The organism is Aquimarina celericrescens (genome assembly GCF_042682765.1).
Lineage (GTDB): Bacteria > Bacteroidota > Bacteroidia > Flavobacteriales > Flavobacteriaceae > Aquimarina > Aquimarina celericrescens.
This window is the reverse complement of record NZ_JBHUHY010000015.1, coordinates 230,686-288,356: the sequence shown is the minus strand read 5'-3', so window position 1 is coordinate 288,356 and position 57,671 is coordinate 230,686. Positions and strand designations below refer to the sequence as shown.

The following is a 57,671-nucleotide window of genomic DNA, read 5'->3' as shown; positions in this document are numbered from 1 at the left end:
ACTGATCCAGGTGATGAAATTATAGTTCCTGAACCTTTTTATGCAAACTATTATAGTTTTTCGACACAATCTAACATAAAAGTTGTTCCTGTAATTTCTAAAATAGCAAATAATTTTGCCCTACCAGCCATAGAAGAGTTTGAAAAACTCATAACCTCTAAAACCAAAGCAATCTTAATTTGCAATCCGGGAAACCCAACAGGATATCTTTATAGTAAAGACGAAGTAAAGCAATTAGCTGCATTGGCAATTAAGTATGATTTATTCCTAATTTCTGATGAAGTATATCGAGAGTTTGTGTATGAGGAGTCGGAACATTACTCAATTTTACAAGAAAAAGAGCTTAACGAGCATGCCATTGTTGTGGATTCTGTATCCAAACGGTATAGTATGTGTGGTGCCCGTATAGGATGTATGGTAAGCAAAAATAAAAGCGTGATACAAACTGCCATGAAATTTGCACAAGCCAGGTTAAGCCCTCCTACCTTGGCACAAATTGCAAGTGAAGCTGCATTAGAGGCCCCAGAGTCATATTATAGGGATACTGTTGCCAAATATAAATTAAGAAGAGATACTTTGGTATCGGGACTTAAAGAAATTCCGGGTGTAAAAGTTGCCATTCCAAAGGGTGCCTTTTATTGTATTGCCGAATTACCTATAAAAAATGCAGATCATTTTGCAGAATGGTTATTAGATAAATTTGATTTGGATAATGAAACTGTTATGTTAGCACCGGCTTCTGGTTTTTATTCAAGTGCAAATGAAGGATTAAACCAAGTCAGGATTGCGTATGTGTTAAACCGAAGAGATCTTAGAAAAGCAGTCAATATCCTAAAGTTTGCATTAGAAAAATACAAAGATCAATGAAAATCGAATATAACAAATCCTTAAAAAAATATAATACTTTCGGGATAGACGTATTAGCTACTGAATTTATTGAAATTACAAGCGAATCAGAACTTGAAAAAATTCTTTTAAAAAAAGAAGAAAAAGAATTATTTGTTATAAGTGGCGGTAGTAATATGCTATTAACTCAAAATATCGATGCATTGGTACTGCACATAGCTATAAGCGGAATCACAATCCAGGAAGAATCAGATGACTTTGTTATCATTTCTGCAAGTGCTGGTGAAAACTGGCATGATTTTGTTCAGTATTGTATACAAAATGATTATGGTGGACTAGAAAATTTGTCTCTCATACCCGGATATGTAGGTAGTGCACCTATTCAAAATATAGGCGCTTATGGAGTAGAACTTAAAGATACCTTTGTGAGTTGTGAAGCTATTAACATTGCTTCAGGAAAAAAACAAATCTTTTCAAATACCGATTGTAAATTTGGATATCGAAACTCCATTTTTAAAAATGAAGTAAAGGGTAAATTTATCATTACTAAGGTAACTTTCAAACTTAGTAAAAAGAATCATGCTCTCAACACCAGTTATGGTGCTATCGAAAATGCTTTAGTTGACAAAGGAATTATATCTCCAACGATTAAAGATATCTCTGAAGCAGTGATTCAAATTCGGAAAAGTAAACTACCTGATCCCTCTGAGATTGGTAATAGTGGTAGTTTCTTTAAAAATCCGATAATATCCCTCGATCATTTCTCCAAAATTCAAAACTTGCATGCTAATATCCCCTTTTACAAAATCGACAATCAAAACATTAAGGTACCCGCTGGTTGGCTTATCGAACAAAGTGGTTTTAAGGGAAAACGCTGGGGAGATGCCGGGGTTCACGAAAAACAAGCCTTAGTTTTGGTAAATTATAATAATGCCACAGGTAAAGAAATACTTGATCTGTCTAAAAGAATTCAAAAGAAGATCAAAGATGAATTTGATATATATTTAGAAACTGAAGTCAATATCATATAGCTGTATTGATAAAAAAATTATGGTATTCTTTTTTAGAAACTATGTTATGATATAAGATCTTATAAAAAAAAGCTAATATTATACTTAATTTTCTGTTTAGCATCTAGATAGCCATACATTCTTTGTATCTTTGCAACTAATTTTGATTGTACTCTAGTATTATGAAACTTTTATTACTTACAGTAGGTTTATTACTCCTGGCTTTTGGCGGAATAGCTATTAAATTATGGGCCAAAAAAGACGGGAAATTTGCAGGTACTTGTGCTAGCCAAAGCCCTTTTCTTAATAAAGAAGGTGAATCTTGCTCTTTATGTGGTAAAACCCCAGATCAGTATTCTAATTGTAATGAAAAAGAACATTCAAAATAAATTACTGAAGACATTCTATTCAAAAAGAATTCATTGAAAAAAGGACATCCTACTCGATTAGAAGATCACATTAGTAAAGCAAAAGATGGGAATCAAGCATCTTTTAACTATCTTCTTGATACATTTTGGAATGAAGTCTATAACTTTCAATTGAAGAGGACACGGGATGAATATGAAGCTGAAGATATTACGATACAAAGTTTTTCAAGAGCTTTTGATAAAATAGATACTTTTAAAGAGGAGTATAATTTCAAAACATGGCTAATCCAGATCTCTAAGAATATTCATATAGATCTATTAAGAAAGAAAAAAGCTTCGATACATTCACAAACAACTACTCAAGTAGATGATTCTGTTTACAGAATTATTGATGATAATCCAACACCTGAAGACAAATTGATTACCGAGCAAAACCTGGCTCAACTACTTCTTTACATCAAGCAATTAAAGCCACCTTACCAGAAGGTAATTAATCTTCGTTATTTCCAGGAGCTTAGTTATAAGGAAATTGCCGATAATCTAGACGAATCAATAAATAATGTGAAAGTAAAGCTGCTAAGAGCTAAAAAATTGTTATCAGAAATAATTAATGCGGCCAAAGGAAAAGAATAATGATACGCGCTTAATAAAAGAAAAAATCTAAGACCTTAAATTAAACGTTGTGAATCTCTTGATTACAACATACAAAGGCTCTATCCACTTATCGTTTATTTTTTTATCATATTTCACAAATTTCTGAACCAGACCTTTGGGAGCAGATATCTCCTTTTCTATTGCAGTAATATTAATATACTGCTGATTTTTAAGTAGCCATTTCTCTACACGCTTTCGATTGTTTTGCCTTATTTTAGGACTCATCAATTCTTCATGCATGATTTTTCCTCTTTTTTATAGAGAGATAACTTTCAAAATCTAAAAAAATTTTATCTTAACTTAATTTTAACCTGATGTTAAACAGTTTGTAAGAATTTCATTTTTCAATTCAAAAACATGAATAATCTACTATCAAACAGATATTTATTTGATATTTTTTCGTCCCGGACATTTTAAAGAAGATAAGTTAAAAGTACTATAGAATAAACAAATTCTTACATAAGTAACAAGTTATAAGATAACTCTCCCTAATCAAAGCTTTCTTTGTACTTTTGTTAAAAATAGTGCTTGTATGAACAATGATGTTACAACAATAGCTCCTCCGAAAGGAAAACCAAAATGGTTGAGAGTTAAACTACCTACAGGTAAGAAATATACAGAACTACGTGGTTTAGTAGATAAATACAATTTACATACTATTTGTACTTCTGGAAGTTGTCCTAACATGGGAGAATGCTGGAGTGAAGGCACAGCCACTTTCATGATTCTGGGTAACATATGTACTCGTTCTTGCGGATTTTGCGGAGTAAAAACTGGAAGACCAGAGACTGTGGACTGGGAAGAACCAGAAAAAGTTGCACGTTCTATTAAAATAATGAATATAAAACATGCCGTGATTACGTCGGTAGACAGAGATGATCTTGCAGATGGTGGGTCGATTATATGGGCAGAAACGATTCAAGCTATCAGAAGAATGAATCCAAACACTACATTAGAAACTCTTATCCCTGATTTTCAGGGAAAAACTAAAAACATTGATAGAATCATTGCAGTAAAACCCGAGGTTGTTTCACATAACATGGAAACGGTTAAGAGGTTAACTCGAGAGGTTCGCATCCAGGCAAAATATGAGCAAAGCTTACAGGTACTTAAATATCTAAAAGATAGCGGTATTAATCGTACCAAAAGTGGGATCATGCTTGGCCTTGGAGAAAAAGAAGAAGAAGTTATTCAAACACTCAGAGATCTTAGAGATGTAAATTTGGATATTGTAACCATAGGTCAATATCTGCAACCCAGCAAAAAACATCTTCCTGTAAAAGAGTTTATTACTCCTGATCAATTCAAAAAATACGAAGAAATAGGATTGGATATGGGATTCAGACATGTTGAAAGTGGAGCTTTGGTAAGATCATCATACAAAGCACAAAAGCATTTAAAATAATCCCTAAATTATTAATAGGATTTAATGAATACACCAGTAAGAATTGCTATTAATGGTTTTGGAAGAATAGGCCGAAACCTTTTTAGATTATTGATAGATCATCCGAGCATTCAGGTTATAGCAATCAATGATCTCGCTGATACCAAAACTTTAAGTCATCTTTTAAAATACGATAGTATCCATGGTGTATTACCTTTTGAAGTGTCTCATGATGCAAATCATATTATCGTCAAAGGCCATTCAGTTACTTTGATCAATCAAAAAGATCCTGAAAATTGTAATTGGGAGGATTATAATATCGATATCGTTATTGAAGCTACTGGAAAATTTAAAACCAAAGCGCTCGCCGAAAAACACTTAAGAGCTGGTGCTAAAAAAGTCATCCTATCAGCACCTCCTGAAGAAGACAGCATAAAAACCATTGTTTTAGGAGTAAATGATAGCCTCATAGATGGATCGGAGTCAATACTATCTAATGCTTCATGCACAACCAACAATGCTGCACCAATGATCAAGGTGATTGATGAATTATGTGGAATTGAGCAAGCTTACATTACTACAATACATAGTTATACAACAGATCAAAGCTTACACGATCAACCTCACAGAGATCTAAGGCGTGCAAGAGCGGCAAGCCAGTCTATTGTACCTACTACAACGGGTGCCGCAAAGGCTTTAACGAAGGTCTTTCCAGAATTAAGCGATGTTATTGGAGGATGTGGTATACGAGTTCCTGTTCCAGACGGATCACTTACAGATATTACCCTTAACGTAAAAAGAGAAACTTCTATCCAAGAGATCAATCAGGCTTTTCAAAATGCATCCAACACTTATTTAAAGGGTATTTTGGATTATACTGAAGATCCTATAGTGTCTGTAGATATTATCGGTAACCCCCACTCTTGCGTATTTGATTCTTTAATGACATCGGTAATAGGAAAAATGGTCAAAATAATTGGATGGTACGATAATGAAATTGGGTATAGTAACAGAATAATTGATTTAATTATTAACATTTGTAAGAAATAACTATATTAGTTGAGATTTTAAAGGAAAAATGCCAACCCCAATTAGACAGTTTATAACTATACTTTTACTTATTTGTTGTTTTTTTGCTTATTCCCAATCGGAAGGAGTGCCTATAAAAGACAGTCAAATCAAGGATTCTATTGAACATTATTTAATAACAGCTTCTCGATCTATAGACAAAGCCAAATTAGAACAAGCTCTTTATAATGCAACAATTGCCAAAGAAATAGCCTTACAAAACCAAAACCTATCCTATCGCGCTCAAACCAATATGGTATTGGCAAAACTTTATCGCGAACTAGGCGATCTTAAAAAAGCTGAAGAACAGATTCTTGACGCTATTGAAATCCAACAAAAAGAGAATGACGAATCTATGCTTGCTCATTCTTATATAATTTACGGTTCAATCGCAACCAAATTAGGCAAATTTGATACAGCTAATGAAGTTTTAGAATCAGCCTTGGTCCTTACAAAAAAGAAGGATATGAAAGGTTTTGAAGGTTCTGTAAAATTAAATTATGGACTTTTAGCACTTGCAAAGAATCAACCAGAACTTGCAATAAAACATTTTAATAGTGGCCTTCCAATAATTGACTCTTACGGTCAATCATATAATAAAGCAAAACTCTACACAAATAAGGCCAGAGCTCAATTAGCCTTAAACCAACCAGAAGAAGCAAAAAAAACCAATGATCTGGCAATGCAGATAGGTAAAGAAAAAGGATATTCCGAAATACGATCTGAATGCTATAAACTTTACAGCCAGATTTTTGAGCAAAAAAGGGAATACCTCACTTCTCTGGAGAATCTTAAAATTCACCAAAGAATTAAGGACTCCTTATTTAGTGTTAATAAAGAAATTATTGCACAAGAAGCTGGAGCCAAATTAAATCTCAATGAGAATAATGTTCTCATAGAAGAACTTACTGAAGAAAATATTCAACAACTTAAATCACTAAAACTGGGTAGACTTACAACAATTCTAAGTATTGCGCTAATTACTATCCTATCATTACTCACACTTTCGCTATATAAGAATAATAATTTAAGGGCGCGAGCTAATGAGTTATTACAAAACAAAAATACCGAGCTTATTCTTGCAAAAGAGAATGCAGAAAGAGCTAGTGAAGCCAAAGTTCAATTTCTTTCTACAATTACCCATGAGTTAAGAACTCCTTTATATGCAGTAACTGGTTTAACTCATCTTTTGTTAGAAGAAAGCCCTACTCCTAATCAAAAAGAACACTTAAATTCACTTAAATTCTCTGGAGAATATTTGCTTTCATTAATCAACAACATATTAGACCTCAATAAACTAGAAGCCAACAAAGTAGAGTTAGAAAATACTTCTTTTAACCTAAAGAAAAGAATTAATGATGTATTAATTGCTCTAGGGAAATCTGCAAAGGACAGAAAGAATAAACTACATTACGAATTTGATGATTCTATTCCCGATAAGTTAAAGGGAGATCCTTTAAAAGTGTCTCAAATTTTGATTAATCTTATTGGTAATTCGATAAAATTTACTCAAAATGGAGATATTTGGATACGCGTAAAACAAATTAATAGGATCGAGAATAAAATATTCCTCAATTTTGAAATTGAAGATAACGGTGTTGGTATTTCAGAAAAGAAACAACAAACTATATTCGAAAACTTTACCCAAGGATCTGTACAAATTAATAGAAAATTTGGTGGTACCGGATTAGGGCTATCCATTGTTAAAAATCTACTATCGATAATGGATAGTGAGATAAAACTGGAAAGTACCTTAGGAAAAGGGTCAAAGTTTTTCTTCAATCTGAAATTCGAAATATTTGAAGACAAAAGCACTAATTATCTTACAGAATCCAAAAATATAGACTATAACATATTAGTCGACAAACACATATTGGTAGTTGAAGATAATAAGATTAATCAGCTAATTACCAGAAAAATATTAGAAAAAAGCAAGATAATTTGTGACGTTGCTGATAATGGGGACATTGCTGTTAATAAAGTTAAAGAAAACTCTTTTGACTTAATTCTTATGGATATTCACATGCCAGGAATAAGTGGAATTGAGGCCACAAAACAAATACGAGAATTTGATAAAGATATTCCGATTATAGCACTTACTGCTGTTACTCTAGACGATAATTTGGATGAGTTTTACGATAATGGTTTTAACGATATCATTCCTAAACCCTATAAAACTGAAGAGTTCTTTACAAAATTGCATAAAGCCTTGGCAAAAAAACAGACTACCTCATAGTATTTTGGCATAACTATTGGAGCCAATCAATACTGTTTACCTGTTTTCAGGACATTTGAGTTAGCCAAAATGATTATAGAATGAGGTTTATCTTTCTAAACCTCATTTTTTATGTATTCAAGTATCTTCTTATCAAAAGAGCTCTTACCCTCTAGAAACTTCATTTCAATAGGCTGATACCATAACTTTTCTTTAGAAATATAGCCAGATAAACGCACATAATCCTTCTCTGTAGTTATGATACACTCTTGATCTTTTAGTATTTCTAATTCTTTATTCGAGAAGTTATGATGATCAGGAAAACCCATATGGTCAAATTCTAACCCCAAAGAACGATAATATTCTATTAATGCTTTTGGATTTGCAATACCAGTAACTAAAACAAAACGTGTCTTTCTAAATAATTCTATGGATTTTTTATCAGATGCCCTTCTAAGTTCTTTCGCGTAATCGATAGTTGCAAAAAATAAATATTGATTGGGTTTTACCTTCAGTTTTACACCTATTTTCTCTCTTTCCTGATAAGAGATATTTTTTGGACATTTGGTAACCACAATAATGTCTGCACGATCTGCTCCTTTTCTAGACTCTCTTAAATTACCCGTAGGTAATAAAATATCATTACAGTATAAATCATAATATGCGGTAAGTAATATATAAAATCCTGCTTTTACTTTTCTGTGTTGATATGCATCATCTAATAATATCAATTCTGGTGGCGGATTCAATGCTCGAAGATTAGCAATACCATTACGTCGATTCCCATCAACCGCCACAAAAATATCGGGAAATTTTGTTTTAAATTGAAGAGGCTCATCACCCACTTCTTTTGCCGTTGAAAAAGACTCAACCAATCGAAAGCCTTCGGTTTCTCTTTTATATCCTCTGCTAAGAGTAGCTATGATTATTGAATCTTGAAGGAGTTTTATCAGGTACTCTACCATTGGGGATTTACCCGTTCCTCCTACACTTAAGTTTCCGACAGCAATCACAGGGAAATCATAACTCATTGATTTTTTTATTCCCAGATCATACATTTTATTTCGCAACCAGGTTACCAAATAATAGAACGGAACAATCGGTAGAAGTATCTTTCGCAATAAGTTCATGATGACAAAAGTATAAAACGTAACTTTGATTATCTCAAAAAGTTTTTTACATTCATTTTTTACTCAAAAATACAAGATAATGCAAATAAAAGAGGTTATACAACACCTTGAGTCTTTAGCTCCAATGACCTATGCTGAAGATTTTGATAATGTTGGTCTGCTAGTTGGAGACCCTACCACAACAGTAACTGGGGTTTTGGTTACTCTTGATACTTTAGAAATCATCGTAGATGAAGCTATCGAAAACAATTGTAATCTTATTGTGAGCTTTCATCCTATTGTATTTAAAGGTATAAAAAAGTTTAATGGCAGTACTTATGTAGAACGTGTCGTTATGAAAGCTATAAAACATGATATTGCGATCTTTGCCATTCATACCGCTCTCGATAATGCATGGCAAGGCGTAAATGATATGATGTGTGAGCAATTAGGTGTAATCAATCGTAAAATCTTGATACCGCAAAGCGGAAATATAAAAAAACTAACCACGTTTGTTCCCTTTGCTGAAGCAGAAAAACTGAGATCAAAACTTTTTGAAGCAGGAGCAGGAACTATTGGCAATTATGATCATTGTAGTTTCTCATCAGAAGGAATAGGAACGTTTAGAGCCTTAGAAGAGGCAAATCCATCGATTGGCAAAATTGGAAAAACACATCATGAAAAAGAAACTCAAATTCAAGTAACCTATCCAAAGCATAAAGAGAAAGATATTTTAAAGGCACTTTTTAAAAATCATTCTTATGAAGAAATAGCTTATGAAACCATTACTTTAGAAAATAAAAACCAGCACATAGGGATGGGAATGATAGGTGAGTTAGCCGATCCTGTTGGCGAATTGGATTTTTTAAAAAATTTAAAGAAGGTTTTTAAAACCGGTTGTGTGCGACATTCTGAATTGTTAGGAAAACCCATCAAAAGAGTAGCTGTACTGGGGGGCAGCGGTAGTTTTGCGATAAAACATGCACAACAAGCTGGTGCTGATATTTTAATCACCGCTGATTTGAAATATCATCAGTTTTATGAAGCAGAAAAAGAGCTAATTCTAGCCGATATTGGCCATTATGAAAGCGAACAATACACAAAAAATCTAATTGTTAGCTATCTTCGAAAAAAAATCAGTAATTTTGCAATCATTTTATCGGATAAAAACACCAATCCTATTCAATATCTTTAAAATATGGCAAAGAAAGAAGTTACTGTTGAGCAAAAATTAAGAGCATTATATGATTTGCAATTAATTGACTCTAGAGTTGATGAGATTAGAAATGTACGTGGAGAATTACCTCTGGAAGTTGAAGATCTCGAAGACGAAGTAGCCGGATTAAATAAAAGATTAGATAAGCTGAATAACGACCTTGAAGCTATTGACGAAGGTATCAAGAGTAAGAAAAATCTTATTGAAGAGGCTAAAGCACTAATCAAAAAATACGGAGAACAACAAAAAAATGTTCGTAATAATCGAGAATACAACTCTTTAAGTAAAGAAATTGAATTTCAGGAGTTAGAAATTCAATTAGCAGAAAAGCATATCAAGGAGCACAAAGCTCAGATAGTTCAGAAAAATGAAATTATTGCTCAAACTAAGGAAAAGTTGGCCGAGCGTAACGCACACCTTACTCACAAAAAAGGAGAGCTTGATGCAATTTTAGCCGAAACCGAAAAAGAAGAGCAAGCATTAATTGCTAAATCTGAGGATTATCAAAAGCAAATTGAAGAACGTTTGATCAGTGCTTATAAAAGAATTAGGAGTAATGTAAAAAACGGTCTTGCCGTTGTTCCCATCGAGCGCGGAGCATCTGGAGGGTCCTTTTTTACAATTCCACCACAGGTACAGATGGAAATAGCTTCTCGTAAAAAGATTATTACCGATGAGCATAGCGGTAGGATTTTGGTAGACCAGGAGTTAGCCAAAGAACAAAAAGAAAAAATGGAAGCTCTTTTTGCTAAACTTTAGCAAGAGATATCATTAAAATATACAGCCTCAGTCTTACTGGGGCTTTTTTGATTCTAAAGTAAATAACATGAATCACATTCTAATTATTGGTTTTGTATGGCCCGAACCCAATTCAACTGCTGCTGGAACCAGAATGCTACAGCTTATAAAATTATTTCTTTCCCAGAATTGGAAAGTGACTTTTGCTAGTCCCGCTGCAAATAGCGAATATATGATCGATTTTGATGATCTGGGGATTTCAAAGATTAAAATTGAAATCAATGATCCTAGTTTTGATCATTTCATTAAGCAATTACAACCCAATATAATACTGTTTGATCGATTCATGATCGAAGAGCAATTTGGATGGAGAGTATCAAAATATTGTCCAAAAGCCCTAAAAATATTAAATACTGAAGATCTACATAGTCTTCGAAAAACAAGACAAGCATCTTTCAAAAATAATAAAAAATTCAAAATAAAAGATCTTTTGGAAAGCGATTTCACCAAAAGAGAAATTGCCAGTATTTATCGTTGTGATCTTACATTGATCATTTCAGATTTTGAAATGACATTGCTGAAAGATACTTTTAAAATTTCTGAGGATTTGTTGTGTTATTTACCATTCTTATTTGATACTATTACTCCCGAAATAAGAAACGAATGGCTGGATTATGAAGAAAGAAATCATTTCATGACTATTGGCAACTTTCGCCATGAACCCAATTGGAACAGCGTTTTATATCTTAAGCAAACTATCTGGCCATTAATTAGACAAGAACTTCCAGAAACAGAACTTCATATTTATGGCGCTTATCCCACACCAAAGGCAATTCAGTTACACAACGAAAAAGAGGGGTTTCTTATTAAAGGCCATGCCAAGAATACTAAAGAAGTAATATCGCAAGCCCGAATTTGCCTAGCTCCTATAAGATTTGGTGCAGGAATCAAAGGAAAACTTGTAGACGCTATGCTTTATGGCACTCCAAGCGTAACAACTTCTATCGGTATCGAAGGTATGTTCGATGAAGATACAGATTGGAACGGTTTTGTTGCAGACGACCCTTCAATATTTGCCAAAGCAGCTATAAAACTATATAACGACAACAATCTTTGGCGACAATCTCAACAAAATGGAATAGAAATCATTAATACACGCTTTCAAAAAGAAAGATTTGCTCCTTTGCTTATTGACATGATCAATATAAGATTATCGAATCTTGAAAAGTACCGCACTCAAAATTTTATAGGAAATATGCTTCAATATCATACCTTGAGAAGTACCGAATTTATGTCGAGATGGATTGAAGAGAAAACGAAGACTAATGCCCCAAAAGATTAACAAAGATTTGTTCAACACCAAAAATTATACCTATAATTAAAGCAACAATAAGTGCTGTTTTCCATTTTTCCATGATCACAAAAGTAGTTGGTTCTTTTTTTACATAGGTAAGGCTCTGAATTGCTTTTTTTAATTTGTCTTTATTGAAATATAAAATAAGAAGCAACAAAAGAAAATATAGGATCGCACTGGCTAGGGCTCCATATTTATCAAAAAAAATCATATCAAAAACAATGATGTTAGTCAAAATAGGTATTAAAATAAGGACTCCCAAAAGTTTAGTTTTTTCAAAAAGCAACAGAAATGCCCCTAGAAGCTGTGAAATTCCTATAAATAAAATGTATCCGTAAGAATAGCCCATGAAACTCCAGGCCAGATCAAAACCACTCAATTCAATTAAAGGAGTATTAGCAATTTCGTCTGGCAAATGTCCTCTACGATAAAATTGACCTCCCAGCAGTTTACCAGATCCATAGATAAACAATAGGAAGAAAACGTGCCATCTTGCTGCTAGTTCTAAGTAATGAGAAATTTTCTTGTTCATTTCACCTATAATTTTACTTTAGGACGAAAGAACTAAGGTTTTGGTTACACCAATGCTGTGATAAATTTCATTTTTATAAAACAAAAAAAGCTCTTCCATAAATGGAAAAGCTTATATATATCGTAAAGAACTGCTACTTATTTATAAAGCGGCTACGTGCTTAGCTAACTGAGATTTAAGGTTAGCAGCTTTATTCTTATGAATAACGTTATTCTTTGCTAACTTATCAAGCATAGAAACAACAGTTGGAAACAGAGTTTCTGCTTCTTTCTTATCAGCTTCACGCAACTTTTTAATAGCATTACGTGTAGTTTTATGCTGGTATCTGTTTCTAAGACGCTTTGTCTCGTTACTTCTAATTCTTTTTAATGCTGACTTATGATTTGCCATCTCTCTACTATTAAATTTCTTACTATAACATTTGTAGCCCGTAGGGGAATCGAACCCCTCTTACCAGGATGAAAACCTGGCGTCCTAGCCGATAGACGAACGGGCCATTTTTTCCTTTTCAAGGATTGCAAATTTATAGCTTTCACTTTAAATGTGCAACCAATTATCAATATTCGTAGCCCGTAGGGGAATCGAACCCCTCTTACCAGGATGAAAACCTGGCGTCCTAGCCGATAGACGAACGGGCCATAGTTATTTGTCTAATTGCGGATGCAAAAATACAACTATTTTTTAATGGCGCAAGTGTTATTTTATTTTTTTCTAAACTTAATATGCCTTAGCAAATAATACGCGAATTTTTGAAGGCTTTCCACTATAAACACAGCTCCCTTCCTCCTCTTTTGCATCAAAAGGAATACATCGTATCGTTGCTTTGGTAAGTTCTTTTATTTTCTGTTCTGTTTCCTCGGTTCCATCCCAATGCGCAGAGATAAATCCTCCTTTGCCTTCTAACACTTCTTTAAACTCATCGAAGGTATTTACTTCTGTTATATGTTCATCTCTAAATTGCTTAGCTTTTTGATATAAACTCTCTTGAATTTCTTTTAACAAAGATTCAATGGTTTCGACTACATCATTCTTTGCTACAAATTGTTTTGTTAAGGTGTCCCTACGAGCTAATTCTACAGTTCCTTTTTCTAAATCTTTAGGACCAATTGCAATTCGCAAAGGAACTCCCTGCAATTCATATTGGGCAAACTTAGCTCCCGGTCTATGCGTATCGCGATTGTCATACTTTACAGAAATACCTTTCTTTCTTAAATCTGCAACCAGTTCTTGAGCTACTTCAGATATTTGATTTAATTGATCTTCTCCTTTGTATATAGGTACAATGACTACTTGTATAGGTGCCAAATTTGGAGGCAAAACTAATCCGTTATCATCACTATGGGTCATAATTAAAGCCCCCATAAGTCTTGTCGAAACCCCCCACGAAGTTGCCCATACATAGTCTAATTTCCCTTCTTTAGAAGTGAACTTTACATCGAAAGCTTTAGCAAAGTTTTGACCTAAGAAATGTGATGTCCCTGCTTGCAAGGCTTTTCCATCTTGCATCAGAGCTTCAATACAATAGGTATCTTCTGCACCTGCAAATCGTTCGCTCTCTGTTTTTCTACCCTTTATAACAGGTATAGCCATAAAATTCTCAACAAAATCTGCGTAAATATTATTCATCTGTTCAGTTTCGGCTATTGCTTCTGCTCTGGTCTCATGCGCTGTATGACCTTCTTGCCATAGAAATTCAGCCGTTCTAAGAAATAATCGAGTTCTCATTTCCCATCGCACCACATTTGCCCATTGATTCACCAAAATTGGTAAATCCCGGTATGACTGGATCCAACCTTTATAGGTATTCCAAATAATTGCTTCAGAAGTTGGACGAACAATAAGTTCTTCTTCTAATCTAGCGTTTGGATCAACAATCAACTTTGAAGCATCTTCAGGATCTGTTTTTAATCTATAGTGAGTGACTACAGCACACTCTTTCGCAAATCCTTCAGCATTTTTCTCCTCTGCCTCAAAAAGACTTTTGGGAACAAACAAAGGAAAATATGCGTTCTGATGACCGGTTTCCTTAAACTTTCTGTCTAATTCTGCTTGAATTTTTTCCCAAATAGCATATCCGTAAGGTTTAATGACCATACAACCTCTAACTGCCGAATTCTCAGCAAGATCGGCTTTAACGACTAATTCATTATACCATTTTGAATAATCTTCACTACGTTTTGTTAAATTCTTACTCATAAATTGCTATTTGGCACAAATGTTGTGACTTTGTTAAATATAATTTTGTTAGCGCAAAACTAACTAAATTTGTAATGTTCAACAATAAAATAAGAAGATATGCGTCCTAAAAATTATTTTCAAAGAAACGGTGTCGCCATAGTTTTACTTATGGTTAGTGCACTACTGTTGACGTCTTGTAGTTCATATGAATATGTACCTTATAATGATGGTATTTATGGCCAACAAACAACTGGTCAAAGAAATATTGAAAGACAACCTGATAACAATAATACCCAGAAAAAAACTAATTATTATTCAAGTTACTTTTCTGAAAAATCATCACAAATAGACAATGTAATCGAGCAAAATGAAGTTTTTACTGATGTAGATTCTTATGCCAGTGAAGATTATGATAGTGCAGATACCACAGCAGTAGCCTTAAACTATGAAGTTGGGCAACCAACATGGGGAAGCAATCCTACTGAGGTTAATGTAAATATATTTGACAACGGCTGGAATAACTGGGGTCCAGGATGGGGACTCGGCTGGGGTTGGAATGCCGGATGGGGATGGAATGGATGGTATGGTCCAGGATGGGGACTTGGCTGGGGCTGGAATGGATGGTATGGCCCTGGATGGGGACTTGGCTGGGGTTGGAATGCAGGCTGGGGTTGGAACGCAGGCTGGGGATGGGGTAATCCATGGTTTGGTAGAGGTTTTTATGGTCATCACTATGGATTTAACCGAGGTTATCGAGGTTATTATGGCAGAAATAGATATGTTGCCTATAATGGTGGAAGAAACTCTTATGCTGCAAGAAGTCGAAACGGAGCTTACAACAATTCAAGATATAATACAAGATCTCGTAGTTCTACATATTCTGGGAATAGACAAGGATATACAAATCGCCGAAGAATATCAGCAGACGGAAGCAGAAGCAGAAGTTCTGGCTACTCAGACGGTTCCTACAATTCAAGGTCCAGATCCTCTTCTGCAAGCAGAAGTGGCTCTAACAGGTATTCTGGCCCTGCTACAAGAGCAAGAAGTGGCTCTTCAAGTCGAAGCCGAGGATATTCTCCTAGCTCCTCTTCCAGAAGCAGAGGGTCTTCAGGTTATTCGAGGGGAAGTTCATCTCGTAGTAGCGGGTATTCACGTTCTGGCGGAAGATCATCATCAAGAAGCAGTGGCAGTAGAGGCGGTAGCAGAGGAAGAGGCAGAGGATAAACCAAAACCTGATAATTATCAGCTAACTTTCTCGAATATCTTTCTAACTTTAATGATATTCTGTAATTCTAAAGTTTAAATACTTAATGGAATTAACATGATTAAAATAATCATTATTTCTCAAGGACAATGATTATTTTAATCATGTTAGGTTCTATAGATTAAAAAACAAATCAAACACATGAAAAAGCTATTCTTAGTCATAGGTGTATTATCTATGCCTTTTTTGAACGCTCAAGATATTACAGATGCCTTGCGCTATTCACAACAAGACATTATGGGAACTGCAAGATTTCGAGGAATGAGCGGTGCTTTTGGAGCACTTGGAGGTGATTTATCAGCGTTACAAATTAACCCCGCAGGATCAGCTGTTTTTTTAAATTCTTATGGTTCTATGACGCTTTCCTCAACCTCTATTGATAATGACTCAAATTACAATGATGACATTTTTTTCAATGGATTTAATAATAACAGTTCGTCAAATTTAAATTTTAATCAATTTGGTGCTATTTTTATATATGATTACTTCAACGAAGAATCTTCAGGAATTAATAGAATATCACTTGGTCTGACTTATGATCAGACCGCAGACAATGCAGATGAACTATTATCTTTTGGACAAAGCAGAAACTCAATCGATAGTTTTTTTCTTGAGGAAGCCCAAGGAGTTCCGTTAAATTTGATAACTAGAAGAGCTGGCGAAAGTGTAAATGAGCTATATACATTTTTGGGCGAAACAGAAGGATATGATGCGCAACAAGTTTTTTTGGGTCATGAAACATTTATAATAGAAGCCGATGATTTGGACAACCCTAATAATACTTCTTATTTTTCGAATATCGCACCCGGTAGATTTGATCAAGAATATTACTACGAAAGTACAGGTATTAATGGAAAGTTTACCCTTAATTTAGGTGCCCAAATAAATCAGGATTTTTACTTCGGATTTAATCTCAACTCTCACTTCATAAGTTATGACAGAGTTACTGAATTCTTTGAAGAAAACAATAATACCGGAAGCAACATAAACCAAGTTCTATTTACCAATAGACTATCTACAAGTGGAGCAGGATTTTCTGCACAAGTTGGTGGTATTGCCAAAGTATCTCAAATGCTTCGTCTGGGAGCTTCTTATGAATCTCCAACCTGGCACTATATCGAAGAAGAAACCACACAGCGACTGGAAACATTCAGCAATGCAGATGGGAGAGCAATTGTAAACCCTAACGTTATAAACATTTTCCCTGAATACGAATTACGAACCCCTGCTAGCTATACAGGGAGTATAGCTATTCTATTTAGCCAACGTGGATTGATAAGCCTAGACTATTCATATAAAGACTACTCATCTATCAAACTTAGTTCTGATTTTGGAAACGATTTCTCTGATCTAAACGCAGATATTGACACTAATTTACATGGAGCGTCAGTTGTGCGAATTGGTAGTGAATGGAGAAATGGAAACTGGAGTGTTCGGGGAGGATATAGTTTTGAAGAAAGTCCTTATAAAAATGATTTTATTCTTGGTGATAAAAATGGCTTCTCTGTAGGAGCTGGTTATAGTTTTGAAAAATTCAGATTTGATGTTGCCTATGATTATGTTGAGCAACGACGTGTAGAGCGCTTTTTTCCTAACTCGAGTTTTAACAATTTCGCTGTGGTTGATTCGTACAGAGATACCCTAACATTTACACTAGGAATGAACTTTTAACACGAATTGTATAAAAGAGACTGTTTAAGAAAGAGGACTCAAAAAACCTCATTACTTAAATTTGATATATTACTTCGCTATGATGGGAATTACAACTTTTTCAGAAAGCTTCTTTTTTATTTTATTTTTCTTTTGATTATCTAATAAGTGAAAAACTACCGGCAAAAACCCTTCTTCTCATATTAGGATCTCTAGGTTCATTAAATTCAACTCTAAACCAGTAATCAGAAGAAGGCATATTTCTTCCGTTGTAAGTACCATCCCAACCAGCACCTCCCGGTCTTAATTGCTTTAATAATTTACCATATCGATCAAAGATATAAATCAAAGCAGTAGGTTGATCTTCAATATTAATCAAACTCCAGGTATCATGAAACCCATCTCCATTTGGAGTAAAATACTTTGGATAACCCAATATCATAAAAATTTCTGAGGTTCTCTCACTTGCGGGACAATCTCTATATCGAGATACAATGCGATAATCTCCAGGAGGGACATTATCAAATACCGGTGAAGACTGATAAGGTCTGTACTCAATAAATCCATTACCCAAATCTCTTTCTAATCTGTGTTCGAAATCAGTAAATCCTAATGCCTGAATATCTATAGGAGTTGTGGCAATTTCGGCAGCGACTGTATAGCTTCCCGCAAAGGATTCTTCTGCAATATTAGGGGTGATTGCGATTTCAATAGCAGACACATCTACCACGTTTAAATCATCCCTTCCAACTTCTACTGTTCCTGCGGTATCCGAATAACCAATTAATTCATAAACGCCTTGTACACCTACTTCCAGAACCGGTGTATCAGTTTGACCTCCTATATTGGTAAAACTGTTAGGGTCAGATCCTAAAGATCTTGTCCTCCATTGATATGTGATCGCACCAGGAAAACGCCCCTCTATCGAAACAGGAAATTCGCCACAAGTAGCAATATCCTGCCCTACTCCAGGCTCTAAAATGCTACAATCGGTAGTACCTGCATTATCCTCCTCCAAATTGGTTTGTTGTAATTGTATTACACCAGCTTCATCAGAAAAGTTAGTGATTAAAATGAAATAATATTCTCCTGATTGAGCATTAGGTATAGTAAAGGTTTCTATAAAAATATTCTCTTCAGGAGTTCTTGCAAAACTACAATCTACAATAGCTGTATTGTCAAGGCCTAGTGGGCCTGTAGTATAAAAATCTGGATCGTCTACATTATTTACACATTCTTCAGGCCGAAGATTTTCTCCGTCGCCATTAAGATCACAACCTCGGGGCAAGTCGTCTTCACAATTAATAAAAGAAGTCGTAAAGGGTCCCCAAGCAATAAAATCAACATCCAATTGCCGCTCCCCTCTATCTAAATTGCTATTGCCATTTCCATCAACCCACTGCTGAATATCAAAGATTAATTCTCCTGCTTCATCAATCCTTAGAAAATACCATGAAGAATTACGTGTACTATCTAAACAACCCAAACCTTGAAAACTTATGTCTTCACCAGTAATATTCGGAAATGTTAATTCTTGTGCTGCATCAGAACAGAAGGGTTGTGAAGTCCTACAAGCTACATCAAAGTCTAACTGAGCAAACATCGAAGTTGAGCTGATGCACATGAGAAACAAGAATAATGAAATCTGAGGAAGTATTTTTGCCATTTTCATATAACGTTAAAATTTATATTTTTCTTGTGTAGGTCTAGATTAGGGCTCTAAATATACAGAACTTCTTTAAGAAAACAGATATATCCAATTGTTTAACATTGCTTTTACCAAGTAAAACAACAAAATCGTATCTTTGCAACCCATATAACGAGAGTATTATATAATTATTTCTCGTTATAATCCAAAAAGGAAGTAGAGTGAGATAAATTTAAAACCATTTTTTTAGATTCATCTCACTTTATTATTCTTCTTGGGATTTTGATTAATTATAAAAAATTGAAGTGTGAAAATTGACAAGGCCCTTGAAGCTATTGAAGCGCTAGGTGATAATCATGTAGCAACTAGCGCTACCACTCCTCTTAGAGAAGATGCCTTTAAACTTAGTGATAAAGAAAAAATTGCTTTGATTAAAGAAGACGTAAAGCATATTATGGAAACCCTAGGGTTGGATCTTACAGATGACAGCTTAAAGGGAACCCCACAACGCGTTGCAAAAATGTTTGTGAACGAAATCTTTTCTGGTCTTCATCCGCAACGAAAACCAGATGCATCAACTTTCAAGAATCACTATAAATACGGTGAAATGCTGGTAGAGAAAAACATTACGGTTTATTCTACTTGTGAGCATCATTTACTTCCAATTGTTGGGAGAGCACACGTTGCATATATCTCTAATGGTACTGTGGTAGGATTATCGAAAATGAATCGTATTGTTGATTATTATGCAAAAAGACCACAAGTACAGGAACGTATGACGATGCAAATTGTTCAAGATCTTCAAGTAGTCCTGGGGACAAAGGATGTTGCTTGTGTAATAGATGCAAAACATTTGTGCGTAAATTCAAGAGGGATTAGAGATATAGAAAGCAGCACAGTTACCAGTGAATTTGGAGGAAAATTTAAAGAAAAGTCTGTAAGAAGAGAATTCCTGGATTATATTAAATTAGACACTACATTTTAATCCGATTTTTATACATTACTTAGCATTAATTAAAATTATGACCACAGCTCCTTTGTACAAAACTCAAGAACTAAAAATTTATAATTCGCTTTCAGGAGAAAAAGAGACGTTCAAACCTATTACCGAAGGAAACATAGGAATGTATGTCTGTGGCCCTACTGTATACAGTAATGTACACTTAGGAAACTGCCGAACATTTATTTCTTTCGATATGGTATTTAGGTATTTAAAACATCTGGGATACAAAGTGAGGTATGTAAGGAATATTACAGATGCCGGGCACCTGGAGAATGATGCAGATGAAGGAGAAGACAAGGTGGCAAAGAAAGCTCGTCTGGAACAACTCGAACCGATGGAAATTGTACAACGCTATACCTTAGATTTCCATAGTGTAATGTCTAAGTTTAATGCAATTTCGCCGAGTATAGAACCCACAGCTACGGGCCACATTGTAGAGCAGATCGAAATCATAAAAACCATCATTGACAATGGTTTTGCCTATATATCCAATGGGTCAGTTTATTTTGATGTTCAAAAATTTAATGAAACCAATCATTATGGCAAGCTAAGTGGTCGTAACCTGGAGGATATGATTGCCAATACCAGAGAACTTACGGCGCAGAGTGATAAGAAAAATCCACAAGATTTTGCACTGTGGAAAAAAGCAGAACCCCAGCACATTATGCGATGGCCATCACCTTGGAGCGATGGTTTCCCGGGCTGGCATTTAGAATGTACTGTAATGAGTACAAAATACCTTGGTGAACAATTTGATATTCATGGAGGCGGTATGGATTTAAAATTCCCTCATCACGAGTGTGAAATTGCTCAAGGAGAAGCTGCCTGTGGTCAAACTCCTGTTAACTATTGGATGCATGCAAATATGCTTACTTTGAATGGAAAGAAAATGTCTAAATCTACAGGAAATACTATATCGCCAATGGAGCTATTTACTGGAGATAATGAATTTCTAGGAAAACCTTTTGATGCCACGATCGTCCGTTTTTTCATGATGCAAGCTCACTACAGAAGCATCTTAGACTTTTCTAATGATGCGCTAGAAGCTTCAGAAAAAGGATTCTATAGATTAATGGATGCGATGCAAACCGTAGAACTCTTAAAAACAGATCAAAAAACCGAAGGTTTTGATGTTCAAAAATGGAAATCAGAATGTTATCATGCTATGAATGATGATTTTAATACACCAATTTTGATTGCCAAGCTTTTTGAAGCTGTTAAATTCATTAATACGGTAAAAGAACAAAAAGCATCTATTTCTAACAAAGATTTAGAGGAACTTCGTCATACTATGTATGGTTTTGTTTTTGATGTTTTAGGACTAGTAAATATTAATGAAGCTGCTTCTGATACAAGTGATAAACTTTCAGGAACGGTGGAACTATTAATTAAACTTAGAACAGAAGCCAGAGCCAACAAGGATTTTGCAACAAGCGATAAAATTAGAGACGAACTTCTTGCCATGGGCATACAATTAAAAGACAGCCGTGAAGGCACTACTTTTTCTTTGAATTAATATATTTTGACTTTTAGATCAAGCATAAGGCGAGTATTGATATTTCCATTTATCGTTTTGGTAAAACTATATCAGAACTTGATTTCGCCGTTAACACCAGCAACGTGCAGATATCAACCCACCTGCTCACATTATACGATTGAGGCATTGCAAAAACATGGATTGTTCAAAGGGGGTATGCTTTCTGTAAAAAGAATTTTTAGTTGCCACCCATGGGGTGGTAGTGGTTATGACCCTGTTCCTGGAAAAGAAAATGAAAAAATGAATTAAGTAAGACAACTAAATAAATATTTGAGTTAAATCGTGATTCAGCTTTCCATGAGCTCGTTTCTGATATAAATACCTATATTTACCTTCGAAAAATAAAACTCATTCATGATATTCTCAAAAATAATCTGGAACCCTATTGAAGGGATTGATCTTGGCTTTTTTGTTATTCGTTTCTACAGTTTAATGTTTGTGGTTGCCTTCTCCTTAGGTTGGTATCTAATGAAAAAAATCTACATCCGTGAGAATATATCCATGGAAAAACTGGATTCAATTTTTATTTATGCTGTGGTTGCAACACTTATTGGAGCTCGTTTGGGCCATGTTTTCTTTTATGATTGGGATTATTATAAAAACAATCTTTTGGAAATTATCTTGCCCATTAGATTTAGTCCAAAATTTGAGTTCATTGGTTTTCAGGGACTCGCAAGTCACGGTGCCGCTATCGGAGTCATTGTAGCCATGTATTACTACTCTAAAAATGTAATCAATAAACACATTCTTTGGGTATTGGATAGGATTGTGATTCCTGTTGCCTTTGGAGCAATTTTTGTAAGGTTAGGGAACTTTTTTAATTCTGAAATTATTGGAAATGAATCGGGAGATTCTCCTTTTGGGGTCAAATTTGTTAGAGATGGATTGCGAAAATCTGAAGTTGTAAAAGAAACCGGAATAAGTAATGTAAATGATGCTTATGCCGCAATAGTAGAAAACCCCCAGTTTTCTAATCTGTTAGACTCTGTACCTTATAGACACCCTGCACAACTATATGAAGCATTTGGATATATTTTTGTTGCTGTCATTTTATGGCTGATCTATTGGAAAACAGATAAAAGAAAAAATCGAGGTTTTTTATTTGGAGCCTTTTTAATTCTACTTTGGACAGTGAGATTTATCGTAGAATATGTAAAGAAAAGCCAAGGTGGTTTTGAGGATTCTCTGGGCGATATTCTTTCTACCGGTCAATGGCTTAGTATCCCTTTCATTCTTGCCGGAATTTACTTTGTTGTTAGGTCTTATAAGCGTAAAGAGATTTCTTAAACCAACCAATTACATAAATTTCATTAAAGTGTTAAAACCAATCATTTTCTTAGAAAATGAAGGAATTTGCTATTTTCTAAAAAAAATTCCGAAAAATTAAAACAACACTTAACAAATGCCGTCTCTTAAATTGCAAAGTAAATTTCTCTTTGTGCTCTATTGATTTCATTATTGACTGTAAAGAAAAAATTATGCTTACATTTTTTTAAATTTTAAGAAAAATTGATAACAATTATAAGTATGATAAGTATTCTATAACTACATGTTAACGATTTTTCCTGTTCATATTTAATACTTTCGATGTTATAATCATTTTTAAAAACAGAACAACTATGAGATTACAACAATCTATACTTGCAGTTTTGCTTTTATGTTTCACTTTAGGGACATATGCACAAAAAGACGTAAAAGAAGAAAAAGATCTTCATGAAAGAGCAATGAAGGTAAAACAAAAAATGATCGAAAAAGATCCAACTCTAGTAACATTATTTGATACTGCTAAGGGTTATGCAATTTTTCCATCTATCGGTGAGGGAGGGTTCATCATAGGAGGTGCATCTGGTAACGGTGTGGTTTATGATAATAATACTTATATTGGAACAGCTAACTTAAAACAGATAGATGTTGGATTGCAAGCGGGAGGAAAAACATACGGGGAAGTAATCTTCTTCGAAAGTGAAGATGCTTTAGAAAAATTTAAAAATAATAAATTTAAATTGTCAGCAGAAATATCTGCTACCTTAATCAAAAAAGGCACTGCTAAAAAGACAAAATTTAAAAACGATATTTTGGTTTTTGTCTTACCGAAAAAAGGACTTATGGCAGACGCTTCGATTGGCGCACAACGGTTTACTTTTGAAAAAAAATCAGACACTAGAGTAAGTGATTTTTAAAAAAAAACGTAAAAAAACCGAATCAAGATTTGATTCGGTTTTTTTGTTGAAAATTTATGAGGCATCAAAACACCTCGTTAGATTCTTTTAGTTTTTCGGTATTTTCTACTAACTGAAGTTCATCAATGATCTTTTGAATATCGCCATCGATGATATTACTCAAATCATATAACGTAAGGCCAATTCTATGATCTGTAACACGTCCTTGCGGGTAGTTATAGGTTCTAATTTTAGCAGAACGGTCTCCAGATGACACCATACTTTTCCGTTTCTCGGAATCGGCAGCTTGTTTTTTAGCCAGTTCTAGTTCGTATAATCTAGAACGCAACACTTTTAATGCTTTTTCAAGGTTTTTATGTGATGATTTCTGATCTTGACAACTTACAATCATTCCGGTAGGCTCGTGGTGTAGCTTTATCGCAGAATACGTCGTATTTACCGATTGTCCTCCAGGACCGGTAGAAGTGGTTCTTTCTATCCTTACCTCTGCCATATCGAGTTCTACGTCAAACTCTTCGGCTTCGGGTAAAACCATTACTGTCGCTGCACTGGTATGTACTCGACCCTGTGTTTCAGTTTGTGGTACGCGTTGTACGCGATGTACACCCGCTTCAAACTTCATCGTTCCATAAGCATCTTCACCATTAACCTCAAAGATAATTTCCTTGTATCCTCCACTAGTACCCTCATTAAGATCCACCACACTTGTACTCCATCCTTTACTTTCGCAATATTTTGTGTACATTCTAAACAGATCTCCTGCAAAAATACTTGCTTCATCCCCACCGGTACCAGCACGTATTTCTACCACGCAATTCTTAGCATCTTCAGGATCTTTAGGCACCAGCATAAAGCGAATCTTTTCTTCGAGATCTGGCAGCTCTTCTTTTGCTTCTTCAAGTTGCATCTTGGCCATTTCTACCATTTCGGCATCACTCCCATCGGCTATAATCTCTTCTGCTTCTTTTAAATTATTTGTAATCTCTATGTAACGATCCCGCTCATCCATAATGGCTCTGAGATCCTTGTACTCCTTATTAAGCTTAATGTATTTTTTTTGATCAGCAATGATGTCAGGCTGGATGATCAAATCGCTCACCTCGTCAAATCGTTGCTTCACAATATTTAATTTATCAATCATAGTAGTATCCTTCCTAATCTGTAGAATTTACAAAAGTACGCTTTTTTGTCCAAAGCTCATACCGCTTATCCGCATTCTACGTTTCATTTTTTAGAATAAAAAGCATAAGCATTATTTTTCCGAAGCCATAACTATGTGTTAGGAAAGCATAGTCATGGATATCCAAAACTCGACTTGATTAGACAGAAATGGGCCAGAATTATGACATAATTCTAATGATAGGTATAAGTCCCAAATTCACTTTTGATCGTAAGCTTTTTTTCTTTAGAGGCCTCTACTCTACCCACGATCTGTGCATCTACATCAAAACTTTTTGAAATTGTAATAATCTCATCGGCAATTTTCGGAGAAACATATAATTCCATTCGATGACCCATATTAAAAACCTGATACATTTCTTTCCAATTTGTGCCAGAGTTTTCCTGAATTAGTTTAAATAAGGGTGGTACATCAAATAAATTATCTTTTATAATATGTAAACTATCTATAAAATGCAAAATTTTGGTTTGTGCGCCTCCACTGCAATGCACCATGCCATGAATAGTTTTACTATCATATTTGGATAAAATCTTTTTAATAATAGGGGCATAAGTTCTTGTAGGTGACAGCACCAATTTACCGGCATCTATTGGAGCACCTTTTACAGCATCGGTAAGTTTTGTCTTACCAGAATACACAAGATCTGAAGGAACTGATGGGTCAAAACTTTCTGGATATTTCTCTGCCAAAATTTTACTGAATACATCGTGACGCGCAGACGTTAAACCATTACTTCCCATCCCACCATTGTATTCTTTTTCGTAGCTGGCTTGACCAAAAGATGCTAATCCTACAATTACATCACCCGGTTGTATGTTTGCATTATCGATGACATCCTTTCTTTTCATGCGGGCGATCACTGTAGAATCTACAATGATTGTGCGTACCAAATCGCCAACATCTGCAGTTTCACCCCCCGTTGAATGAATTTGAACTCCAAAAGATTTCAATTCTTCAAGTAATTCTTCGGTACCATTTATGATCGCCGAAATTACTTCGCCAGGGAGAAGATTTTTATTTCTCCCGATGGTTGAAGACAACATTATGTTATCTGTAGCCCCGACGCACAATAAATCATCAATATTCATGATCAAGGCATCTTGTGCGATTCCTTTCCATACAGAAATATCTCCTGTTTCTTTCCAGTACATATATGCCAAAGAAGATTTTGTTCCCGCACCATCGGCGTGCATAATGAGACAATACTCTTCATCATTAGTAAGGTAGTCAGGAACAATTTTGCAAAACGCTTTCGGAAAAAGCCCTTTATCTATATTCTTTATTGCGCTATGCACATCCTCTTTGGATGCAGAAACCCCACGTTGCGCATAACGTTTACTTACTTCTTGACTCATTGTAAATGGAAATTAAAGTGCAAAGATAGTCGAAATTCAGAATTTCGAATTCAGAATTTCAAATTATTCTTACTCCCAGTCGGGCATCATAGCATTCTCTAGCAATCCTACTCTCTCTTGTAAATCGGAAAGTAAAACTGTTTGAATGTTTCTGGGTGAAATTTCATCATTAGAAGTATTTACATAAATAATACTTGCCTCGTTAGGAGCAAAACGTGCGTCTAAATCATTGGTTCCTGATGGTTTATTCACCGAGATATCTACAGTAGGATCTCCACTAAAATTATGAATAAACATGTGAGAATCTAACCTGCGGTAGGTAGTATTCTCGGATCCCGAAACATCTCGAGTATATAATAATTGAGAGCCATCTACAGATAAGTTAATACCCCCTGCAGCACCAGCTACTCCAGATAAGATAATATTTTGAACAACGCCCGAGGTATTGATTGTGAATATTTCTACAGAGTATCCATCTAGATCATTTGTTTTTATGGCAATGATTCCGGTATTCTCGTTCTTATCTACTTCGGTGATCAGATTGCCATTGGTAGTTTGATATACCAGACTTAAACCGCTTCCGGTTGTATTTATTGAATATAATTTATCCTGATTAGGAAATAACAATTTAGATCCGTTAGCATCCCAAGAAAAATCAACTTCTTCTAAATTAAATCCAGACACTCCAACTTGAGAAGTAACTTGCCTAACATCTGACCCATCTTCGTTCATTGTAAATAAATGCGTTTGCGAACCGACCGATTGTAAAAATGCAATCTTTCCTGTGGTTGGATTTCTCCTTGGTCTAAAACTATTTTTTGAAATAGAAGTTAGGGCTATCTCTGTCCCTCCACTCTCGTCTGCAGAATAAATGACACTATTCCCCTCTACTAATCGGGTAAAAACAATTCTATTATTAGGAGGGTTGGTTGTTGTAAATGCAAAAGTTGTACTATTAACTGGATCATTAATCTCATCGTTTGAACTTACTTGCCAAAAATATTTTGTTCTATATGAAAGACCAGTAATGGTAAAGGTTGTATCGGCTATGTTCTCAAATACTTCTACAGTAGCATTATCCTCATTTCTTAAACTAACCGTAAATAAAAGTGTATCGTCATCGGGATCATCTGCGCTCCAAACCAATTGCAAATCTACCGGAAGATCTTCTGTATTATCTGCTGGTGAAAGAAGCGTGGCCGCATCTGGAGGTCGATTACCAGCACTTTCTATATCCATTTCAAAAACTACTTCTAATTCGATATCTGCAATAATGGTTATACCTTCAAAAACCGCCAGTAGTCCTTCTTTTTGTGCAGATAATGAATAATCACCAGCGGGTACATTTTCTAAGAGATAAAACCCTTCGGCATTCGTAAAAACTGTACTAGATCCTGGATTGGTCGATATTTTTACGTTTTCTAAAGGCTCATTAGTCCCTACCTGTACCACTCTTCCTTTTACAGATCCCAAACCTTCTAAATCAATAGTATCCTCACTACAAGAAATTGTAACTAACACTGTTAAAACACTTACTACTTTAATGATAAATCCTTTCATTTATTTATGCATATTTTTTTTAAAGTCATACTTCGACATAGCGCTATACAAGAATTGAATTTGCCTAAAACAATTTTGATCAGATCCACTTCATTACGGCTTATTTGCCACGTTTTAATTTTAGTTCCCGCTTTATAAACGGAATAAATTCGATTATACCCAAATATCTTAGGCCATCCTAATTCTATATTACCCTCTTGGTTTTAAATTTTCTTTTCTAATTTTTCGATTTCTCTCCCTAAGTTCTTTAAGCTTTACACCGTCCTCCTTCTTTTTCTTTCTTTCTTTTTTGTTCATTTTAATTGGATTGTCGAAATACCAATTAAGTCCAAAAGAAAAATTAAAATACTGATCATCTCTCTTTCCTTGCGATATGTTATCTAATTTATCGCCCAAAATGACACTGTGAGTAGCATTAATTGATAGTCCGATATTATTAGAAACCAAATACTCCAGCCCTCCGCCATACTGAAATTTAAAAAATGTTCTATCAAAATCATCGGTATTTACATTTCCCATTCCACCAAAAAAGAATGGTGACAATTTTTCAAAAGGTAAAAGTGTTACTTCTGCATTGAGATCAATAGCATTAAACCCTTCTGAAAATGCATTTTGATTAGTAAGCTCAAATTTATTAATGCTGGCATTAACATTTAGAAAAGGATTAAAATAATATCTAGCTCCTGCTCTTACAGAATATGATAATTCAGGACTATTGTAATCTCCGTTAATTAATGCTGTTCCTCCTTTAATAAAAATAGATTTTTTACCTCTTCTTTCCTTAAAATAGCGTTCGTATAATGCCGTATTATGAGCTTCGTCTTGTTCTGCCTTATAATTTGTAATTATGTCATTTACAGTTTGCGTATCTGAATTTGCTGCCCATAATTTATCTTCGATCCCTTCTATAATTAAAGATTCTACTGCTTTCTCTATAGCTTCTGATACTGCCATTTGAGTGGGTTCATTCTTTGTAAATCCGGTTTCAGCCTCGAGTAACCTCCTGAAAGTAACATATCTAAAGAAATTGGCATCAAGTGCTTGTGATAGTATAGTTTTAGACACATAAACAGTCTTTAGAATCTTACCACTTGATGTTGATACGGCTCTTAAATAAACCGTAATTCTGTCTTGCCTATATTGAGTTGATGCTCCTACTCCAAAGTATCTTGCGCCTAAACCTCCTGTAATTATATTCGTGTCATAAGATACAATCCCTCCTTCAAGAATAATTCCTGCATATAGCAAAGGTGGTAATTGTGGTTCATCAGGGTTTTTATTTTTTCTATATTCTTTTCTGGTGGAACGGATAATGTTACGTTCATTAAGCAGGTTACTCAAATTTTCTCTTTCGATTGGCACAAACCATTTTGAGTCTTCTAAGGCTTTAATCAGGATTGTTGTAGCCCCTTGGGTAACTGCCGTGCTAAATGTGCTACCGGTTTCTGTGGGTTTATATTGACCTGTTTGATCTCGAAATTTATACACTCCTACTACCACTGGCTCTATCGGGTTTGGAAAATCTCTCAAGGTTTTGGTAACTTTTGTACTCTCGCCCATTCTTGCATTTTCTATAACAATTGGCTGATTGAAGTATGCTCCACATCCTGATAATAAAAGTGCGCAAGAAATTATTGCAATTACTTTATAAAATTTATAGTGCATTAAAAATTAATTAGGAATTATTACTTGGGATTGATCTCCTGTACTTGTATCCAAAATATTGATGACTAAGCCTTCTCCCGAGGGAAAGATTTCTATAAATAAAGTACCAAAACTAAAAGTTCCTTCGGTAAGACCATCTTGTCCAAATTGTTCATTAAATAAGGATCTTGATATCTGATTAAGTAATTGATTATTGAGGTTTTCAGTGAACCTCTCCAAATCCGATTGCTGGTTTCTGCCAGCATCTTCATCATCTGTAAAGGTATTCTGAGCTTCTGCAGAACTCAAAAGCCACTGATAGTTAAAAGTATCACCTCCAAACGCTGGATTTACCGGTCGGTATACTAAATCTTGCCCGAAAGAAAAGGTACAGATCGAGAAGGTGAAAAATAGTGGTATAAGTATAGATTTCATTCTTATGATTCTTAATATTGGAAAATATCGTTTTTCTGCTTTTTAAGATCCTTAAAATATTTAAACACTTTCCTTACTGCAATTTTCGACATTTGTTCTAAATATTCCAAATCGGGTTTGCTAATAAATTGATGAATAACAATGTCTTCTATCTTGACTTGAAGTATAGTGGTGCGTCCAAAACTTAATGTCTCATATACACCAACTATTTTGTTGCCGTTTATTTGATTAAGAGAATAAGAATTATAAAAAAACTCATAAAAATCTCTGCCAGGTTTTGTTTTCGTTTCTTCTATAACAATACCTTTCAACTCTACACCATCATCAGATGTATCTTCTGCCTCAACTTTTTCTGCTTCTCTTTGTACTTCTTCGTTAAATGCAAAACGGTCTTTTGCTATTATTTTATCGTCCTCGTAAATAAGTAAGAGCACCACAATTTTGTTGGGGTCGTTGCTACTCATGGTTCCACTGGAAAGCTCTTTCGTTTCATTTGCCTCTAGAGTAAATCTTTCTTCTTGACTATTTTTTGAAATATTATTTTGAGCATCTGTTCTGAAAACGGTTAGTATATACCTTAAACTCTTATAGACTTCTGTAGTATTGGTAGCAGTGGCAACCGCGGTAATGGTTTCATCTACCATTTCTGTTTTAATCTTCGCTATTACCTCAGTATTTGTGTGCTGGGCAATTGAAACCTGAAAAACCAGTAAAAGAAGTATTAAAAGTTTTGGTTTCATTAGTTCATTTTATAGTTTTCAATTGTAAGATAGTTTTAATAGTATCGAAACACTATTGAATATTTTTCTTTAAAATATTAAAAACTCCTAACAATTATAGTTCGAGCTTCACCTGTCATTTTGAATTTTAAATTTTTTGAAAGCTCATTAGTTCCAAAACGTTCAAAAATCAAATTATCTCCTTCTTGAATTAGCTCTAAACTAGTAGATGCATTTGGATTGAAAGAAAAATCGTATACGATATTATTATTACCTGTTTGAGTGATTAATTTTTCAATCTCTCTTGCTGATTCTTCTATTTCCACTTTATTTTCATTTCCATTCTGAAAAATATTAATATCTGATGACTCTGCTACGATGTTAGATATTGCAGAATTGTTAGCTCCTATTTGTTGGATAAAAACTGTATTTGTTCCTGTGGCAATAGATGAAAAATCTTGTCTTCCCTGAAACTCAATATTGTTTATTTGCAACAGTGTGATAAATTTATCCTGATCTGTAATCAAGATCTCATTTTCCTTATTCACATCCTGGGCAAATGATATTGTGGTACAGAATATTAAAAATGCGAAAGCCCTCATGTACATATTGGTATCCTTTTTTCAATTCTAAAAAAATGAAGAATAGAGTCATGCCCTTATTTTTAATATAAGCATAACTCTATTCAATATATAAAATTTTAATCAATCTTTACGATTAAAATCCATTTTGATTTACTACTGCAGAGTTATTAGTTCCTGCTTGAATTATAGTACTAGTATTAAGATCTCCTAACTGAGTAACAAAAGTACTATTATTAACGCCAGTTTGAATATCCTGTGCGAAGTTACCATTTCCAAATTGGAAGATATCACTTGTATTTGTTGTTCCTAGTTGATCAGAAACTGCGATATTCTCATCTCCAAATTGAAATTGAAGTACTAGATTACTCTCTCCATCTTGTACAGATTCAGTAATATTACCATTTCCAAACTGAAATTGATCTGCAACATTTTCTCCTCCAAAAGTAAGAAGGTTTTGCGTCGCAACTGCGGCATTTCCAATTCCTGTTTGTTCTTGAATGATCGTATTATTATCCTCTTCATGTCTTGCAAAAGCGTCATTGCCTTCACCAGTTTGAGTTTGCTCTATAAGACCTCCTCTGGAAGTAAAGAAAAATCCTCCTTGTACCGCTTCTGCATTATTACCCATACCGGATTGTGTTTGAACCGCAATATTATCTGTTCCCGACTGTGTTACATCAGCGAAGTTTTCATCACCATTCTGAAACTGGTCTGAAATATTATTGCTTCCATTTTGAGATGCAATAGCAGTATTCCCGTTACCTAATTGAATTTGGATTGCGAAGTTATCACCTCCAAAAGATCCTAGGTTTTGTACAGCACTTGCACGGTTTGCATCTCCTAATTGCCCTTGAAGAATCGTGTTATTATCTTCTTCATGATTTGCAAACGCATCATTTTCGTTTCCAATTTGTACTTGCTGCACTTCTCCACCTCTAGAGTCAAAAAAACTGCTTCCTTGTAAAGAAGTTGCCGTGTTTCCTCCTCCTTGTTGATCCTGGATCAAAACGTTATTAGTTCCCCACTGCTCTGCTGTTGCAAGATTGGCATCACCCACTTGTATTTGCTGAGCTTCATTAAAATCTCCAATTTGAGCAATAGAAGAAGTATTGAAAGCCCCTTCCTGACTACTGTCACTGAAATTAAAAATCCCTTCCTGTAAAGCAGTAGCAGAGTTTTCATCCCCAACCTGCGCCTGGAATGCTGTGTTTAAAATACCTTCCTGAGAAATTGTTGCTGTATTCCCATTTCCCTCTTGAAGTTGATCAGCCAAATTTCCTCCTCCAAAAAGAGCTAAATTCTGAGTTGCTGTAGCTGAGTTTCCATCGCCAATCTGCATCTGATAAATTTGATTTAAGTCCTCCTCATGTTGAGCAGTAGCAGTATTTTTGTTTCCGATTTGGGTTTGTTCTACAACACCATTTCTAGAAGCAAATAAAGTACTCCCCTGATTTGCCGTTGCCGTGTTGGCCATCCCTTCTTGTACTGTTGTAGAAGAATTTGTATCACCTACTTGGATGACATCAGCAACGTTATCCTCCCCCGTTTGAGTAACATTACTTGTGTTCGATTGTGCAAACATCACTGTAGCACTTAATAAAGTTGCTAGACTAAGAATTACTGTTTTCATACGTAATATAAATTAAAATGATTAATGAGTTTACTAATTTAAAATCTACATAAGCCCTTATAAAGAAATAGAAGAATCTAATCTTTATAATCTGAATAAGTAAAAATTTTGTTTGGGGGACTCTAAGGGGTATTGTCAAAAAAGTTCCTTTTTGACATTGACAAATTTATGAAAATATTAAGGCTGTTTTTACGAATTTTTTAACTATTCGATGAAATACATAAAAAAAAAGTCATAAAAAGAGATTTCTATGACTTTTAAAAGGTTTGCGAAAAACGGGTTTTAGATAAAAAACCCTTAACAAAAACACAACGTAAGTTAATTCTTACCTATCTGGTAAACAGAAGCTCACGATATTTAGTCAATGGCCATAGTTCATCATCTACTAATAGTTCTAATTTATCACAACTGTATCTAATTTCATCAAACAGCGGTTTTACCTTATTACAATAATCTGCTGCCTTTTTCTCTAAATCTGTTAATTTGTTTGCTTTTCTGCGTTGATCTGTCATCTCATTAACTTTGGTATTAATTTTACCGATATGTCCTGATATTTCTTCAATAATTTCCATTTGTTCCTTTGCATACTTTTTAAAATCGCTATCGTAAAGCTCTTTAAGACCAGAAACATTATTGATGAGCATGTTTTGGTATCGTATTGCCGTTGGGATGACATGATTACGTGCGATATCCCCTAACACTCGTCCTTCTATTTGGATACGCATTACATATTCTTCTATTTCTATTTCATAACGAGCCTTGGCTTCAATTTCATTCATGACTCCCATCTCTTCAAAAAGGTTAATATTTTTGGCAGAGACTTTTGCCTTTAATGCTTCAGGAGTAGTTTTATTATTACTTAACCCCCTTTTTTTTGCTTCTTTTTCCCAATCTGCACTATAGCCGTTTCCTTCGAAAAGAATATTTTTAGATTGCTTAATATACTCTCGCAATACGTTAAAAATAGCTTCATCTTTTTTTAATCCTTTTTCATCAATCAAAATATCAACTTCTTTTTTAAAGTCAACCAATTGCTTAGCCACTATCGTGTTAAGGATTGTCATTGGGTTTGCACAGTTAGCTTTTGAGCCTACAGCTCTAAATTCAAATTTATTTCCTGTAAACGCAAATGGAGAAGTTCTGTTTCTGTCTGTATTATCTAATAAAATTTCGGGTATTTTACCTACTACATTAAGTTTGAGATCGGTCTTTTCTTTTGGTGACAATTTACCGTCGGTTACCCCTTCCAACTCTTTTAATACAGCAGTTAACTGCTCCCCTATAAACACCGACATAATTGCAGGAGGAGCTTCGTTGGCTCCTAATCGGTGATCATTACTGGCAGAAGCAATACCTGCCCTCATTAATTCTTCATTTTCATTAATAGCCTTTATAGTATTAATAAAAAATGTCAAAAACTGCAGATTACTCATTGGTGTTTTTCCGGGACCTAGTAAATTAACCCCTGTATTTGTGCTAAGGGACCAATTATTATGTTTACCCGACCCATTAACTCCTGCAAAAGGCTTTTCGTGTAATAAAACTCTAAGCTTATGCCTATCAGCAACTTTATCCATAATATCCATCAAAAGAGAATTATGATCCACTGCTAGATTAGTCTCTTCATAGATAGGTGCTAACTCAAATTGATTAGGGGCAACCTCATTATGCCTTGTTTTTACAGGAATTCCTAGCTTCATACATTCAACTTCCAAATCCATCATAAAATTCAAGGCTCGGGTTGGAATGCTACCAAAATAGTGATCATCCAACTGTTGACCTTTTGCTGAAGAGTGACCAAGCAGTGTTCTACCAGTCATCACGATATCAGGCCTGGATTGTACCAATGCATGATCTATTAAAAAATACTCTTGTTCCCATCCTAAAGAAGCATTAACCTTTTTTACATTTTTATCGAAATACTTAGATACCGCTGTTGCTGCATGATCAATGGCCTGTAGCGCTCTTAACAAAGGCGTTTTATAGTCCAGTGCTTCTCCTGTATATGCGACAAACACGGTTGGTATACATAGTGTAGTACCATAAATAAAAGCGGGTGAGGTAGGATCCCATGCAGTATAACCCCTGGCTTCAAATGTATTTCTGATACCACCATGAGGAAACGAAGACGCATCTGGCTCTTGTTGTACCAATTGGCCCCCGCCAAATTTTTCTATAGCTTGTCCATTACCAATCGTTTCGAAAAAGGCGTCATGCTTTTCTGCTGTTGCTCCTGTTAATGGCTGAAACCAATGTGTATAATGCGTTACCCCTTTGGACAATGCCCAATCTTTCATCGCTGATGCTATTTGATCAGCAATTCTACGGTCAATTTTAGAACCATTTTCTATAGCATCCATCACGCTACTATATGCATCTTTGGTTAGAGATTGCAGCATTGTGGTATGGTTGAATACATTTTCACCAAATAAAGTAGAACGGCGTTCTGTTTCAGTAACTACTACAGAGCTACGATTTAATGTTTCTTTTAGGGCTTGAAATCTAAGTGTTGACATAATTGAGTGAGTTTTACCGCAAAGATAAAATAAGTTTCTATTGTTAATATGAAAAATATACACTTTTAAAATTGAATATTTTCAAAAATACCCCCTAAAAAAGTAGGGTGTTAATAAAAATGATTATAACTTCAACTTAAATACCCCTATTTTTTTTGCATATATAGAAAGATGAATTAATTTTGACTCCTTTAAGAGTTCAATTTATAAAGTGTTAATTATGAGTAAAGCTAAATTAGAGTACATTTGGCTAGATGGTTACAAACCAACTGCTAATCTAAGAAGTAAAACAAAAATTGAAGAAGATTTTAGCGGAAAGCTAGAAGATTGTCCGATTTGGTCTTTCGATGGTAGTTCTACAAAACAAGCTGAAGGTGGATCTTCAGACTGTTTATTAAAACCTGTAGCTATATATCCTGATCCTACAAGAAGAAATGGATATTTAGTAATGACTGAAGTTTTAAATGCAGACGGAACACCGCACGAATCTAATGCAAGAGCCACTATTGATGACAATGATAATGACTTTTGGTTTGGCTTTGAACAAGAGTACTTTATTATGGACAAGAACACTCAGCTGCCATTAGGATTTCCTGTAGGCGGTTATCCTGGTCCACAAGGTATGTATTATTGTTCTGTTGGAGGAAGAAATACACATGGTAGAAGTTTTGTAGAAGAACATGCTGATCTTTGTATTGATGCAGGGCTTAATTTTGAAGGCATTAATCAGGAGGTTGCTAGTGGACAATGGGAATTCCAGTTGTTTGCAAAAGGAGCCAAGAAAGCAGGAGATGAAATTTGGATTGCTCGTTATTTATTAGACCGCCTTACTGAAAAATATGGATATTACATAGAGTATCACCCAAAACCTATAAAAGGAGATTGGAATGGTTCTGGTATGCATGCAAACTTCTCTAACTCGGTATTGAGAACTTGTGGTTCTAAGGAAATATATGAGACAATTTGTGAGGCATTCAGACCAGTTACCAAAGAACACATCTCTGTTTATGGAGAATTTAATGATCAAAGATTAACAGGTGAGCATGAAACGCAATCTATTAATGAATTCTCATATGGAGTTTCGGATAGAGGTGCTTCGATTAGAATTCCTATTATTACCGTAGAAAACGGATGGAAAGGATGGTTAGAAGATCGTCGCCCTGCATCTAATGGTGACCCCTACAAAATTGCCGCAAGAATTGTTAAGACTGTTAAAACAGCAGATGTTGAAGCCATGTTAGCATAAGATAAAAAGCAACTATCTATCATAAAGGTTAAACGCAAAAAACCTCTGAAAAATTTTTCAGAGGTTTTTTTATATTCTTTGGTGTTTGAATTTTATTTCACAAAAACCAAAGCTATGAAAATGCAATACGCTACAAAAATTAATAACCCTTTTGGGCGTCCCAAAACCATTCTTTTGGGAACAAATGCTAATGGAAGCAAAATTATGGCAAAACCAAGCATCCAATAGATATTAACACTCATTAAAGCCTCATCTTTAACTGCAATAGGCTGAATTAATGATGTAATCCCCAAGACTGATGCGATATTAAAGATATTTGATCCTATAAGATTTCCTAAAGAGATTGCCTTTTCTTGTTTGAGTGCTGCAATCACAGAGGCCGCCAATTCAGGTACACTTGTACCTACTGCAATTAAAGTGACGGCTATCACTCCCTCGCTTACCCCTAATTTTAGGGCTATATTTTCTGCTCCATTTACCAATAATTCTGATCCAAAATAAAGTGCAACTCCTCCAATCAATAACCAAATCAATATTTTGAAGTTGGAGGTCTTTTGCAGAGAATCATCAACCTCTTCGAGCATAGCATCAGAAAATTTTCTGGCACGTCTGATTAATAAAAAAAGATATACCAATAATGACGAAACCAAAATAAGCCCTTCAATCTGACTTAAAACTCCATCATTTCCCAGAAGCAGATATAATGCAAATGATAGTATTACCATTACTGGCCAGTTAAACTTATAAAAATCCTTATCGATTGCTAATGGTCCTATGATCGCGGTAATTCCCAATACTAATCCGATATTCGCTATGTTAGATCCAACAACATTTCCTAAGGATATATCAGATAATCCGCCTAAAGCAGCCTGAATACTTACTAACAGCTCTGGTGCAGAGGTCGCAAAAGAAACAACAGTTAAACCAATAACCATTTTTGAAAGCTTGAGTCTAAAAGATAATGCGACCGAAGATCTAACCAAAAACTCCCCACCTACTACAAGAAGAACAAGCCCAATTAATACGTAAAGTATACTTACTACCATAGCATAATATTTGATTGCGAAGATAAAATAAGTATCTGTTAGTTCTATAAATACAAAGCGTATTTTTATAAGGTTTTAGATAAAATTTAGCTTAAAAAACTATAAAAATAGTTAAATAACTATAAAAATAGTTGTGAAACTATAAATTTAGTTATAGATTTGATCATAATTAATTAAATTTCTAATGGAAAAACTAACAAATAAAGAAGAAGAAATCATGCATGCCATATGGGAGTTAGAAAGAGCTTTTGCAAAAGAGGTACAAGCAAGATTAGGGAACACCTTACATTATAATACGGTGTCTACAATTATCAGAAACCTCGAAGACAAGGGATATGTCGGACATCAAGCTTTTGGTAAAACACATCAATACTTTCCTATTGTTACCAAAGAAGAATATAGAAATCATTTTGTAAGTAAAGCAATGACACAATACTTTAATAACTCGTATAAGAATATGGTATCTTTTTTTGCAAAAGAAGAAAAAATTACCGCTGAAGAGTTACGCGAAATTTTGAAAGTAATAGAGCAAAACGAGTAAATCATGGAAACCATATTAATTTATCTATTTAAATCAAGTGTAGTCCTTACAATATTTTATGTTACGTACTACTTTTTACTTAGAAAAGATACTTTTTTTAATATTAACAGACATTTTTTATTAATAGGGGTTATTGTTTCATTATTACTTCCTTTTTTAGAATTTACCACTGTTAAGTTCATTGAATCTCCTAACTTTTATATTGCAGAATCAAATCCATCTAAAATCATAAATACTACTCCAGAATCATGGGATTGGTGGCTTATTGGTGGTATAGTATACTGTATTGGAATATTATTATTTGCCATACGTTTTGTTATTCAACTGCTATCCCTAAAAAAATTAGTTACGGGTAACTTAACCAAAAAACGGGGGAATTATAATTTAATAGAAGTTACCGAAGATATTGCCCCTTTTTCATTCTTTGGTTACATAGTATATAATCCAACTCTACATTCAAAAAAAGAACTAAACATGATTCTTGAACATGAAAAGATTCATGTGACTCAATATCATACCATCGATATCCTGATTATTAACCTTCTTATGATTTTTCAATGGATCAATCCCTTTGTTTGGCTTTATAAAAAAAGCTTAGAGCAAAACCTTGAATTTATTGCAGATCGTGAAGCGATTAACCAACTAAAATCTAAAAAAGAGTACCAATTAACTTTAGTAAGTGTATCATCAAAAAATTACGCTGCTATTGCCAATAATTTTTATCATTCATTAATCAAAAAACGAATCGTTATGTTAAACAAGCAAACTTCTCAAAACAAAAAATTATGGAGAATCATCTTAATTCTGCCATTATTAAGTCTATTTCTATGGGGCTTTAATACCAAAGAAATAGTCAAGATCCAGCAAGATCATATCATTAATTCTACCGCTTTAGAAAAAGCTACTTCTAAAAAAGATAAAGAAAAGGTAGTTAAATTTATGATAAATAAGAACTCTTCAAAACAGGATTTTGACAACATCAAAAAAACTTTAAAGAATGATTTTAATGTAGAAATTAAGTTCTCAGATATTGAAAGAAACAATAATAAAGAAATCACTGGAATTAAAGTTGCGATCACTTCCTCAGGGAGTAGCACGAATTATGCAATAAAGGATAAGAATCCCATTAGTGCGTTTATTATTTCATATAATAGTAAAACAGACAGTATTCATATCGGTGCGTCAGAAAGTAATCATAATTTTGTTATGATGAATTCAAAAAAGCATGGTAAAAACAAAATTCTTGAAATTCACACTGATGACGAAGACGAGGAACACGATTTTATCTTTTCCGGAACCGGAAAAAGTAAAGTAGTTATAATAAAGGACAAAGATGGAAAAGTAATAACAGAAGATATTCATGGTGATTCTGAAGAAATTTTCGAAATCCGTAAAAAAGATGGTAATACTTTTGCTGTGATCACTGGAAATGATGGTAAGAACCCTTTATTATTTATAGATGGAAAAGAATCTACCAAAGAGAACATGGAGAAACTAGATTCTGATGATATAGAAAGTGTTAATGTCTTAAAAGGTAAAAGTGCTATCAAAAAATATGGTAAAAAAGCTGAAAATGGAGTGATAGAAATTACCACCAAAGAGAATTAACTTTACTCAGACATAAATCATAATAAACTCGCTTTATGTAAGCGAGTTTTTGTTATTTTCGTGTTATGGAAAAACGATTATTTTCAGTTCTAGCAAAAATCAACAAGGCAATCCTTCCCAGCTTTACAAAAAGACGTTTAGATCTAAGTAAAGCTTCCAAACTACAATTGCTAATCTTTGGCTGGAGACTATATGTGACCAAAAAGGCCTTAGGCTAACTCCAAATTTTTCACAAACATTTTGCAACACATACTAGCTTTTTTCGTACTTAAGACGAAGTGTTATATCATAAAATAAATAACCTTAAAATATTTAGTATGAAAAAATGGATTATTCTGGGAATAGGCATACTAGGTACGCTTTCCCTCATGGCTTTTACCGATACCCAACATGAACAGATAGTAATGAGTAATTCACAATCTGATGAGATTACTGCAATAATCAACAAAGACACAACCGAAAAAGAACTGGAAGATCTACAAACTTTCTTTGCTGAAAACGGGATCGAATTAATCATTAAAAAAATCGAATATAACGATAAGAATGAGCTAACCAGTTTAAGTATCATTCTTAAGAAAGGAAATTCTAAGAGCCAATATTCTTCTTCATCAAACACTCCTATCTCTGAAATTGAGTTAGGCTATAAAAACGATAATTTATATATCAACAATTCTGGAATTTTTGATATTGCAGCATGGAGAAATCAATCAGGTTTTAGTTATCCTCAAATCGATATGGATAGCCTGATGAAAAAACACAACTTTGCATTTAATTTTGATTTTGACAAGGACAATGATTCTTTATTCTTTAAAGGTAATTTTGATGTTCAAAAACTAAAAGACCAAATCATGAAGTCTTTTACTTTTGAAGAAGATGAAGATGGTAATTTCATTTTTAATGGACAACAGTTCAGTCCTTTTCAGAATAATAAAAGCAAAAAGTTCAGCTTTATTGATAACCCTGATATTGAGAAGCTAATTATTATTGACGGAAAAGAAGCTGATTTTGAAACCTTAGATAATCTAGCAAAAACAGATAAGCTTGACGAGGTTGATTTTCTTAAGCCCGAAACTGCTGTTAGTGTTTATGGAGATAAAGCAAAAGATGGTGCCATTATCGCTACTACCAAAAAATAGTAGTTTTTATAGAGTTTGATTTGGGCCTTCATTTCTTGAAGGCTTTTTTTATTCATATGTTACCAATGCAGAAACTGGTGCATTTAATCTATTTCTGCCATTCAAAAAATCAAGTTCCATAATAAAATTACACTGCACGACAATTCCACCCAGGTCTTCTACCAACTTGCATACAGCATCTGCAGTACCTCCTGTCGCGAGTACATCATCATGAATAAGAACGTGCTCTCCCTTTTTGATAGCATCGATATGAATCTCGAGTGTATCATGGCCATACTCAAGTCCATAATCCTTTGATTTTACCTGGTATGGAAGCTTTCCCTTTTTACGAACCGGTACAAATCCTGCTCCCAAACGTTCTGCAATCATAGCTCCGATTATAAAGCCTCTGGATTCGATACCAATTACTTTATCAATCTTCATATTTTTAGGAGAAAGCTCGGCTAACATATTAGCGCACCCTACCAAAGCATCATGATTCGATAGTAATGGAGTGATATCTTTAAATAGAATTCCGGGTTTTGGAAAATCTGCTATATCTCGTATGTAATCTTCTAAGTTCATGATATGCTTTGATTATGGTTCAAATATACCATAGAATATCGAACTGGTGTTGATTCTTAAATCAAAAAATATTTAGCTAAAATATGCTTGGGCAGTTGAATAAAAACAATTATATTTGCACCCGCAATAGCAAAAAAGGCCTCGTAGCATAACTGAATAGTGCACTTGATTACGGCTCAAGAGGTTGCAGGTTTGAATCCTGCCGAGGTCACTAAAAGAGATAAATTTAACATTTATCTCTTTTTTATTTTATTGATATTAAGATAATTACAAGTGTTTGGTTCGAACTTTGTCTTATTAGGTTTCTATTTCCAAAAATATATAAAACACTGTTTGCCAATAACATAAGGTTCGAACCTCTCCGTTTAGGGTAAAAAAACTACCTTACATTTGTTTTTAGGGATGTAACCTAATTTTTTCATTTATTATTGATTCCAAAAGATCTTTTCCCTTACGGAAATTTAAAGTTTTAAATTTCTGGGGCAGATCAATATATTTTTTAAGTTTCTACATTCTACTTTGGAATTCAAATACCGGATTAAAATTCTTTAACCTTAAAATCTCATTTTCAAAAACTTTGATCTTTTTTGCATACCGGATCTTTGAATTCTTAAATGTTTCCGAGTCTATTAGTCCTTCAAAGAACCTATCTTCCACCTTAGCTATTATGTCTTTTAATTTTGTTATTCGTTTACTTATTCTTTGTTTCTTTTTCTGAAGTGATTTTTCTTGTATTTGTATTTCTTTTTTCACCTTCTTTTTCGCTGTATTGAATTGCTCTCTGTTGATACTAATTTTTTCTAAGTGTTGATCAAAAAGCTTATGGGCTTTTTAATTGACAACCTTTCCCTACAACCATCTCTACAATGGTAGTAATGATACTTCTTATTAGGATTGCTTCCCGTTGAAGCGCTAGCAGTCAAAACCTTGTCGCATTGGGAACATTTGATATATCCACGAAGAGGGTACAAATGATTTTTCACCCCTTTTTTAGTTGTATTGTTTTTTGATCCAGAATTTAACCTTTCTTGAACCTTTTTAAACAAAGCTGTGGGTATAATTGGTGGATGAAGTCCTTCAATGAATTCAATTGTTTGGTTTTCATCTGATTTTAATATTACTTTACCTATATAAACTGGGTTTCTTATTAATTTGTAAAACTGCGAAGAAGATATTAGCATTCCTTTTGTCCTCATTTGTACCCAGGCTTTTCTTATGCTGATATTTTGGGTTGATATTAACAAGAAAGTGTCTAAAACTTGACGTGCGTTTTCATCTGGTATTAGAGTAGATTTATTATTTGGCAAACGATAATTGATATATCCATACGGTGATTTGCCTGTCCAACACCCTTCTTTAGTTGCTTTTTCTAACCCTTCTTTTACTCGTCTTGATAACCTGTCATTTTCGATTTCAGATAAAGTTAGGTACAGTGCTAACTTGATCTTACTTTCTGGCAAACTTAGGTCCAGTGGGTTATCATCTGAATTTAACCCAATCTCACGTTTCTCAAACCATTCAATTTCTTCATAAGCTTGTTTAGCATTACCTGAAAATCGATCCCATTTTGTGAAAACTATTTTGTCAATCACAGTATGGTATTTATCACAATAGTTTTTTAGCTTCTTCCATTGAGAACGATCAAAGGTTTTTGCGGAATAATCTTCTTCATAGTGCTTCAAAATGTTGTATTCTGCTTTTTCAGCAAAGCTGGATAAATGTTCTTTCTGGAAGGCAAGGCTATAGCCTTGTTTTTTCTGTTCCTCTGTAGATACTCTACAATATGTGATTATATTATTCATGGCTAAGTTATTGTATTAAAAATAAAGCTCTGAGAATATATGAAGACCTGTTTAGGATTATATTATTTCGTAAAAACGTTTCAATCGTATATTACCAAATTACCCTTTAGAAATTTTTAAATATGTAATTCTTCGAATTAGATTTTCTGCTGTTATGTACTGAATAATTTTAAAGATTGAGAATCATAGAAATTGTGAAATTGCTAACTACATTAAAGTGAAACTTTTTTTTCCATTATCATATCTAATAGGCTTTTATAGATTTTTGTGGCATTGATGGTATTCTTAATATATAATTTATGACTAACATATTGAAGCACTTCTAACTCAATTAATTGCAAGTGTTTTATAGTTCTTCCGGTTTCGATTATATCTATAATAGCATCTGCAAAATTGAGCAAAAGGGCATTTTCATGGCAGCCATTCATGGGAATGAGTTTGACCTCTATACCTTTGTTATCAAAATATGTATTAGCGATATCTATGAAACGTGTAGCAACCCTTAATCCATCTTTTATAGGTAAAGGAGTCTTTGAGATCAGTGATAGTCTACAAGGTTTCACTTCCTTATTAAAAAAATCAAAACTTTTAAATTTTGATTTTTCATTGAACCATACTGAACTTCCTAAAGCAATATCAATGTAGTTATTATTGAGCATCCAACTTAAGTCCGAATGTCTTGCTTTTACAAATAACATATTGCGAACATCATCTAAAAAAAATGTAGCACTAGATAACAAAAATTTCTTAAAATCTTTGTTATCACTATAACCAAACAGCCAGCTATATTGCTCAACACCTCGCCCCTTTCCTAATCCTATGACATGTTTATATGTATTTTGATGTATGTTTTTAATCCTCATAAGTAGGTATTTAAAATCTCATTGATCTTTTGTAATGCACCAGTTATAGAAATATGATCTGTTTCAATCACTGTACTTCCGCAAACCTTGGCAATCTTAAGGTACGTGTTCAAATAATGACTATGATAAGCATCTTCAAACTGTTTTTCACTTGTACGCTTACTTAAACGTGATTTAATGGTGGTTAGTTCTGCAGAGCATAAAAAGGAATATATGGGATGCGGCCAACATATTCTATTATGTTCTGGTAACAAGGATAGTACGGTTATCCAATGCCTATCAAAAATTAAAGGTCTAGTATGATCTATATAGGCAAGCATTGCTTCATTAATTGCTTGCTTTCCAATAGCACTTACCTTATCAAAATATTGATTATCAGCAGCTTCAATAAGATCAATACCTGATTTACCACCAAATGGACGTACATAAATACCATTATGTTGCTCTACTAGTTGCTTTGCTAATGTTGTTTTTCCTACACCATCGTGACCATCTAGTGCTATAATAATGCTCATAAAAGTCTTGTGTTTAATATGGCATAAGCTTTACTTGTTTATTTTTATCATCTAGATTAAGCCAATAATGACGAGTCTTTCCACCTTGTAATAAAGTTTTAGCCTCTGCGCGTAAAGTCATCATACCCTTTTTAGAAATTCTCCAGGTTTTGTCCTTTTTTGAATACTTACGTGATAAGATAACACACTTGTCATCTACTCTTATACTGACTTCTGAGGCCTTATTAACCTCCATACCCAATGATTTTCTTGCAGCAACAGGTAAGGTAATTACTCCGCTTGGTGAAATTTTTAGTCGTTTGTTTTTTACTTCTAGTTCCATAATTACTATTTATTGATTAAAAATTAAGTCATATAATAATTCGTATTGTGTTGCAATGTCTTTTTTACTGCCCCCTTTGCGCCAAATATCCTTATCATAGCTCTGAGCATCTTCATCTATACTTTGCCGTACTCTCATACAGTCTGGGCTAATTTCTCCAAAAAAACAATTACCATCCTTATTAATGAAATAACAAATATCTACTAAGACTAAATTGGCTTTTGCAAAAAGAGATTCTAACCAAATAAACGTATCACTGGCGAGCTGTTTTGCCTGTGGAATATTTTTCATCCATATCGAAGCATAATCATCAGATATAGGCTCGTCAGCTAAGCGTGCCCCATGTTCATCCGTTAAAGGGTGCCGCCAATCAAAACAGACAATTGGTTTATCGAAACGGGTCCAATTGAATAGCGGTTTTTTGTCTTTTTGTAAGGTATCGTAACTCTCTGTAAAACGATAACGATGAACTGGAGATCCAACATGGTATCGTTTAACACGTATTTCCAAATTAGAGGTTACCATTCTTTCCTGAACCAAATAAATTCCCGTTTCATCTTCTATACAACCTAGAAACGCATTCTTAAGGTTCTTGCCAGAGATTTTTGCATAACGATTCATTTGCCTAAATACTTCAGAGGTAAATTTAACTCTTAAATTATCGGTAGTATCAACAACTCCATAGCGATTATGAGTGTATGAATAAATGGTAGGTTTAAATTTCTCGATAACAATTTTATCATTTAAAAGCTTGATAATTTTACTTTCACCCTCTACTAAAAGTCTTAGAGCATCAAAATCAAAGGGTATTTGAATTATAATATGCTCAATATAGTCCTCAATAGTTACATTTTTAATTGACGATAATTGTGCACATGATATACAAAGATTATCTGAGACTTCATTCGCATCAGCTATTAACCAATTGAGCTCAATATCTAGAGCAGCCATTTTATCTTGAATTGCCTCTGTATAATTACCAGGAACGGTATCCTTTTTAATATTTAGGCGTATTGAAGATTGATCTATTAGTGTTTGCATTGATTAAATTTTAATGGTTTGGCTTTTATTGTTTTTGTTACATTTAGCTGATAATCATATATATGTAATATTTCCTGTGCTGCCCAGGTAGAATAGGAAATAGCCAAGGTGTGGTCACCATCTCTTGATAATTGTTTTAGATATTCAAGGTTGAAGTTTAACCTTGTCCTAGCCCAAGCTTTTATGCTTTCATTGGAACGCACATTTCCGATACATCCATCTATGCCTTTAGCTATATTTAGTGGAATCTTTATGAAATAATCTAATAAATTCCTTTTGTCGTCATTTTGTGTAGTAATAGATTGAACATGTGCACCCATACCCATTAACTGTCTAAAACGAATAAAACCAAAACTGAAATTACGTAATAGTAAGTTTTCCTTTTTTTTATGAGGCACGATAATATCCCCATATAAGCAAATGGCATGATCGTATAAGTTATCACCAGAAGCTAATTGATAAATCCAAAAATCATGGTTATCATATAGTCCAATATTTAGTTCTTTGTTATTATAGGTAGGTGATTTTCCATCCAGTTCGATTAGAGCTTTATCCAGATTTCCAACAACTATAATAAGATCATAGTCCGAAAAATTCTCACTATTAGTAGCAGAACCATATAGGAGTATAGATTTTAAATTGGTACCTAAAATCTTCTTCAAATTAGAAATAAAACCAAAACGTTCTTCTTCCTTGGAGTTAAGTTTTCGTTCTTTTATGAGCTTTCGCTCAGCTTTTACATCTCTCATTAACACTGAAAGCAATTTTGAATAAAAATATTTTATTTGCTTTAAGGCTATTTTAGGTTGTGTTTTGATATATTGTGATGTTTGAAGTACAAATGATTTGATATCTTCTGAATCTATCCCATCTAACCCCATGCTTTTTATCATTTGACCAGCTTGCCAAAGTCTATTAAGCTTACTTTCTATGGTGCCTAAAGACCATCTATTTTGTATAATAGCTGCACTAAGTGTAACACCTGATAGAAAAATTAATGATTGTAAGTAATATCTACTTGTACCTATCCCTAGTGATTTAGATATAGTAATATTGATCTCCTTATGCCTTACATTAGAAATATAGTCAGATAAAAGCTTTGTACTTGCCGTTCCTCTAGTTAATGAATAAAAAAAATTAGGATGAAATAGTGATGCATAACCAATTATTCTAGTAGTGAAGATCCTAGGATTTTTAATTTGCAATGTTGCTGCCTTTTTAAAAAAGAAATTATAGTCCTTAGAACAAAGTTCTTTATCAACAAAAATAAGGGTATATATATTCTCTTTAGAATTTTTCCAGTCTGGAGGCATTTCCACAATTTCATGACCAACATAGGATAACCTTTCAAATACTGAGTTTAGACTTTGCCCATAAGTTTTATTTACAATCATATTTAACATAAGAAAAGTGTTTATCTATTGTTAAAAGGTTCAAAATAAATTACATTTAGTGTCCTAGTTATTAGATCAATAACCTTTTTCTCTTGTTTAATGTAGTTATCCAGATTTTCCATTTTTAGAAGTATGGTTTTAATAATTAGCTAAATAAAGCTACATATTCTGACCTATACAATAATAAAATATGCTTAATGAGGTATTTATATTTAATATGTAATATTAAATTAAAGGTGGGGTTAATCACTAATAACCTAGTGATAATATAAATATAATGAAAATATTTTAAACCGTTACATACACATTTTGCTTCTACTCCTTTTTCATTTTTACCTTAAAAGCTTAAAGCAATTATTCTCAAACCCAACTATTATTTTAGTTCTCTAATATTGATTATTATGGTTTAGTTTCAAGAAAGGAATCAATTAACTTTTTTTAACACTGTTCATTAATAAAACTTCCTTTAACATTTAAAATGTTATTTATAATAGGCTTGCCACTATATTTTAACTTAATAAAATATTAAAATACGGAAAAGGCATAATAATTTTGATGGATAAAGATATTTAGGTGAAATATGTTTTTTTTTAAATTTATGATAAAGAAAATGCATAAATATTGTTATAATCATAAAAAATGAATACAAACGATTTACTCCCCTTTTTTAAAGAATTGACTGATAAAACATCAAATATTTGTAAAGAATACTACAGAAAACCGATCAAAGTGAAGGTAAAAAAAGATAAGTCACCTGTAACAATTTTAGATAAAAAAGTTGAGGAAAAAATCATAGATTGTATCTCAAGAGAATTTAGTGGGCATAATATTTATACTGAAGAAACAGGAATAATAAATCGTACTGGATCTGAATTTGAATGGGTAATTGATCCAATAGATGGAACAAAAACATTTATTCATGGTGTTCCACTCTTTGCCACATTAATAGCACTTCTAAAAAATGGTATCCCAATAGTGGGTATGTATCACAACCCTATATTGGAAGATTTAGTTGTTGGAGATAATCAAATTTGTATACATAATGACAATCCAACTAAAATGAGATCTTGTAATCATTTTAGTGATGCAGTAATTCTTACAACTGATCATTTTGCTATCGGACAATTTCAAGACCAAGATAGGTTTGATAACTTAATAAAAAAGTGTAAGATGTATAGAACTTGGGCGGATGCATACGGATATTTTTTATTAGCTACCGGATATGCTGATATAATGATTGATCCTATAATGTCTAGATGGGATGCACTAGCTTTGATTCCTATTATCAAGGGTGCTGGCGGGGGTATTACTGACTATCAAGGTAATAGTCCTATTGAAGCAGAAAGTATTATTGCTGCACCCAAGAATTTACTTCCTGATATTGTTAACCTCTTAAATCCTAATATATGAAAAAGTTTAATTTAGCCTTAATAGGTTGTGGAAACCAAGGGGCTTCACATTTATCATCTATAATTGATTTACACAAACAAGGCAGAATATGCTTCAGCGGTATTTGTGATAAAAATGAAGATCATATTTTTAAATTTAAAAAAACTATCGACTTTGAAATTACAACATCCACCTCTTATATCGATTTTTTAAATGATAATGATATAGATATTGCTGTATTATCATTACCCAATGATTTATACAAAGAAGTATTAGAAATTTGTTTTAGAAGAGGAATACATGTACTAAAAGAGAAACCATTCGGACTAAATTTAAATGAATCTATCAGCTATATAGAACTTTCAAGAAAACATAATTGTTTACTCAGGATAGCGCAACAACGAAAACATCATATTTTTTACAAGAAAGCTTCAAACTGGATTAAGAGTATTGGAACTATAAGATTTATAGATTATAAATTTACCTTAAACGATACAAAAAATTCATGGTATTGGGTTAAAGAAAAAGGTGGAGGTAGCTGGTATGGCCTAGGTTGGCATGCCTGCTTTGTGATTCATTATTTTTTAGGACTCCCAGAAATGATACAAGCAAAATTTTTGACATCTCAAAAAAGAAATTTTGATTACTCGACTGATGATACTGTATTCTTAGAATGTAAATACAATACTGGAACAATAGTAAAAGCCTTATTGAGTGTTGTATCAACCGATAAAAAGGAAGAAATCTATATGAGTGGTTCTCTTGGAAATATCAGATTAAATCGTAAGGAAGTGACACTCTTCAGTAACACTGGAGAAATATTAGATCACGATAATAATTATTATCCTTGGGAACTAGCATACAGTGAACAACTAAGTGTTTTTATTAGCGATTGTGAAAGACTAGATAAAGAAAAAAATAATATAGAATTATTAAACGGATGTGAAACAATGCAAATGGTCGAAGCAGGTTTTATGTCGGCAAAAAATGAAGGAATAAATGTTTTTTTGCCAAATATAATGTCCCAAGTAAATAGTCGAAAAAATCATCTAGAACAAAATTTAATCTAATCATGAAAAATAGCACGTTAAACAGTAGTAATAGGACTATCACAAAAATGTTACCTCACGAAATTTGGCCTCCTGATGCACTTGATATCGAATTACAAGAACTTTCAAAACAAAGAAATGAAGATATCGGAATCAAGGGTAAAACTGGTCCTATAAAAGAGTTCGAAGAAAATTTTTTAGCATTTTTAGAAAACCAGTCAAAATATTCTATTTCATTTAACTCTGGAACATCTGGTTTACTAGCAGCATATTTTGCAATTGGAATCAAAGAAGGGGATGTAGTTTTAGGTCCTGGACTAACCTATCATGCCGCCTTAAGCCCTGTTTTTTCATTACAGGGAAGCGTGAGACTTATAGATATCGACATTAATAGTAGATGTATTGATTTTAAAGAAATTGAAAAAAACATTTGCGAGAGTACCAAAGCAATTACAGTTGTTCATCAATGGGGCTATCCTTGCAATATGGATGAGATAATTAAAATTGCACAGAAGTATAATTTAAAAATTATAGAAGATTGTTCTCATGCTCATGGCTCAAAATATAAAGGCAAACTTTGCGGAACGTTTGGAAATGTTGCTGTTTTTTCACTACAAACTAACAAAGCCATCTTTGCCGGAGAAGGTGGGATTTTAGTGACAAATGATAAGGATATATATTATAGGGCAACCTTGTTAGGTCATTATAGAGATCGTTGTAAATCCGAGATACTCGAAAAGGAGCTAAACGATTATTGGGCAACAGGTTTCGGACTCAAATTAAGAATGTCACCTTTTAATGCGATCGTTGCTAAATACTCTCTCCAAAACTTTCCTAAAATTAAAGAAGGACGTCATAAATGTTTAAACTATTTTAATGAAAGATTAAAAGAGGTCAATTACCTTCAAAATATTGATATTTCTAATAATGTAGATATGGGAGCTTGGTATGGTTTCAAACCACTTTACAAAGAAGGTATTTTACAAGGTATTTCTCGAGATGAACTCGTCCAAATTCTACAGAAAGAGGGCATGGAGGTTTCAGCACCTTCTGGAAAATGCTTGGCAAACCAGCCATTGTATTCTGAATTTCCTGATAGGATGTTCCCTTTACAAAAAACAAAAGTGGTAAATAATATAGAATCTTTACCTGTTTGTAAATATGTCGAAGATAATGCATTATCACTCCCAACATTTTATGACTGGGAAAATGATAAAATCATAATTGATCAGTACATTGAAGTGTTTAAAGAAATAGAATATCAACATGGAAAGAAACAGCATACAGGAACTCGTTAAAGATTTTGTTTTAAAAAACAAATACGAAACTACCATTGAAATCAGAATGTTAGATTTATTATCTGAATTAGGTGAATTATCGAAAGAACTTATAATTTCTTCTAATTATGGAAAATTAGAAATATCTACCGAGGAAAAAATTAAGGATGAATTTGGCGATGTTTTATTTTCATTAATTTGTATTGCCAATTTATTAGAAATAAATATGGAACAACAGATAATAAAAACTTTGGATAAATATAAAAAGAGATTAATTACTAAAGGCAGGATATCATCAAATTAAAATAAAATTTAGAGTCAATATTTTTTATTTCAAAAAAGGGATAAATGAACTCATCTTGAGTCAAGGTTTAAGCCGAAAAATTTGGTTTTGTGACATAATGAAGTAAAATTTTTAAGTCATAGCCTTAACCACGATGCAAAAATTTCACAAAATCAGGGTGCATAATGGAAGTTTTGCAGGCAAAAATGACATTCAAGATGAGTTCAATAAAATAAGTTCGATTTTATAATTTTAAATAGGAAAAAATGAGAATAGAAGATGATTTAAAGTTAGGTTTCAAAGATGTAATGATTCGCCCTAAAAGATCGACAATCAAGAGCAGATCTGAAGTAATACTTGAAAGAAAATTTATTTTTTTGCACAGTAACTATTCTTGGGATGGGATTCCAATAATGGCTTCGAACATGGATACGACAGGAACTTTTGAAATGGCAAAATCCTTATCCCAGATAAAATTATTTACTGTAATTCATAAACACTATTCTTTAGAAGATTGGTCAACGTTTTTTACTAATATTTCTGATGAAATTACTAAGTACATTGCCATTAGTACAGGAATTAAGGAAAAAGATTTCACTAAACTAAATAAGATTTTAGGTTTTTATAACCAATTAAAATTCATATGTGTGGATGTAGCTAATGGGTACTCAGAAAGTTTTATTTATTTCATAAAAAAGTTGAGATCAAAGTACCCTGATAAAGTTATTATTGCGGGTAATGTGGTAACTGGAGAAATGGTAGAAGAGCTAATATTATCCGGAGTAGATATAGTAAAGGTTGGTATTGGTCCTGGTTCAGTATGTACAACTCGTAATAAAACAGGTGTTGGATACCCACAATTGTCAGCAATTATCGAGTGTGCAGATGCAGCACATGGATTAGGAGGACATATTATAAGTGATGGGGGTTGTACAACGCCAGGAGATATAGCAAAAGCCTTTGGTGGTGGAGCAGATTTCGTGATGTTGGGAGGAATGCTCGCAGGACACGTAGAAAGTGGAGGAGATATCCACTATGAAAATGGAAATTCTTACAAGCAGTTTTATGGAATGAGTTCATTCACTGCCATGGAAAAATATTCTGATAAAATTGCTGAGTATAGGGCTAGTGAAGGTAAAACAATCCAAGTGCCTTTTAGAGGAGAGGTTCGAAAAACCTTAAGAGATATTTTAGGAGGATTAAGAAGTTCATGTTCATATGTAGGAGCCAAGAGATTAAAAGAACTTACTAAGAGAACAACTTTTATTAAAGTCTTAGAGCAATAAAAGTCTTATAAGGTTTTTAAATGAATAAATATTTCGAGTTTTTATAATGAGTTTAAAGGCAATTTGTAACCAGAAATAAGATACGATAAATTTAGTTGAGTCATTCATTATATAGCCAAAACATTACATAAGAAAATTAAGACAAAATGAATGGATAAAAAAGGAAAACCAGTTAATATTGTTTATGACAATGAAAAAAAAGTTTACGATGCAGCATTAAGACCTTATGCAACTAACTTGTCCGCACCTAAAATTACAATTATAGATAATTCTGGTTGGAAAAATGAAAATCTTCATAAGATAAACAAGTATATTGAAACGAGATATAATGAGCTAAAGGAACAATATAATAGACTGATAAAACAATATGAATGTAATAAGTTATTATATCAGGCCAAATTTAGTTTTGAACCTACTATTGGAGAAACATACCACTTGTATAAAGATAAAGATGAAGAATCTTTTCTTTCAATTATAGCTCCTAAAGAATGTAACTTTGAGCACTTAGGTAGTTTTAGGCTTAATGCGGATAAAATGTGGGAAAGTATCCAAATATAGATATAGAGGAAGATAATTATTAAGTAAAAACCTCGTGAACTTATAATTTTAATATTTAGGACGTACTGATGTTTTAGAGAACATTGAATTATGTTAAGCTGTCTTAAGCTCTTTTAATAACTAACTGATTTTCAAAATTTTTTAGTTAAAATAGTCCGGTATTTGTCTGTCCAAGGTCACTTAAAGATATAAATTTAATACATTGTAGATGTAGAGTAAAACGTCTTTTCTTCAGAGTCATATTTTATAATCCCTACTGCTTAGGTAAATTACTAGTTTTGAAATTGTCCCTAAAATTCCTATATAAGTGTTACCTCCAAAATTATGTCAAATAGAGATTTTTCAAAGCACTTGATTCACTGATGATTAACCCTAAATCGCTAACTAAAAAGTTCGAACTCTCTCCTGCGGAGTTCACTTTTAAGACAAAATTTACAGGTGCGAGACAATATTGTCTCGCTTTTTTTGTTCATTTATAATGAAGAAATAATAGCAATCGTTATTATTCAATTAGATATACCAGCTTAGACAAAACCTCGATTGTCTTTAAATGTTCGAGTTATAGATAACTAAATTATCATTATTATGTTACACAGAGTTTTAGAGAATGCAAAAGTACTAACTAAAAACCAACAGAAATTTGTAAATGCTGGAGGAGTTTGTCACAAACCCATCGTAGATCCTTGTACTCCTGAAGTTGAAGAGTGGAGTAATGTTTATTGTCAATGTGTTCGCTATTAAGATGGATTTTTAGTGAAGAAGGGTGTTTTTAATGAATGCCCTTTTTTATTAGAATTAAAAATTAATAAATCTTCCTATCTCTCCAAAAGTTATAAAGACTAACAAGCTTTTTTCAGCATATATTCTTCCTCAAAGTATTTGTTAACATTATCTAAAAATTCAGTAGAAAAGTTCGAACTCTGGAAGCTTGGGGTCACTAAAAATGTTAATGACAAGCGAGTTTCAGAAATGAAGCTCGCTTCTTTTTTGAAACAAAGCGAAGCGATTCTTTTTGTGATTCTCAAAGCCGAGCTTTGTTCTGGATCATGAAGTAATCCTGTAGGAGTTACTAAAAAGTACTAGTGAAAATAGGTAAAACTCTGAAAATCAAATAATTTGGACGGTTTTATTGCTTTTTGGATTACTTTTTTGACGTAAAATGTTGAAAAATCATCAACAAATTTATAAATGTCCACAATTTTTATAATTTGATCTAAAAAACACCATAACCAATACATTTCTAAGAAATCCAAAAAATTTTATTTTGCTAACACAAGGTTTTTTGCAAAGTATAACTTTACCTTGTGGGAGAAATTTTCTGCTGTTAGTTTATCAGATCAGACGGACTTACAGCGAATTCTTTTTTAAAACATTTGGAAAAGTAAGAAGGGCTCGAAAATCCTGTTTGAAAAGCTATTTCGGAAATTGTACTATGATTACTTATTAATAATTCTTTTGCCTTATTTAAGCGAATTGAAGAAATCAATTGATTTGGAGATTTATTAGTAATCGTTTTTAGTTTTCGTTGTAATTGTCGTTCACTAACCCCTATCTCTTTACAAAGCATGGTTACTCCAAAATAATCATTGCTAAGATGGTTGTTTATATTTTGAATGACTCTTTGTAAAAAAGAGTCTTGACAAGAATCTTTAATTTGGGATATATTAGGAACTGTAGTTTCTTGCTTCACTTTTTTAGTTGCTGTAAACAAAAGCATTGAGCTTCCTAATTCTGTTTTAAAAACTGTTTTATTGGGCATAAAGTCAATATCCACACCGACAAGTAAATTTTTTACCGTTTGAGTAATTATAATTTGATTAGGACTGGATTCATTTGTTACAAATGCCACAAAATCTTCTGTTTCTTCGCAAATACAATCTACAACAGAACATTCTTTGATGTCAATACCAATCGAAATTTGGGCATTCAAACTTTGAACAGCCTCTACAAGTTCTGTACTACAATATACAGCTTTACTAGGCCCTTCAAAAGTGATGGTAAACGTATTTTCGGTACCAATTACTATATTCCCTTTATATTTATTTGCAAATTTCCTAATCAAATTTCTAACAGTATACCGATACGCTTCAGCTGCTTTTAAATGACCTACCACAAAAGTGTACAGCTTTCTTTCATAAACAGGTTCAGAAGCGATTTCTATTTTATCTACAAACGATTTTATCTCTTCTAGAACTTCCTGAGTATTACCTACCCAGAACAAATGATCATTTCCTTCAAGTTCTATTAATAACGAATCTGGGATACGATCTGCAATAAATCTGCCTTCTTCGATCTTAACATCAATATCCCCTACTCTTTGTAGCAATAACGTAGGCACTTTAATAGACCCTAAAATATTAATGATATCTACTTGCGTATTCATTTTGGTTAATACCATTGCGGCTCTTGGACTTGCTCCAGAGCGAAAGTAATTTGCTAACCATTCCATAAATACTTCATCCTGTGCTTTTGATGGTGCTAAGGATTCCAGGTTCATAGCTCCACTGCCCCAATTATTGGCTATCATATCATACACTTCCTGACGCTCTTCGTCTGTCGGCGCCCAGGGGTACTCTTCAGAATATCTTCGTTTTGCAAAGATTCCAAAAGCAATCAAAGAGACTACCCGATCCGGGTAGGTTGCACTAAATAATGCAGAAACACTACTCCCTTCAGAATGGCCAAAGAGTATGGCTTTTTCTGATCCCGCTGCATCCATAACGGCCGTAATATCTTCCATACGCTCTTCCAGTGTTGCAAACTCTACTACTCTGTCTGATAAACCAGTTCCTCTTTTGTCGAAAAGAATAACTCTGGCAAACTTTCCTAGTTCCTCAAAGAAATTAACCAACTCTGGACAAGCCCACATCCAATCTATATTGGAAACCCAGCCCGGAATATATACTAAATCAATAGGTCCAGAACCAAAAATTTGATAGGCTATATTTACATCTTTGCTCTTTGTATATTTAGTCTCAGGTTTCATAGAATATATCCCGTTTTTCTATTTGATAAAATTGTATAGTAGTTGTTTTGAGTAGAAATTATAAATAGTAAACAACCTTATCTAAAGTTAAACATCACTTTCTTAAACAAAGAAATAAACAAGGAATCTAAATGTCAAAAAAAAGGGGGTAGCAAAAGAGTATCAAACAATTTAGATTTTTTATTTTCAGTGTTTTAAATAAAATTCGATGTGCTGGATTTTACTTATAATTTCTTTAAATAATAACAAGATATTCCTCACAAAATAGGCTTTTGTAAATTAAAGAGCATGCAATTTTAATCAAAAAACAGTTTACAGGGAATGTACTTTTAATACCTTATAGCCTGATATTTTTACTTTCAATAAAAGCTATAATATCTTGTTCAGAACCTAAACCAAGTTTTTTACGAATACGATATCTTGAGGATTTTATAGCCGCTACCGTTGTGTTTTGAAGCTTACTAATTTCTGTAGTGCTTAGCCCCATTTTCATAAGACAAAGAAGCTCTTTTTCCTTTGGTTTTAATTTGGAAAAATGTTGATCAAGGAGTATTTTAAAATCAATATTTACCTCATCAAGGTACGTTTGTAAACTTAAAGATGATTTTTTAGAATCTTTCTCTGATAATAGGGAAGCAGATATGGAGCGTAACGCAGACTTACGTTCTCTCTCATCCTCGAGAGCTGTAACTTGTTTAATATCATCTATGGTACTATTAAGGACTTCTTCTCTAACAGAGCTTTCTACCACCACTTTTTTAAGTTCTTGTTCTCGATTTGCGAGTGCTAAGGCGGTTTTTAATTTTTCCATCTCTGCTAGTTTAGCCTTATTTGCAACCAGTTCTAATTTTTGTCTATTGTTTTTTCTAATAAAATAGATTAAAAACAAGGCTGCCAGAGCCGTAATAACGAGTAACCCTAAATACAATTTCTTTTTAGTAGATTCATTCTTGAGGTTTACGGCAGCTAGTTCCTTTTCTCTTTTATACTGATATGCAAATTCCAGATTGGCAAAACGTTTTGTCGTACTTTCTTTTACTATAGAATCTTTGTATTTATCCTGAATTAAAAAAGCCTCATAAGATTCTGAGAATTTTTTATCATTATAAGCTATTCCAACTTTGGCATGGTATGCCGATTGTATCAAAAATAACGAATTCACCTTTTTTGCAAAGAAAATAGCACTGT

General features: G+C 33.5%; 55 protein-coding genes and 3 tRNA genes (2 of these 58 only partly in view). 30 read left to right on the top strand and 28 right to left on the bottom strand.

Translation table 11 applies throughout. The features are described 5' to 3' along the window. From ACFSJT_RS14255 to ACFSJT_RS14240, 4 genes are all read left to right on the top strand, one after another. Nucleotides 1–867: the 3' portion of a pyridoxal phosphate-dependent aminotransferase gene (locus ACFSJT_RS14255; protein WP_378320964.1), read on the top strand. Its footprint begins 327 nt before the window's first position; only the last 867 of its 1,194 coding nucleotides appear in the window; the start codon falls outside the window, past its left edge; its stop codon occupies nt 865–867. Next, the gene (murB, locus tag ACFSJT_RS14250) at nt 864–1,877 is read left to right on the top strand and encodes a UDP-N-acetylmuramate dehydrogenase (RefSeq protein WP_378320963.1); all 1,014 of its coding nucleotides are present in this window, start codon (nt 864–866) and stop codon (nt 1,875–1,877) included. Before ACFSJT_RS14255 ends, murB begins: the two co-directional genes overlap by 4 nt. A 161-nt stretch (nt 1,878–2,038) precedes the next feature. Then, nucleotides 2,039–2,245, top strand: coding sequence for a membrane or secreted protein (locus ACFSJT_RS14245; protein WP_378320962.1), 207 nt, complete (start codon nt 2,039–2,041; stop codon nt 2,243–2,245). Between the two features lie 33 nt (nt 2,246–2,278). Further along, entirely contained in the window at nt 2,279–2,857 is a 579-nt protein-coding gene (locus ACFSJT_RS14240) for an RNA polymerase sigma factor (RefSeq protein WP_378320961.1), read from the top strand. Nucleotides 2,858–2,884: 27 nt separating this feature from the next. On the opposite strand, the gene ACFSJT_RS14235 is transcribed toward ACFSJT_RS14240, so the two are convergent. After that, a complete protein-coding gene (locus tag ACFSJT_RS14235) occupies nt 2,885–3,118 on the bottom strand; it encodes a hypothetical protein (protein WP_378320960.1) in 234 nt (77 codons plus the stop codon). Between the two features lie 292 nt (nt 3,119–3,410). Between ACFSJT_RS14235 and lipA the strand changes: the two genes are divergently transcribed. The 3 genes from lipA to ACFSJT_RS14220 are packed head-to-tail and all read left to right on the top strand — an operon-like array spanning nt 3,411 to nt 7,566. Next, the gene (lipA, locus tag ACFSJT_RS14230; RefSeq protein ID WP_378320959.1) at nt 3,411–4,283 is read left to right on the top strand and encodes a lipoyl synthase; all 873 of its coding nucleotides are present in this window, start codon (nt 3,411–3,413) and stop codon (nt 4,281–4,283) included. Between the two features lie 24 nt (nt 4,284–4,307). Beyond that, a complete protein-coding gene (gene gap, locus ACFSJT_RS14225) occupies nt 4,308–5,312 on the top strand; it encodes a type I glyceraldehyde-3-phosphate dehydrogenase (protein WP_378320958.1) in 1,005 nt (334 codons plus the stop codon). A gap of 28 nt (nt 5,313–5,340) precedes the next feature. Further along, entirely contained in the window at nt 5,341–7,566 is a 2,226-nt protein-coding gene (locus tag ACFSJT_RS14220) for a tetratricopeptide repeat-containing hybrid sensor histidine kinase/response regulator (RefSeq protein WP_378320957.1), read from the top strand. A gap of 95 nt (nt 7,567–7,661) precedes the next feature. Here the strand turns inward: ACFSJT_RS14220 and lpxK are convergent, their stop codons facing one another. After that, a complete protein-coding gene (gene lpxK, locus ACFSJT_RS14215) occupies nt 7,662–8,675 on the bottom strand; it encodes a tetraacyldisaccharide 4'-kinase (protein WP_378320956.1) in 1,014 nt (337 codons plus the stop codon). A gap of 79 nt (nt 8,676–8,754) precedes the next feature. On the opposite strand from lpxK, the gene ACFSJT_RS14210 reads away from it, so the two are divergent. The 3 genes from ACFSJT_RS14210 to ACFSJT_RS14200 all read left to right on the top strand — a co-directional run bounded on the left by ACFSJT_RS14210 (nt 8,755) and on the right by ACFSJT_RS14200 (nt 11,950). Continuing rightward, nucleotides 8,755–9,849, top strand: coding sequence for a Nif3-like dinuclear metal center hexameric protein (locus ACFSJT_RS14210; RefSeq protein ID WP_378320955.1), 1,095 nt, complete (start codon nt 8,755–8,757; stop codon nt 9,847–9,849). A gap of 3 nt (nt 9,850–9,852) precedes the next feature. Next, entirely contained in the window at nt 9,853–10,629 is a 777-nt protein-coding gene (locus tag ACFSJT_RS14205; RefSeq protein WP_378320954.1) for a zinc ribbon domain-containing protein, read from the top strand. Between the two features lie 67 nt (nt 10,630–10,696). After that, the gene (locus ACFSJT_RS14200) at nt 10,697–11,950 is read left to right on the top strand and encodes a glycosyltransferase family 4 protein (protein WP_378320953.1); all 1,254 of its coding nucleotides are present in this window, start codon (nt 10,697–10,699) and stop codon (nt 11,948–11,950) included. Here the strand turns inward: ACFSJT_RS14200 and ACFSJT_RS14195 are convergent. The 5 genes from ACFSJT_RS14195 to proS form a co-directional block, all read right to left on the bottom strand. Beyond that, complete coding sequence (locus tag ACFSJT_RS14195; RefSeq protein WP_378320952.1) at nt 11,931–12,494, bottom strand: hypothetical protein; 564 nt, start codon at nt 12,492–12,494, stop codon at nt 11,931–11,933. The two genes, ACFSJT_RS14200 and ACFSJT_RS14195, sit on opposite strands and share 20 nt — an antisense overlap. Nucleotides 12,495–12,635: 141 nt before the next feature. Continuing rightward, entirely contained in the window at nt 12,636–12,884 is a 249-nt protein-coding gene (gene rpsT, locus ACFSJT_RS14190; protein ID WP_378320951.1) for a 30S ribosomal protein S20, read from the bottom strand. 34 nt (nt 12,885–12,918) lie between these two features. Then, nucleotides 12,919–12,990, bottom strand: a tRNA-Glu gene (locus ACFSJT_RS14185). 70 nt (nt 12,991–13,060) lie between these two features. Beyond that, nucleotides 13,061–13,132: transfer RNA gene (locus ACFSJT_RS14180), tRNA-Glu, on the bottom strand. A gap of 79 nt (nt 13,133–13,211) precedes the next feature. After that, on the bottom strand, nt 13,212–14,690 hold the full coding sequence (gene proS / locus ACFSJT_RS14175) for a proline--tRNA ligase (RefSeq protein WP_378320950.1): 1,479 nt from the start codon (nt 14,688–14,690) through the stop codon (nt 13,212–13,214). Nucleotides 14,691–14,789: 99 nt separating this feature from the next. Here proS and ACFSJT_RS14170 point away from each other — a divergent pair, with 99 nt between their 5' ends. Both ACFSJT_RS14170 and ACFSJT_RS14165 read left to right on the top strand, forming a co-directional pair. Continuing rightward, nucleotides 14,790–15,896 carry a hypothetical protein gene (locus tag ACFSJT_RS14170; RefSeq protein ID WP_378320949.1) on the top strand — a complete coding sequence of 369 codons (1,107 nt, stop codon included), beginning with the start codon at nt 14,790–14,792 and terminating at the stop codon, nt 15,894–15,896. Nucleotides 15,897–16,077: 181 nt separating this feature from the next. Beyond that, nucleotides 16,078–17,607 carry an OmpP1/FadL family transporter gene (locus ACFSJT_RS14165; RefSeq protein WP_378320948.1) on the top strand — a complete coding sequence of 510 codons (1,530 nt, stop codon included), beginning with the start codon at nt 16,078–16,080 and terminating at the stop codon, nt 17,605–17,607. A 136-nt stretch (nt 17,608–17,743) separates the two neighbouring features. Here ACFSJT_RS14165 and ACFSJT_RS14160 read toward each other — a convergent pair whose 3' ends face one another. Continuing rightward, nucleotides 17,744–19,252, bottom strand: coding sequence for a T9SS type B sorting domain-containing protein (locus tag ACFSJT_RS14160; RefSeq protein ID WP_378320947.1), 1,509 nt, complete (start codon nt 19,250–19,252; stop codon nt 17,744–17,746). A 289-nt stretch (nt 19,253–19,541) separates the two neighbouring features. Between ACFSJT_RS14160 and folE the strand changes: the two genes are divergently transcribed. From folE to ACFSJT_RS14135, 5 genes are all read left to right on the top strand, one after another. Then, complete coding sequence (gene folE / locus ACFSJT_RS14155; protein ID WP_378320946.1) at nt 19,542–20,219, top strand: GTP cyclohydrolase I FolE; 678 nt, start codon at nt 19,542–19,544, stop codon at nt 20,217–20,219. A gap of 37 nt (nt 20,220–20,256) precedes the next feature. Then, nucleotides 20,257–21,753, top strand: coding sequence for a cysteine--tRNA ligase (gene cysS, locus ACFSJT_RS14150; protein ID WP_378320945.1), 1,497 nt, complete (start codon nt 20,257–20,259; stop codon nt 21,751–21,753). A 24-nt stretch (nt 21,754–21,777) separates the two neighbouring features. Beyond that, nucleotides 21,778–22,023, top strand: a complete 246-nt coding sequence (yidD, locus tag ACFSJT_RS14145) for a membrane protein insertion efficiency factor YidD (RefSeq protein ID WP_378321140.1) — start codon at nt 21,778–21,780, stop codon at nt 22,021–22,023. Nucleotides 22,024–22,128: 105 nt separating this feature from the next. Next, nucleotides 22,129–23,061, top strand: coding sequence for a prolipoprotein diacylglyceryl transferase (gene lgt / locus ACFSJT_RS14140; RefSeq protein WP_378320944.1), 933 nt, complete (start codon nt 22,129–22,131; stop codon nt 23,059–23,061). A gap of 332 nt (nt 23,062–23,393) precedes the next feature. Then, nucleotides 23,394–23,954, top strand: coding sequence for a lipid-binding SYLF domain-containing protein (locus ACFSJT_RS14135; protein ID WP_378320943.1), 561 nt, complete (start codon nt 23,394–23,396; stop codon nt 23,952–23,954). Between the two features lie 64 nt (nt 23,955–24,018). On the opposite strand, the gene prfA is transcribed toward ACFSJT_RS14135, so the two are convergent. From prfA to ACFSJT_RS14090, 9 genes are all read right to left on the bottom strand, one after another. Next, on the bottom strand, nt 24,019–25,095 hold the full coding sequence (prfA, locus tag ACFSJT_RS14130; RefSeq protein ID WP_378320942.1) for a peptide chain release factor 1: 1,077 nt from the start codon (nt 25,093–25,095) through the stop codon (nt 24,019–24,021). Nucleotides 25,096–25,307: 212 nt separating this feature from the next. Further along, nucleotides 25,308–26,489, bottom strand: coding sequence for an AIR synthase related protein (locus ACFSJT_RS14125; RefSeq protein WP_378320941.1), 1,182 nt, complete (start codon nt 26,487–26,489; stop codon nt 25,308–25,310). A gap of 69 nt (nt 26,490–26,558) precedes the next feature. Next, nucleotides 26,559–28,049, bottom strand: coding sequence for a carboxypeptidase regulatory-like domain-containing protein (locus ACFSJT_RS14120; protein WP_378320939.1), 1,491 nt, complete (start codon nt 28,047–28,049; stop codon nt 26,559–26,561). Nucleotides 28,050–28,238: 189 nt separating this feature from the next. Then, nucleotides 28,239–29,714 carry a CsgG/HfaB family protein gene (locus ACFSJT_RS14115; protein ID WP_378320938.1) on the bottom strand — a complete coding sequence of 492 codons (1,476 nt, stop codon included), beginning with the start codon at nt 29,712–29,714 and terminating at the stop codon, nt 28,239–28,241. Between the two features lie 6 nt (nt 29,715–29,720). Further along, nucleotides 29,721–30,128: a curli production assembly/transport component CsgF gene (locus ACFSJT_RS14110; protein WP_378320937.1), complete on the bottom strand. Its 408-nt coding sequence runs from the start codon at nt 30,126–30,128 to the stop codon at nt 29,721–29,723. Nucleotides 30,129–30,139: 11 nt separating this feature from the next. Then, the gene (locus ACFSJT_RS14105) at nt 30,140–30,868 is read right to left on the bottom strand and encodes a CsgE family curli-type amyloid fiber assembly protein (protein ID WP_378320936.1); all 729 of its coding nucleotides are present in this window, start codon (nt 30,866–30,868) and stop codon (nt 30,140–30,142) included. A gap of 77 nt (nt 30,869–30,945) precedes the next feature. Further along, nucleotides 30,946–31,455 (bottom strand): hypothetical protein, encoded by a 510-nt coding sequence (locus tag ACFSJT_RS14100; RefSeq protein WP_378320935.1) that lies wholly within the window; start codon nt 31,453–31,455, stop codon nt 30,946–30,948. Nucleotides 31,456–31,564: 109 nt separating this feature from the next. After that, nucleotides 31,565–33,061, bottom strand: coding sequence for a hypothetical protein (locus ACFSJT_RS14095; RefSeq protein WP_378320934.1), 1,497 nt, complete (start codon nt 33,059–33,061; stop codon nt 31,565–31,567). 329 nt (nt 33,062–33,390) lie between these two features. After that, the gene (locus tag ACFSJT_RS14090; protein WP_378320933.1) at nt 33,391–35,577 is read right to left on the bottom strand and encodes a glutamine synthetase III family protein; all 2,187 of its coding nucleotides are present in this window, start codon (nt 35,575–35,577) and stop codon (nt 33,391–33,393) included. 220 nt (nt 35,578–35,797) lie between these two features. On the opposite strand from ACFSJT_RS14090, the gene ACFSJT_RS14085 reads away from it, so the two are divergent. Next, nucleotides 35,798–36,823, top strand: coding sequence for a glutamine synthetase beta-grasp domain-containing protein (locus ACFSJT_RS14085; protein ID WP_378320932.1), 1,026 nt, complete (start codon nt 35,798–35,800; stop codon nt 36,821–36,823). 92 nt (nt 36,824–36,915) lie between these two features. On the opposite strand, the gene ACFSJT_RS14080 is transcribed toward ACFSJT_RS14085, so the two are convergent. After that, a complete protein-coding gene (locus tag ACFSJT_RS14080) occupies nt 36,916–37,869 on the bottom strand; it encodes a calcium/sodium antiporter (RefSeq protein WP_378320931.1) in 954 nt (317 codons plus the stop codon). Between the two features lie 184 nt (nt 37,870–38,053). On the opposite strand from ACFSJT_RS14080, the gene ACFSJT_RS14075 reads away from it, so the two are divergent. From ACFSJT_RS14075 to ACFSJT_RS14060, 4 genes are all read left to right on the top strand, one after another. Further along, on the top strand, nt 38,054–38,410 hold the full coding sequence (locus tag ACFSJT_RS14075; protein ID WP_378320930.1) for a BlaI/MecI/CopY family transcriptional regulator: 357 nt from the start codon (nt 38,054–38,056) through the stop codon (nt 38,408–38,410). A 3-nt stretch (nt 38,411–38,413) separates the two neighbouring features. Then, nucleotides 38,414–40,018 (top strand): M56 family metallopeptidase, encoded by a 1,605-nt coding sequence (locus ACFSJT_RS14070; protein WP_378320929.1) that lies wholly within the window; start codon nt 38,414–38,416, stop codon nt 40,016–40,018. A gap of 65 nt (nt 40,019–40,083) precedes the next feature. After that, nucleotides 40,084–40,236 carry an SsrA-binding protein gene (locus ACFSJT_RS14065; protein WP_378320928.1) on the top strand — a complete coding sequence of 51 codons (153 nt, stop codon included), beginning with the start codon at nt 40,084–40,086 and terminating at the stop codon, nt 40,234–40,236. 99 nt (nt 40,237–40,335) lie between these two features. Continuing rightward, complete coding sequence (locus tag ACFSJT_RS14060; protein ID WP_378320927.1) at nt 40,336–41,154, top strand: hypothetical protein; 819 nt, start codon at nt 40,336–40,338, stop codon at nt 41,152–41,154. A 48-nt stretch (nt 41,155–41,202) separates the two neighbouring features. Here the strand turns inward: ACFSJT_RS14060 and ACFSJT_RS14055 are convergent, their stop codons facing one another. Beyond that, on the bottom strand, nt 41,203–41,718 hold the full coding sequence (locus tag ACFSJT_RS14055) for an adenine phosphoribosyltransferase (RefSeq protein ID WP_378320926.1): 516 nt from the start codon (nt 41,716–41,718) through the stop codon (nt 41,203–41,205). A gap of 137 nt (nt 41,719–41,855) precedes the next feature. Between ACFSJT_RS14055 and ACFSJT_RS14050 the strand changes: the two genes are divergently transcribed. After that, nucleotides 41,856–41,929: transfer RNA gene (locus tag ACFSJT_RS14050), tRNA-Arg, on the top strand. A 296-nt stretch (nt 41,930–42,225) separates the two neighbouring features. Here ACFSJT_RS14050 and ACFSJT_RS14045 read toward each other — a convergent pair. The 7 genes from ACFSJT_RS14045 to ACFSJT_RS14015 form a co-directional block, all read right to left on the bottom strand. Next, on the bottom strand, nt 42,226–42,471 hold the full coding sequence (locus ACFSJT_RS14045) for a hypothetical protein (RefSeq protein WP_378320925.1): 246 nt from the start codon (nt 42,469–42,471) through the stop codon (nt 42,226–42,228). 47 nt (nt 42,472–42,518) lie between these two features. Next, a complete protein-coding gene (locus ACFSJT_RS14040) occupies nt 42,519–43,520 on the bottom strand; it encodes a recombinase family protein (protein ID WP_378320924.1) in 1,002 nt (333 codons plus the stop codon). A gap of 212 nt (nt 43,521–43,732) precedes the next feature. Further along, nucleotides 43,733–44,383 carry a hypothetical protein gene (locus tag ACFSJT_RS14035; RefSeq protein ID WP_378320923.1) on the bottom strand — a complete coding sequence of 217 codons (651 nt, stop codon included), beginning with the start codon at nt 44,381–44,383 and terminating at the stop codon, nt 43,733–43,735. Then, the gene (locus tag ACFSJT_RS14030) at nt 44,380–44,898 is read right to left on the bottom strand and encodes a P-loop nucleotide/nucleoside kinase family protein (protein WP_378320922.1); all 519 of its coding nucleotides are present in this window, start codon (nt 44,896–44,898) and stop codon (nt 44,380–44,382) included. The genes ACFSJT_RS14035 and ACFSJT_RS14030 overlap by 4 nt, the downstream gene beginning before the upstream one ends. Nucleotides 44,899–44,911: 13 nt before the next feature. Beyond that, a complete protein-coding gene (locus ACFSJT_RS14025; protein WP_378320921.1) occupies nt 44,912–45,220 on the bottom strand; it encodes a hypothetical protein in 309 nt (102 codons plus the stop codon). 9 nt (nt 45,221–45,229) lie between these two features. Continuing rightward, nucleotides 45,230–46,261, bottom strand: coding sequence for a phosphoribosylaminoimidazolesuccinocarboxamide synthase (locus tag ACFSJT_RS14020; RefSeq protein WP_378320920.1), 1,032 nt, complete (start codon nt 46,259–46,261; stop codon nt 45,230–45,232). Further along, the gene (locus ACFSJT_RS14015) at nt 46,249–47,664 is read right to left on the bottom strand and encodes a hypothetical protein (RefSeq protein ID WP_378320919.1); all 1,416 of its coding nucleotides are present in this window, start codon (nt 47,662–47,664) and stop codon (nt 46,249–46,251) included. The genes ACFSJT_RS14020 and ACFSJT_RS14015 overlap by 13 nt, the downstream gene beginning before the upstream one ends. A gap of 630 nt (nt 47,665–48,294) precedes the next feature. On the opposite strand from ACFSJT_RS14015, the gene ACFSJT_RS14010 reads away from it, so the two are divergent. The 7 genes from ACFSJT_RS14010 to ACFSJT_RS13980 all read left to right on the top strand — a co-directional run bounded on the left by ACFSJT_RS14010 (nt 48,295) and on the right by ACFSJT_RS13980 (nt 54,238). Then, nucleotides 48,295–49,065: an inositol monophosphatase family protein gene (locus ACFSJT_RS14010; protein WP_378320918.1), complete on the top strand. Its 771-nt coding sequence runs from the start codon at nt 48,295–48,297 to the stop codon at nt 49,063–49,065. Further along, a complete protein-coding gene (locus tag ACFSJT_RS14005; protein ID WP_378320917.1) occupies nt 49,062–50,114 on the top strand; it encodes a Gfo/Idh/MocA family protein in 1,053 nt (350 codons plus the stop codon). The genes ACFSJT_RS14010 and ACFSJT_RS14005 overlap by 4 nt, the downstream gene beginning before the upstream one ends. Before the next feature lie 2 nt (nt 50,115–50,116). Beyond that, nucleotides 50,117–51,391: a DegT/DnrJ/EryC1/StrS aminotransferase family protein gene (locus tag ACFSJT_RS14000; protein ID WP_378320916.1), complete on the top strand. Its 1,275-nt coding sequence runs from the start codon at nt 50,117–50,119 to the stop codon at nt 51,389–51,391. Next, nucleotides 51,360–51,674, top strand: a complete 315-nt coding sequence (locus ACFSJT_RS13995) for a MazG nucleotide pyrophosphohydrolase domain-containing protein (RefSeq protein WP_378320915.1) — start codon at nt 51,360–51,362, stop codon at nt 51,672–51,674. Before ACFSJT_RS14000 ends, ACFSJT_RS13995 begins: the two co-directional genes overlap by 32 nt. Before the next feature lie 245 nt (nt 51,675–51,919). Next, nucleotides 51,920–52,939 (top strand): GMP reductase, encoded by a 1,020-nt coding sequence (locus ACFSJT_RS13990; RefSeq protein ID WP_378320914.1) that lies wholly within the window; start codon nt 51,920–51,922, stop codon nt 52,937–52,939. Nucleotides 52,940–53,089: 150 nt separating this feature from the next. After that, a complete protein-coding gene (locus ACFSJT_RS13985; RefSeq protein WP_378320913.1) occupies nt 53,090–53,497 on the top strand; it encodes a DUF2452 domain-containing protein in 408 nt (135 codons plus the stop codon). 585 nt (nt 53,498–54,082) lie between these two features. Continuing rightward, complete coding sequence (locus ACFSJT_RS13980; RefSeq protein WP_378320912.1) at nt 54,083–54,238, top strand: hypothetical protein; 156 nt, start codon at nt 54,083–54,085, stop codon at nt 54,236–54,238. Between the two features lie 583 nt (nt 54,239–54,821). Here ACFSJT_RS13980 and ACFSJT_RS13975 read toward each other — a convergent pair. Both ACFSJT_RS13975 and ACFSJT_RS13970 read right to left on the bottom strand, forming a co-directional pair. Next, nucleotides 54,822–56,483, bottom strand: a complete 1,662-nt coding sequence (locus tag ACFSJT_RS13975) for an alpha/beta fold hydrolase (protein WP_378320911.1) — start codon at nt 56,481–56,483, stop codon at nt 54,822–54,824. Between the two features lie 337 nt (nt 56,484–56,820). Continuing rightward, on the bottom strand, nt 56,821–57,671 hold the 3' portion of the coding sequence (locus ACFSJT_RS13970; RefSeq protein WP_378320910.1) for a tetratricopeptide repeat protein. The gene runs 820 nt beyond the window's last position; only the last 851 of its 1,671 coding nucleotides appear in the window; its start codon lies off the right edge, out of view; it ends in the stop codon at nt 56,821–56,823.

Bases quoted from the DNA above. Each gene is read 5' to 3' on its own strand.
- murB (WP_378320963.1), top strand. From the start codon at position 864: ATGAAAATCGAATATAACAAATCCTTAAAAAAATATAATACTTTCGGG.
- ACFSJT_RS14245 (WP_378320962.1), top strand. From the start codon at position 2,039: ATGAAACTTTTATTACTTACAGTAGGTTTATTACTCCTGGCTTTTGGC.
- ACFSJT_RS14235 (WP_378320960.1), bottom strand. From the start codon at position 3,118: ATGCATGAAGAATTGATGAGTCCTAAAATAAGGCAAAACAATCGAAAG.
- lipA (WP_378320959.1), top strand. From the start codon at position 3,411: ATGAACAATGATGTTACAACAATAGCTCCTCCGAAAGGAAAACCAAAA.
- gap (WP_378320958.1), top strand. From the start codon at position 4,308: ATGAATACACCAGTAAGAATTGCTATTAATGGTTTTGGAAGAATAGGC.
- ACFSJT_RS14220 (WP_378320957.1), top strand. From the start codon at position 5,341: ATGCCAACCCCAATTAGACAGTTTATAACTATACTTTTACTTATTTGT.
- lpxK (WP_378320956.1), bottom strand. From the start codon at position 8,675: ATGAACTTATTGCGAAAGATACTTCTACCGATTGTTCCGTTCTATTAT.
- ACFSJT_RS14210 (WP_378320955.1), top strand. From the start codon at position 8,755: ATGCAAATAAAAGAGGTTATACAACACCTTGAGTCTTTAGCTCCAATG.
- ACFSJT_RS14205 (WP_378320954.1), top strand. From the start codon at position 9,853: ATGGCAAAGAAAGAAGTTACTGTTGAGCAAAAATTAAGAGCATTATAT.
- ACFSJT_RS14200 (WP_378320953.1), top strand. From the start codon at position 10,697: ATGAATCACATTCTAATTATTGGTTTTGTATGGCCCGAACCCAATTCA.
- ACFSJT_RS14195 (WP_378320952.1), bottom strand. From the start codon at position 12,494: ATGAACAAGAAAATTTCTCATTACTTAGAACTAGCAGCAAGATGGCAC.
- rpsT (WP_378320951.1), bottom strand. From the start codon at position 12,884: ATGGCAAATCATAAGTCAGCATTAAAAAGAATTAGAAGTAACGAGACA.
- proS (WP_378320950.1), bottom strand. From the start codon at position 14,690: ATGAGTAAGAATTTAACAAAACGTAGTGAAGATTATTCAAAATGGTAT.
- ACFSJT_RS14170 (WP_378320949.1), top strand. From the start codon at position 14,790: ATGCGTCCTAAAAATTATTTTCAAAGAAACGGTGTCGCCATAGTTTTA.
- ACFSJT_RS14165 (WP_378320948.1), top strand. From the start codon at position 16,078: ATGAAAAAGCTATTCTTAGTCATAGGTGTATTATCTATGCCTTTTTTG.
- ACFSJT_RS14160 (WP_378320947.1), bottom strand. From the start codon at position 19,252: ATGGCAAAAATACTTCCTCAGATTTCATTATTCTTGTTTCTCATGTGC.
- cysS (WP_378320945.1), top strand. From the start codon at position 20,257: ATGACCACAGCTCCTTTGTACAAAACTCAAGAACTAAAAATTTATAAT.
- lgt (WP_378320944.1), top strand. From the start codon at position 22,129: ATGATATTCTCAAAAATAATCTGGAACCCTATTGAAGGGATTGATCTT.
- ACFSJT_RS14135 (WP_378320943.1), top strand. From the start codon at position 23,394: ATGAGATTACAACAATCTATACTTGCAGTTTTGCTTTTATGTTTCACT.
- prfA (WP_378320942.1), bottom strand. From the start codon at position 25,095: ATGATTGATAAATTAAATATTGTGAAGCAACGATTTGACGAGGTGAGC.
- ACFSJT_RS14125 (WP_378320941.1), bottom strand. From the start codon at position 26,489: ATGAGTCAAGAAGTAAGTAAACGTTATGCGCAACGTGGGGTTTCTGCA.
- ACFSJT_RS14120 (WP_378320939.1), bottom strand. From the start codon at position 28,049: ATGAAAGGATTTATCATTAAAGTAGTAAGTGTTTTAACAGTGTTAGTT.
- ACFSJT_RS14115 (WP_378320938.1), bottom strand. From the start codon at position 29,714: ATGCACTATAAATTTTATAAAGTAATTGCAATAATTTCTTGCGCACTT.
- ACFSJT_RS14110 (WP_378320937.1), bottom strand. From the start codon at position 30,128: ATGAAATCTATACTTATACCACTATTTTTCACCTTCTCGATCTGTACC.
- ACFSJT_RS14105 (WP_378320936.1), bottom strand. From the start codon at position 30,868: ATGAAACCAAAACTTTTAATACTTCTTTTACTGGTTTTTCAGGTTTCA.
- ACFSJT_RS14100 (WP_378320935.1), bottom strand. From the start codon at position 31,455: ATGTACATGAGGGCTTTCGCATTTTTAATATTCTGTACCACAATATCA.
- ACFSJT_RS14095 (WP_378320934.1), bottom strand. From the start codon at position 33,061: ATGAAAACAGTAATTCTTAGTCTAGCAACTTTATTAAGTGCTACAGTG.
- ACFSJT_RS14090 (WP_378320933.1), bottom strand. From the start codon at position 35,577: ATGTCAACACTTAGATTTCAAGCCCTAAAAGAAACATTAAATCGTAGC.
- ACFSJT_RS14085 (WP_378320932.1), top strand. From the start codon at position 35,798: ATGAGTAAAGCTAAATTAGAGTACATTTGGCTAGATGGTTACAAACCA.
- ACFSJT_RS14080 (WP_378320931.1), bottom strand. From the start codon at position 37,869: ATGGTAGTAAGTATACTTTACGTATTAATTGGGCTTGTTCTTCTTGTA.
- ACFSJT_RS14075 (WP_378320930.1), top strand. From the start codon at position 38,054: ATGGAAAAACTAACAAATAAAGAAGAAGAAATCATGCATGCCATATGG.
- ACFSJT_RS14070 (WP_378320929.1), top strand. From the start codon at position 38,414: ATGGAAACCATATTAATTTATCTATTTAAATCAAGTGTAGTCCTTACA.
- ACFSJT_RS14065 (WP_378320928.1), top strand. From the start codon at position 40,084: ATGGAAAAACGATTATTTTCAGTTCTAGCAAAAATCAACAAGGCAATC.
- ACFSJT_RS14060 (WP_378320927.1), top strand. From the start codon at position 40,336: ATGAAAAAATGGATTATTCTGGGAATAGGCATACTAGGTACGCTTTCC.
- ACFSJT_RS14055 (WP_378320926.1), bottom strand. From the start codon at position 41,718: ATGAACTTAGAAGATTACATACGAGATATAGCAGATTTTCCAAAACCC.
- ACFSJT_RS14040 (WP_378320924.1), bottom strand. From the start codon at position 43,520: ATGAATAATATAATCACATATTGTAGAGTATCTACAGAGGAACAGAAA.
- ACFSJT_RS14035 (WP_378320923.1), bottom strand. From the start codon at position 44,383: ATGAGGATTAAAAACATACATCAAAATACATATAAACATGTCATAGGA.
- ACFSJT_RS14030 (WP_378320922.1), bottom strand. From the start codon at position 44,898: ATGAGCATTATTATAGCACTAGATGGTCACGATGGTGTAGGAAAAACA.
- ACFSJT_RS14025 (WP_378320921.1), bottom strand. From the start codon at position 45,220: ATGGAACTAGAAGTAAAAAACAAACGACTAAAAATTTCACCAAGCGGA.
- ACFSJT_RS14020 (WP_378320920.1), bottom strand. From the start codon at position 46,261: ATGCAAACACTAATAGATCAATCTTCAATACGCCTAAATATTAAAAAG.
- ACFSJT_RS14015 (WP_378320919.1), bottom strand. From the start codon at position 47,664: ATGTTAAATATGATTGTAAATAAAACTTATGGGCAAAGTCTAAACTCA.
- ACFSJT_RS14010 (WP_378320918.1), top strand. From the start codon at position 48,295: ATGAATACAAACGATTTACTCCCCTTTTTTAAAGAATTGACTGATAAA.
- ACFSJT_RS14005 (WP_378320917.1), top strand. From the start codon at position 49,062: ATGAAAAAGTTTAATTTAGCCTTAATAGGTTGTGGAAACCAAGGGGCT.
- ACFSJT_RS14000 (WP_378320916.1), top strand. From the start codon at position 50,117: ATGAAAAATAGCACGTTAAACAGTAGTAATAGGACTATCACAAAAATG.
- ACFSJT_RS13995 (WP_378320915.1), top strand. From the start codon at position 51,360: ATGGAAAGAAACAGCATACAGGAACTCGTTAAAGATTTTGTTTTAAAA.
- ACFSJT_RS13990 (WP_378320914.1), top strand. From the start codon at position 51,920: ATGAGAATAGAAGATGATTTAAAGTTAGGTTTCAAAGATGTAATGATT.
- ACFSJT_RS13985 (WP_378320913.1), top strand. From the start codon at position 53,090: ATGGATAAAAAAGGAAAACCAGTTAATATTGTTTATGACAATGAAAAA.
- ACFSJT_RS13980 (WP_378320912.1), top strand. From the start codon at position 54,083: ATGTTACACAGAGTTTTAGAGAATGCAAAAGTACTAACTAAAAACCAA.
- ACFSJT_RS13975 (WP_378320911.1), bottom strand. From the start codon at position 56,483: ATGAAACCTGAGACTAAATATACAAAGAGCAAAGATGTAAATATAGCC.